A 54,366-nucleotide genomic window follows, 5' to 3' on the forward strand; every position below is an offset into this window, starting at 1 on the left:
CAACAAACTCAAGAACTGGCGGCGCATTGCCACCCGCTACGACAAGACGCGAGAGTCATATCTGGGCTTCGTCACCATCGCCTCCGTCAAACTCTGGCTACCCTTTGTCCACGAGGCCTAGGTTTGGTTAAGAGGAGAACAACCATGGCCATTCGGGAAAGAACGAAAGGTCGACCCATCCACTCCCGCTCGAAGCCTTCGGTGCACGTTTATTCGCCGACCGGCGGGCTGTCGCGTGAAACGCTCTCGCGCCTGGTGGCGGCGATGGTTGACTGAACGGCCAGGCGGATCAGGCGGCCAGCTGCCGCAGCTCCGCGACGCAGGATTCGAATACCGCACGCTGCTTGGGGACGGGAAAGGCTTGGGCTGCCGCCCCCTCGTCGAACCATCTTGCCTCCGCGATTTCCTCGGCCTGCAGCTGCAGATCGACCCCGGCGGGGACCATGCAGGCAAAGATGGTGGCGTCTTGCCCGTCATGGTCGAAGGCGCGCTTGCGCTTATATTCGTCTGAATAGACGAACCTGTTTCCCACCGACAGCTGGACCAGTCCCGAGATGTGCGAAAGCCCTAGCTCCTCCGCAAGTTCGCGGCGGATGGCTTCCCCAAGGCTCTCCCCCTCCTCCACGCCACCGCCTGCGAACGTCCACTTACCGGCATGGTATCCGTGCGGCCTCACCAGCAGGATTTGACCCGAGCTGTCCACAACGACGGCTCTCACCTTCTGACGGAGCTTCAGCCCCTGATCGTGAATATAGCTGCTCATAAGATCGCGATAGGCGAGGTGGCCTAAGGCTTCGTGAATACCTAGTCGCAGGGCTTGAGCAGGAGGGCGCAGGTGTGAGTCCCTCGGCGCGAGGGCATGATGGGCCAAAAAACGCCCAGCTTGGTGCAGCCTCACATGGCTAGGACCGCCCGATCCGCCTGGATCTCAGCGCGGCGCTTGTGCCGGATAGCCTCCGGAATGGATGGGCTCGGCCGAACTGTCGAACCCATCGTAGATGGCTCGTGCGGCGGTAGCGATGACGGCAGGCCGGTTGCCTCCTCCGCGGGCAAAGAACGCGACGGCGACACGGCGTCCGTCCGGAAACGTGAGGAACCCTACATCGGTGGTGTAGCGATTGAGGGTGCCGGTCTTGTTCTCCACCGTCGCACCGCTCGGCAGGATTCCCCTGATCCGGTTCGACCCGGTGGCACAGCGGCGCATCATGTCGAGCAGCAGGGCTCGGCTGTGCGGCGTCAGCGCCTCGTTCCCATCGACGAGCCGGAGCAGTTCGAGCATCGCGACAGGCGTGCTGGAGTCCCTGACGTCCCACAAGTCGCGGCGGGCGCTGAGAAGCTGGGCGATGTTGCGATCGACCCGGATGCCGCTTAGCCGATGCGAACGCAGCCAATGATCGACCGCCCGGGGTCCGCCGAGCATTTCGACGAGGAGATCGGTCGCGCGGTTGTCGCTGCGGACCATCATCCGGTCCATCAGGCTGAGCGCCGTCGCTCCGCCGGCCGTTTCATGGAGCGAGCGCCGCCCCGCATCGACTTCCGCGAGGTACGCGGCCGCCACTGCTATCTTCATCGTACTCGCCATCGGGAAAGGTTCGTGGCCGTTGAAGCCGACGACGCTCCCGCTGGTCAGGTCGAGCGCGGCAGAGCCGAAGTCGCCGGGATTTTCAATGGCCGTGGCGGCGAGGCGTTGTTCGAGCTGCTGGAGCTTCGGGGTTGCCTGGGCCCAGGCAGGCTGGGCAACGAAAGCTAATAAATATAGGCCAATCCCGATCAAGCGCATCCGCATCCTCCCGTGGCAGTTCGCCTCGAATCATGGCCCAGCAAATCGGTGCCCGCGAGCATAGAGCGATGAAATCCCGCTGGAATCGGATAAGCTGCGGAACCGGGTGCGGAAGCTCTAGGGTGGCGTAACCAACTTGGAGGGATGCAGTTGAACGACAGGAGCCACGAGCGTGATGATGCGCCTCGGCCTGCTTGCGCGTCAGTTCGCGCAACTGGGCGTGATAGGATTTCACGCCCGGGACCAGTCATCCGTCCCTATCTCCGCCGCTGAGCACAGCATATGCAATGCCAGCAATCTGACAGGGCTCGCAGCTCCAAGCCTTCAGGCCACAATCGGACACACTCGCTAGTTAAAGGAATCTCATGACGCAAACCGCCACATATGCACCCAACACCTTGTTTATTGAAGTTTCCGGCGCGGGCCTGACGGAGGTCGATGGCCTCTACATTCCCTCGACCGCGCCGCCCGCTGAATCCGAATCTGGCACCCTGTCGAGCCGTGGCTACTGGAACGGCAAACCAGCCTGGGACCGAGCCGACGGCAAAGCCGCCCGTAGCCCCGCAATCTCTTATTCCAACAGCTACAAATCGTGGCGCATTTCGCGGCTTGATGGTCATCTTGCCTATGAGATCACCTGCGACGCCGCGCTGCCGCCCGCCGACCGGCCCTGGAATGTCTACAAGATGGGGATCGCGCCGGCCCCGTCGGTGACGCTGCACTATTGCGATCCGCGGCTGCCCTGCCCGCACCCGAATGTCGTCTTCATTCTCGGCGGTCCCGGTGCCGGCAAGGGCACGATGTGCGAACTGGCGAACATCCAGCTTGGATGGACCCATCTGTCCACCGGTGATCTGCTGCGCGCCGAACTGAAGGCCGGCGGCCCGACGACCGCGCTAATCAAGCAATTCATCGATGCCGGCAAACTTGTGCCTGACGAGATCGTGGTCAGACTGCTAAAGGATGCGATCGAAAATACTATCCGGCGCACCGGCAATCGCAACTTTCTTATCGACGGTTTCCCGCGCTCGTTCAGCAATCTGGACGCCTGGCGCGAGGTGTTCGGACGCGACGGCGACTTGCCCAGGATGATCTATTTCGAATGCCCGCTGGAGGTGCTGATCCAGCGCATTCTGGGCCGCGCGCAATACTCTGGCCGCAGCGATGACAATGTCGAAAGCATGAAACAGCGCTTTGACACGTTCAAGGCCGAGACGTTGCCGATTGTCGAGCACTTCAAAGGCCAAGGCAAATGTGTCGAGGTCGACACCAGCCAGGATCGTCAGACGGTTTATGCTCTGCTGCGCGCACAGCTGGCGGATCTCACCGAAAGCGAACTTCTGGCGCGTCCGCTCAGCGAGGACGCCGAGATTTTGCTGGGCTTGCGGCCTTACCGGAACAAGACCTGACCCGGATCGCCTTGCGCTACACGGCCTGCGTAGCCGAGTGGCAGATTACTCGTTGACGCTTTCAAAGGCTGCCGGTGCGCAAACGGCCAGACTCAGCCAATCGCAAGGTACGCGTTCTCGCCTCGGACCTCCCTCCCCACGGGTGGAGGGCGGCGGGGAAAACCGGGCGGCGATCCGTTCCATCCCGTTCGCCATGGTCGCCAATCTCCTGTGAAGCGTCGCCGCCCCTTCCGGCTGGGGTGATGGCCGACTGTTCAGTGAGGCACCTCGGCTAGGCATTCGGGTCGGGTTGGACCGCGGCGGAAAGTGGGGAGCGCCTGCATGTTCCCATTGGACGATCCCTGCGGCCGCTTTTCACAAAGTCCGGTCGCCGCCCTCGGCCGGTGCCGAGGAAGGCGGGGCGGCGCCGAAGCACCGCCCCTGAGGCAAGCAGTGGGAGACGTCAGGCCGCTTCGTCGAGCCTCTCGAACGACTCTCCGCCGTCGGCTTCCCTGGCCTCTCCTTCCCTCTCCGGCTCCGCCTCCTCCAGCGGCTGGGTGCTGTCAGGCGCCGCTTCCTCCCAAGGCGGCGTATCGTCGTCGGCAGCCGCGGGGCGCTCCGGCGCTGGCGAGAACCGCATCGGCTCCGGCACCCAGGCGAGCGCCCGCTTCTTCACGTCGGCCGGCGTGATCTTCCCGGCGAAGACGCGCTCGGCCGTCTCGCTGAGCTCCGCCTTCTTCGCCTTCGAATAGCCGTAGGCGAACGCCGAGCCGCCGATCTCCTCCAGCGCGGCGAGGGTCATGCTCTTCGGCACCCGGTCGAAGAAGTTCGCGCCGGTGGGCCGCCACCACTTGGCCACATCAATGCCGAGCAGCCGGCCGAGATGATCGTGGAACGGACAGGTCCGCCCGCCGGGCAGGTTGAGGCTCGCCTCAAGCGTTCGCGCGACCGCATACCCTAGCCAAGCCGCCCGGGGCTGGTCGGGAAGCGCCCGGAACGCGTCGAACCGGGCAGCGCGCGTCTCCCCCGCCGTCCAGCTGCGGTCGAGCGTCTCGGCCGCGTCCTCGCGAGCCCGGGTCGCCGCCGCATCGGGCGTCTTGAACCCGAACACCGGCTCGGACGGCGGCAGCGCGAGCAGCGAGGATCCGCTCTTCTCCGACGAGTAGCCCGCCTCTCGGTCGATCATCAGGAAGGTGGCGAGATCCAGCGCCAGAGCCGGATCAGCCGCGACATGGACGGCGAGGATGTCGCGCCGCTGGATCGCCAGCTCGTCAGCAAGTGCCTGCGAGAGCGAGGGCTGCCGGATCGGCGGCGTCGCCACGACGACCGGCGCCTCTTCAGCGTCCGCGCCAGCATCGGTCGCGCCGGGATCGTGCGACTCCTCCGACTCGGCCGACGGCTCGACATAATAGGCCGTGTCGAGCCGCGGCTCGCCTTTCGCGTCGAGCAGCAGGAACGTGCCGATGCGGGGCTTAAGCTCGTCCGGGATCACCGGCGGCTTGTCCGTGATCGCCTCGATCCGGGCGCCGATCTCCCGCACCCGTGCCTCGGCGGCCTCGCGTGCTTCCTCGCCGGTTTCCTCATCCTCGAGCCGGCCGATCAGCTCCTCGGTCTCGGCTTCGAGGGCCTCGACCTCGGCGCTCTCCTCGTCGGTGAGCGGCGGTCTCTCAAGCTGCACGCGCTGCAGTCCGCGCGTGACCTCGTAGCCGGCCCAGCTCTCCAGCGTCGGCCGAACGAAGGCGAAGCCGGACGAAGCCGCCGTCTCGGCGGCGAGCGCCTCCAGCTTCTCGGTCGCGAGCCGTTCCAGTAAAGCGATGTCGAGCCAGCGCGCGTCGTCCTCGTTCGAGAACAGGTCGCGCTCGATCCGTCCGCCGGTCGCGACATAGTCTTCCTCGCCGACGAACCGCGCCCGTCGATCAGACGCGCTCACCGTCGCCTGGGTCATCATCCGGCGGATGCTGTCGGGGTGCTGGGCCATGTAGCTCCGGCTCACCTGCTCGAACACGAACGCCTGCCGCTCCTGGTCGGGGGTCGCCGCATAGGCCTTGGCCACGTCGAGCGTGATCTCGCCTGCCCCGAGCGCATCGAACACGACAGGTGCGAGGCTCGCGAGCCGCAGCCGCCCCTCGACGAACCGGACGGTCAGCCCGAACCGGCGCGCGACCCCCTCAACGTCCGCGCCCTGCTCGATCAGCTGGCCAAAGGCGAGGCACTCGTCGGCAGGGTTCATGGCCAGGCGATGGAAGTTCTCCGCGAGACTCGCCTCTTGCGCGACCGCTCCGCCTCCGATGACGAGGCACGAGACTTCGTGGCCTGCCTCGATCTTGCCGTCGTCGACGAGCGCCTTCAGCGCATGAAGACGGCGCCCGCCCGCTTCGACAGTGAAGGCTCCGCGCGGCTTCTTCGCCGGCGCAACAACGAGGTTCTGAAGCAGCCCGCGGGCGGCGATGTCCGCCTTCAGCTGCAGGTCCGCCTGCTCGTCAGTGCTCCGACGTACGTTGCGCGGCGAGGGGATGAGCTTGTTGAGAGGAATGGTCTTGATCATGTCGGCCTCCGATATGAGCCGGTGCGGCCTCTCCGCACCCCTTGCTCACCGGCTCCCGCCACCTTTTCTCTCCCGGGCCAGCGTCGCGTCGGAGCCCGAGGCAGCGGCCGAGACATCCCTCTGGGGCGCACCGAGCTAGGTCTCCGCCGCACCCAGACCCCGGCCCTATTGATCGTCCCGCGCGCTCCCGTTCTTCATGAGGACGTCCCCATTCTTGGCAGGAGATTAAAGATGGTTTTCGGAAGTCTCGATAGAATTCTGCGTATCAGGACCGTGCTGGAGCGAACCGGTCTCAGCCGCTCGACGCTCTACCGCAGGATCGAGCAGGGGAGCTTCCCCAAGCAGATCCGCATCTCCGAAAGATGTGTCGGGTGGCGAGAGTCGGCCGTTGAAGCCTGGATGCGCAGCCCGACCTCGCACCCATGGGCCGCCCCCTCGGGTGATCTGTTGGGCCTTGGTCTCGACGACGGCTGACCGGCGTCGGCCACTGGCTCTCGTCTCGGAGCGGGAAACGGCGGTCGGTCGTGGCGCTAGGCTGCCCGGCCGAACCGCCCATTCACCACCTTGGCACCCTCACGCAGCTGGTCGAGGTAATCGGACCAGAACCGCATCATCCGGACCCGCTCGTCCCAATGCTCGCCACGGGCGTAGGCTCTCCGGACGCTGCTGCTCTCCACGTGCCCCAGCTGCCGCTCGATCGCATCGGGGTGCCACTTTCCGCACTCGTTGAGCAGCGTGGCGGCCATGGCGCGGAAGCCGTGGGCGGTCATCTGAGACCGGTCATAGCCGAGCCTTCGCAGTGCGGCGTTCATCGTATTGTCCGACATGGGCCGATCCTCGCTCAGGATGCTGGGGAACAGCAGCTTGCCGTCGCCGGTGATCGCCTCGAGCTCACCGAGGATCGCCAGGACCTGATTGGAGAGCGGGACCTTGTGCAGCCGGCGCATCTTCGTGCGGTGCGCGGGAATCGTCCAGACCCGGGTGTCGGGGTCGAACTCCTTCCACTCCGCCAGCCTGAGCTCGCCGGGGCGGACGAAAAGGTGCGACAGAAGGCGCAATGAATGACGAACGGCAAGCTGCCCCTCGTAGCCATGGATCGCGCGGAGGAGCGCTCCGACCTCTTTAGGATCGGTGATTGCTGCGTGATGGTTCACCTTGGGCGTGATCAGGGCCCCTCTCAGATCGAAGGCCACATCCCGCTGGGCGCGGCCGGTGGCGATCGCATACCGGAAGATCGTCCCAAACGTGCTCCTCAGCCTGTTGGCGGTCTCGTAGCGACCGCGTGCCTCCACCTTGCGAAGAACCGCGAGGAGCTCGGGCGCCGTGATTTCGGCGATGGGCCGGTCGCCTAGCGAGGGGCGGGCGAAGTCCGTCAGCCATCGAAGCTTGGAAAGCGTCGCTTCGGAGCGCCGCTCCTTCTCCATCCGCTCCAGCCATTCGTCCGCGATGACGGCAAAGGTTTCTTCCTGGCGCGTGCGCCATTCAGCAATCAGCCGCTTCTTTTCGGCTGCCGGATCCCGTCCCGCTGCGATGACCTTCCGCGCCGCGTCGCGCCTGTCCCGCGCATCGGCGAGGCCGACGTCCGGGTAGACGCCGAAGGCGAGCGTCTTCTCCTTGCCGGCGAATCGGTACTTGAAGCGCCAGTAGCGGGAGCCCTTGGGCGTCACGAGCAGATAGAGGCCTCTGTCGTCGCTCAGCTTATAGGCTTTTTCCCTAGGTCTGGCGTTGCTCACGGCCACGGCTGAAAGGGGCATTGGGGGTATCTCCCGAAAAATCGTGTCGGCAGGTACCCCCGCGCTAGCCTTTTCTCTGTCGGATGCAAACGGACGCTCCGACGCAACTCGACACAAGAAAACCGCAGAAAACTGCGGTTTCTAGGGCCTCATGAAATTGCTTGGGATGCTCTGAAAAGAACAAATGGTGCCCAGGGACGGGATCGAACCGCCGACACCGTGATTTTCAGTCACGTGCTCTACCAACTGAGCTACCTGGGCGTTTTTCCGAAGCGTCGTCGGAAGCAGCGCCTATAGAGGCGCTTCACGCTCGCTGTCCAGCCTCTCTTCGCCGTGGCCGTGAAGTTCCGGATCGGCGGGCGGGCCGGCGACGCGATAGCCTTCGCCCAGCCAGTTGAGGAGGTCGCGGTCGCGGCACCCCTGCGAGCAGAAGGGACGGTGCGGCGCGGCGGCGGGCTTTCCGCACAGGGGGCAGGCGTTACGCGAAGCGGCTCTGGACATGCCCGGACCATATGGGAAGGGCGGGGTCGGCCCGCAAGCCGATCCCGGCGCCGACGCGGCGGGCGAGTTCCGCGGTCCAGTCGGGCTGCCGCTCCAGAACGGCGACCACCGCCGGCGCGGCGACCAGCTCGCGGGGACCCGCGCCCGCCGTCCGCTCGGCCCGGCGCAGCAGCGCGCGGGCCGCGGCCGCCGCCGGGTCGGCGCGGACGATCTCCGGGATCGAGGCGCGGGCGCGGCGGCGGACCACCTGGAGGAAGCCGAAGCCGTTGACGGCGGTTCGCTCGAACGGCGGCGGCAAGGCGGCGTCGAATGCGGCCGCCGCCGCCTGCCGCTCCGCCTTGGCGGCCAGCGTCGGAAGGTCGATGCCGATCGAGCCGCCGATGCCGAAGCGGCGGACGGCGCGCGCGGCGGCGGCGGCGCCGGCGACCGCCAGCTCGGCGGGCGCAAGGCCGCCGTCGACGTCGAACAGGGTCATGGCCGGGGTAAGGCTCATGCGCAGCGCGCCGCCGGGAAAGGCGATCTCGCCGCGCATGGCCTCCTCGATCAGCTCGGACCAGCCCGCTTCCTCGAACCGGTCGGGGCCGGCGGCCGGGTGGCGCGCGACCGGCGCCAGCCGCTCGGCGAGCGTGGGGCCCGGCCGCGGCGGTCCGTCGGCGGCGCGGCATTTGGGGAGCTTCGCGCGTCCCGGCTCCACCGGCGCCTCGCGGACGATCTCGACATGAAGCATCGCCCCCTCGGTGACGCCGGGCGGCAGCGGCTCGATCAGCGCCTCTCCGCCGCCCCCGTCCAGGGCGACGATGCCGCGCCGCCCGGGGATGAGGATCGCCGTCAGCCGCCCCTTCAGAACGGCGCCGGCGCGCAACGTGCCGGGCAGCTCGATCGCCGCCTCCACGATCTCGCCGCCTTCGACGAGGATGGCCCGGCGCTCGCCGATCCCCTCCTCGTACAGCCACTCAGCCAAGGGGATAGCCGGCGGCGCGCAGCAGCGCCCGCGTCTCGTAGAGCGGCAGGCCGACGACGCCGGAATGGCTGCCGGCGATCGCCCGCACCAAGGCTTCGGCGCGGCCCTGTATGGCGTAGCCGCCGGCCTTGCCGCGCCATTCGCCCGAGGCGAGATAGGCGTCGAGCTCGGCCGCGTCGAAGCGCTTGAAGGCGACGGTGGTGACCGACAGGCGGTGGCGCGCCACGCCCGCCGCGTCGACCAGGGTGACGGCGCTGAGCACCTTGTGGCGCCGCCCCGACAGCAGGCCGAGCGTGGCGCGTGCTTCGGCTTCCGTCTCGGTCTTGGGAAGGATGCGGCGGCCGGCGGCGACCACCGTGTCGGCGGCGAGGACGAGCGCGCCGCCGCCGGGCACGGCGGCCGCTTTCTCGCGCGCCATGCGGCGGGCATAGTCGGCGGGCAGCTCGCCCTTTTTCGGGGTCTCGTCGATCTCGGCGGGGACGACGGCGTCGGGCACGACGCCGATCCGGGCAAGGAGATCGCGCCGGCGCGGACTGGCGGACGCGAGGATCAGCCGCATGACGGCCTCCGTGCCTTATTTGAAGCGATAGGTGATCCGGCCCTTGGTCAGGTCGTAGGGCGTCAGTTCGACCAGCACTTCGTCGCCGACCAGGACGCGGATGCGGTTCTTGCGCATCTTGCCTGCGGTGTGGCCGAGGATCTCATGGTCGTTCTCGAGCCGCACGCGGAACATGGCGTTGGGCAGCAGCTCGACCACCTGCCCGCGCATCTCGAGAAGTTCTTCCTTGGCCATCTATCCTCGCGCACCTGAAAAAGTCCGCGCCCTTTAGCCGCTCGACGCCCAAAAGGAAAGCGGGCCGGCCGCCGCGCCGGCCCGCTAAGGTCAGGGCGACGGCGCGGCGGCCGGCGCGGCCGCCGGGGCGGGTCCGTCCGCCGGATTGTGGAGGGCGAGGAAAGCCTCGACGCGGCGGAGGAAGTCGATCGAATCCTCGGGGCGGCCGAAGCCGTGGGCAGCCTCGGGATAGAAGACGGACTCGACCCGCGCGCCGGCGCGGGTGAGGGCGCGGACCATGTCGCGCGACTGGGACGGGGGCACGACGCGATCCTTGTCGCCATGGGCGATCAGGGTCGGCACCTTGAGCCGGGCCGCCTGCTGAAGCGGGGAGACGAGCGAGAGATCGGCCCGGTCCTCGCCCTCCACCTTCTGTCGCCAGGCGCGGGCATAGCGCGGGGCCGAGAATTGGCGGCGGTCGTAGCGCAGCATCGCCCGCAGATCGGTGACGGCGGCGAAGGCCACCGAGCAGCGGTAGCGCTGCGGATCGCGGATCGGCGCCCACAAAGCGGCATAGCCGCCATAGGAACCGCCCATGATGCACACCCGCGCGGGATCGGCGATGCCTTCGCGCGCCAGCCATTCGACCCCGTCGGACATGTCGTCGACCATGCCGGTGCCCCATTGGCCGTAGCCCCGCTCGACGAATTCGCGGCCATAGCCGGTGGAGCCGCGGAAGTTCGGCTGCAGCACCGCATAGCCCCGGCTGGCGAGGAACTGGACCTGCGGATCGAAGGTCCAGCTGTCGCGAAGGTAGGGCCCGCCATGCGGCATGACGATCAGCGGCAGGTCGCGCTCGGCGCGCCCGGGCGGCAGCGTCAGATAGCCGCGGATGGTGAGGCCGTCGCGGCTCTGATAGCTGACGGGGCGGACCTCGGCGAAGCGATGGTCCTGAAGCTTGTCGAATGGCGCCGCGAACGCCTCCATCCGCTTGGCCGAGCGGGTGAAGATGAAGTACATTCCGGGATCGTGGGCGCCGCCGGACCAGACGAGCACCCTGTCGCCGTCGCGGCTGCGGCCCCTGATGCGGTTGCTCTTGCCGGGGAAGACCCTGTCGATCGTCTGCTGGAGCGCCGACAGCTCCTCGTTCAGCCAGCGCACCCGCGGCTTGTCGTCCTCATAGGCCACGCCCTCGACCCGACCGTCGCGGGACACGTAGACGTCGGTCACGTCCACTTCGGGATGGTCGAAGATCGCGGCGCCCATCTCGTCGGCGGCGAAGTCATATTCGTAGACGCCGAAGCGGCCCGTTTCGGCGTTGCTGACGACGATGCCCGTGTTTTCGCCCAGGAAGCGGATCGAATCGATGGTGCTGTCGTCGCGCTGATAGGGGCGGCTTTCGATCCGGCGCAGCGGCGCGCCTTCGGCCTCGCGGTAGAAGATCCGCATCCGCCGGTTGCCATATTCGACGCCGGCGCGCACCACGCCCTGGTCGTCGGCGAACCAGTTCCACACGCCGGTGCGGCCGGTCTGCACCTCGCGCGCGGCGCCGGTGGCGAGATCGATCCGGTAGACGCTCGGATAAGAGAAGGGATCGGGCTGGCTCGACAGCAGGATCCACCCGCCGTCGGGCGCGACATGGATCACCTCGTCGCCGACCAGCCCGTTGCCGGCGCCCGTGGCCCGCAGCTGCCGGGTTTCGATGTCGTAGACGAGCAGGCGGCTGACCGGGAGGGTCATGTTCATGAACGGCGCCAGGATGGTGATGCCGATCAGCAGGCGGCCGTTGCCGGCCCAGCGGATCCAGCGCAGATCATATTCGCCTTTGCCGTCGCCGATCAAAGCAGGCGGCGCGTCCGACCCCAAAGTGAAGATGCCGATCCGCTCCGCCCCGGTGCCGGGCAGGCGCGCCGCGACGAAGCGGCCGTCCGGCGACAGTTCGGGATGGGTCAGGAACGGAAGCTCGGCGAAATGCTCGAGCGGAATGGCCGGCGCGGCCGCCGCCTCGGCGGCAGGCGCGGGCGCGCTCGCGAACAACAGAGCGGTCGCGGCCAGTATATGCTTCAACATCGCGTTCCCCCCAGTCGCGATTCCCCCGATGGGGGCGACCCTAATCGGACGCTACCGCGTTGGAAAGCCCCCATAAAAAGCCCCGCCCGGTATGCGCCGGGCGGGGCGAGTGGGATCGTCGGGGCGCGGCGGGATCAGCCGCCGGCGCCCGCCAGCGCCGCGAGCAGCAGCAGGGCGACGATGTTGGTGATCTTGATCATCGGATTGACCGCCGGGCCGGCCGTGTCCTTGTAGGGATCGCCGACCGTGTCGCCGGTCACCGCCGCCTTGTGGGCTTCGGAGCCCTTGCCGCCGTGATTGCCGTCCTCGATATATTTCTTGGCATTGTCCCAGGCGCCGCCGCCCGACGTCATCGAGATGGCGACGAACAGGCCGGAGACGATCACGCCGAGCAGCAGCGCGCCGAGGGCGGCGAAGCCGTTCGACTGGCCGGCGACGAGGGTGATCAGGAAATAGACTACGATCGGCGCGAACACCGGCAGCAGCGACGGGATGATCATCTCCTTGATCGCCGCGCGGGTGACGAGATCGACGGTGCGGGCATAGTCAGGCCGCGCGGTGCCTTCCATGATCCCGGGATTGTCGCGGAACTGGGCGCGCACCTCCTCGACCACCGCGCCGCCGGCCCGGCCGACCGCGGTCATGCCCATCGCGCCGAACAGATAGGGCAGCAGCGCGCCGAGCAGCAGGCCGACGATCACGTAGGGATTGGACAGGCTGAAATCGACGGCGACGTCGCCGAAGAATTCCTGAAGGTCGGTCGTATAGGCGCCGAACAGGACGAGCGCGGCGAGGCCCGCCGATCCGATCGCATAGCCCTTGGTCACCGCCTTGGTGGTGTTGCCGACCGCGTCGAGCGCGTCGGTGCGCACCCGGACGCTGTCCTCCAGCCCCGCCATCTCGGCGATGCCGCCGGCATTGTCGGTGACGGGGCCATAGGCGTCGAGCGCAACCACCATGCCGGCCAGCGCCAGCATCGAGGTCGCGGCGAAGGCGATGCCGATGAGGCCGGCGAGCTGGTAGGCGACGATGATGCCGATGCAGATGACGAGGGTCGGCAGCGCCGTCGATTCGAGGCTGATGGCGAGGCCCTGGATGACGTTGGTGCCGTGGCCGGTCTCGGACGACTTGGCGATCGACTTCACCGGCCGGTAGTTGGTGCCGGTATAATATTCGGTGATCCAGACGATGAGGCCGGTGACGGCGAGGCCGACCAGCGCCGAGAAGAACAGGTCGTGGCCGGTGAAGCCGCCGGTGCCCGCCACCACCTGGGGCGCGGCGTCGAGGCCGCCCGCGGTGCGGGGTCCGCCGAGCAGGGTGTCCATGTCGCCCAGCGTCAGCATCATCGCGACGTAGATGGCGGGCACGGACAGGCCGGCCGTCAGCCAGAAGCCCTTGTAGAGCGCGCCCATGATCGACTCGGTGCGGCCGAGGCGGACGAAATAGGTGCCGATGATCGAGGTGATGATGCACACGCCGCCGATGATCAGCGGCAGCGACATCAGCGGCAGCAGCGCCGCGCCGCCGGTCGCGCCGACCAGCAGGGCGATCAGCACCATGGTGGCGCCGACGGTGACGACATAGGTTTCGAACAGGTCGGCGGCCATGCCGGCGCAGTCGCCGACATTGTCGCCGACATTGTCGGCGATCACGGCCGGGTTGCGGGGATCGTCCTCGGGAATGCCGGCCTCGACCTTGCCGACGAGGTCGGCGCCGACGTCGGCGGCCTTGGTGAAGATGCCGCCGCCCAAGCGGGCGAAGATGGAGATGAGCGAGGCGCCGAAGGCGAGCGCGACCAGCGCGTCGATCACTTCGCGCTCATTGGGTTCGTGACCGAGCACGCCGACCAGCACGTAGAAGAAGATCGCGATGGCGAGCAAGGCGAGGCCCGCCACCAGCATGCCGGTGATCGCGCCCGAGCGGAAGGCGACGGTGAGGCCCTTTTGCAGGCTGGTGCGGGCGGCCTCGGCGGTGCGCACGTTGGCGCGGACCGAGATGTTCATACCGATATAGCCGGCCGCGCCCGACAGGAAGGCGCCGACCACGAAGCCGATCGCCGAGGTAAGGCCGAGGAAGAAGCCGACGATGACCGCGACGATCACGCCGACGATCGCGATCGTCGTATATTGGCGGCCGAGATAGGCCTTCGCGCCTTCCTGGATGGCGCCGGCGATTTCCTGCATGCGCGGATTGCCGGCGGGCGCGGCAAGCACCTGCCGGCTGGTCACCAGGCCGTAAAGTACTGCGAGCAATCCGCAGCCGATAGCCACAAGCACCACTGTCATTTGAGCGTCCTTCCCCTGATTAGATCCGGGCAGGTCTGACCCCCGAAGGCGAATGCGCCCGGTTCGCGGAAGGTTGTGTGCGGCTGTTCCTGGGGTTTCAAGCCCCTTTTTACATGGGCCGGGACGCGCCGCGCCCCGGCTCCGGAAGGTGTTCAGCGGGTAAGGCGGGTGACGCTGCCGCCGCCCTGCACGGCGGAGGTGAGCGCCGGATCGCCGAGATACCGGATGCTGCCGCCGCCCTGCACGCTGGCGGCGAGGCTCCGCGACGGCCCGGCGAGGATGTCGCCGCCGCCGCGCACCGAAGCGGAGACGCTCGCGGCTTCGAGTGCGCGGAGATCGATCCGGCCGCCGCCGGAGACCGCCGCCGCCACCGAGGCGCGGCGCGGGAAACCGCCCGCCACCTCGATCGCGCCGCCGCCCTGGATGGCGAAGGCGTCGACGTCCGGCGTTTCCACCAGCACCTCGAAGCGCCGCTCGCCCGAGCAGCGGCTGCGGCACGGGCTGAGCCGGAGGCTCTTGCGGTCGACCTCGATGCGGCTGTCGCCGGCGTCGCCGCTGACCAGCGTCACCCGCTGCACGCGGGCGTGGCGCACCGTCACCTTGCCGCCGCCCTGCAGCGCGATCGAACGGAATTCGGGCACCGGCACCACCGTCTGCGCATGGAGGATGGCGGGCGCGGCGGCGGCGAGCATGGCGGCCAGGGCCGCGGCGAGGATCGGGGCAGGTTTCATGGCAGTTCCTCCTTCGTGGGATCAGAAGCGGCCGCTGACGCGGAGCGTGAGGATGGGGCCGATGTCCCGGTCGCGCCGCTCGATATAGGCGACGGGGCGGGTGCGGCGGCCGTCATGGACGACGCGGTAGGCCATGCTGTCGGCGCCGAGCAGATTGCCGACGCTGCCGCGCACCGTGAGGCCGAAAACGTCCTTGTGCTCGACGAACGCGCCCAGCCACAGCGGGCCTTCCCAATAGCGGTTGACCTCGGTCAGCCGGTAGTTGCGGGTCGGCAGATAATAGCTGGCGTTGCTGCCCCACGCCCAATCGGTGCCCGGCACGTCGTGCCGGAACGACAGGTTCACGTTGTGGAGCAGGCTGTTGCTGATCCGCCGGTTGCGCCCGGTCAGCGGATCTTCCACCCGGCTGTCCTGCATCTGCACGGTCGCGTCGAACCTGGCGCCGCGCCAGCCGGCCGGATCGAAATTGACCGTGCCCTTCCATTCGAGGCCGTAGCGGATCGCGCGGTCGAGATTGCCCGGCGACTGGCCGGTGTCGCCGATCGGGACGATGTCGACGATGTCGTCGATCAGGTGGCCGTAGAGGCGCAGGCTGGTCGTGCCCCAGGGGCCGAGATTGCGCACCGTCTCCACCTCCGCCTCCCAGATCTGCGGCGGGACGAGATCGGGATTGCCGCTGTTCTGCCGGTCGTCGGCCAGGTTCACGGTGGCGAGGAAATCGTAGAAATTGAGCTGCCCCACCCGCCGGCGCAGGCGCAGGTTGACGTCGAGCCGGGGCGCCGGCTTCCAGGCGGCGCTGATCTGCCCCTTGGGACGCCAGAAGCTCTGGGTGGCGGTTCCCGCGGCGGCGATGTGGCTGAGCTTCGAATATTCGCCGCCGGCGGACAGCTGCACCGACAGGCGCGGCGAGAGGGTGCGGCCCCAGCTCCCCATCACTTCGTAGCGGTCTTCCTCGATCCGCGCGCTGCCGCCGGGCAGCGGGACCTCGACCAGATCGCCGGCCGGATCGAGATCGAAGAAGCGCGAGACGCTGTCGAGGCTGTTGAACGCGCCCTCGGCCGAGAGCTGCCAGTCGCCGCCCCAGCCGCGCCAGCGATATTCGCCCCGCGCGATGCGCTCGCTCTGGTCGCCCAGCCGCGTGAAGCGGTTGCCGGTACGCGGCGCGCCGTCGGCGAAGTCGAGCCTGAGGTCGGTCTCGTATGGCTGGTGCTGCGCGCGGTTGAGGCCGATCAGCTTCAGCCGGCCCGGGCCGAGCGCGAATTCGAAATCGCCGCCGATCTCGTAGCTGTGGCCGCCTTCTTCCTGGGTGACGAAGCGCAGCCGGTCGACCAGGCCGGGGCCGGTCCGGAGCCCGCCTTCCGAGGATTCGAAGAAGATCTTCTGGAAGGACAGGTTGAGGTTGCCGACCGAGCTGCCCGGCCCGTCGATCGCGAAGCGGCTGCTGATGCGCGGCCGTTCGGGCCGGCCGCGGAAGATTTCGTCGCGATATTCGATCAGCTGGAAATCGGGGCCGTAGATCCAGGTCGGGCCGCCGGCGCCGCCGCGCCCGGGCTGGTTGTCGATGCCGACCGTCCATTCGACCGGGCCGCTGGTGCCGCTGGCCGACACTTCGAACCGGCTCCACAGCGCCGGCGCGTAGCGGGCGCGCACCTCCGGGCTCCAGAAGAACTGGCCGGAAATCCCGCCGGCGCGGGCGACAACGTTCGCGACCTGGCCCGACAGGCCGGGGATGTCGAGCGTCGCGCCGTCGCGTATCTCGATGCGGATCACGTTCTGGGCCGGGATGCGGCTCAATTCCGCCTGGATGTCGTTCGACTTGCCCGATATGCGCTGGCCGTTGACGATGACGTTGACGCCGGCCTCGCCCAGGCCCCGTTCCTGGGTCTGTTCGCGGATGGCGAAGCCCGGCACCTGGCGCAGCATGTCGAGCGCGTTGCGCGGGGCGAAGCGAGCGAAGTCCTCCGGCATGAAGGTGCGGGAACCCTCGACCGTGGCGGGCGGCGCCGCCTCCTGCGCCAGCGCCGGCGCGGCCGAGGCGAGCAGGGCCGCGGCAAGGGAGATCCGGCCGGCGCGGGTCGTCGAAAAACGCATGTCACTTCCTCCCTTGCGCGGGAGGCGATTCGTACCCCGCATGGGGCGGGCCTCTTTCCGCTACGTTTGTAGCGTTAGCTGCAAATGTAGCGCGCCCGCAACCCCCAAAATGCAAGGGAGCGGCAAGAGATCAGGCGACGGTGCGGATCGGGAGCGCCGAAAGGATGCGCTGGCGAAGCTCGCGCTCGTCGGCGAAGCGCCCTTCCTTGCGCGCGGAGGCGCGCTGGCGGAGCAGGTTCAGCAGCAGCGATTCGCCCTGCGCCGGGCGCCAGGGCGTGGCCGTGAGATCGATGGGGGTCAGGAATTTGGCGCCGATCCGGCCGGCGCGGTGCCAGGTCACCTGGGCCTCGACCGGGCCGAGGCCGGGCAGGTCGATGGTGACGATGCTGCCGCGCAGGACCCGCGCCTCGCACGCCGCCTTGAAGCCGCCGGCCGAGATGTCGATCAGCTCGACCTCGATGCTGCTCCAGTCGTTGGGGCGCATCCTGGTCGGCGCGCCCACCCTGATCCGATCGCTCTTGCGCAACCGTCCCTCCTCGCAACGCTGCGTGGCGGACGGAGTCGCGAAAGCCACTCCGCCCAGCCTCAAGATAGTTCCGCAAGGTTAATGAATGGCTTCCGGTGCCGGCGGCGGTCCGCGCTAGCAATTCGGTAAGGCTTTGGCGGCATAAGCGGAACCAGCGATATCAAGAGGGGACCTGCCAGCAATGCATGATCTTCGTGCCGCTATCCTGTCGGGCGACGGCGTGAAGCCTTATTCGCCGGTCACCACGAAGGAGACGTGCCGTCGCAAGTCCGGCGCGGAGGGCAGCCTCGTCCGGGTCGCGATCCCGCGGGCCGAGCGCCGCATCACCAACCAGCGCCGCGAGGACCGGCACCGGGGCATCGTCGAACGGGCGATGATCGGTTTCCGCCGCAAGAAGCTGCTGGTGAAGGTGGTCAACATCTCGGCGAGCGGGCTGATGATCGAGGCGGACATCGAACCGCGGATCGGCGAGCGGATTTCGGTGACCTTTGAAGGCATGCCGCGCATCGACGGAATCGTGCGCTGGGTGCGCGAAGGCCGCATCGGGCTCGACGTCGGCGACCAGGCGATCGCGCTGGAATGATACGGCTCCCGACATGAGGAAGGGCCGCTTCTCCGGCCTGGGCGAAGGCGGCGGGGGCGGGCGCCCGACGAACCTGTGGCTCGCGGGCCTGCGCCGCGCCGACGCCGCTCAGGGCGGCTATCTCCCCCGTCTCGCCGCCATCGCCTCCGCGCTGGCGGCGATCCAGCTTGCCTGCGGCGGAGCCCTGCTCGCCGGCGGCGGGCCGAGCACGGCTGCGGTCGTGCTGGCCGGCGGCATCGCCGTGCTGCTGCCGTTTCCGATCCTGCTCGCGGCCGCCGCCGCCGCGGCGGTGCTCATCCTCGCCGCGACGCTCGGGCTCGACGGCGCCGCGATCGGCGCCGCTTTCTCGGCCTGCCTCGTCGGCCTCAGCCTGTCGCGCGCCCGCGACACGCTCGCGCGCGCCCGCGAGCAGCGCGCCAGCGAGCGCCAGGCGCGGATGGCGCGGCTGTTCGTCGGCGACATCGAACGCGGCGGGCGCGGCTGGTTCTGGGCGACCAATGCCGACGGGCTCCTCACCTATGTCTCCGAACCGCTCGCCGCCGCGCTCGGCCGCCGCGCCGCCGACCTGGCCGGGCGGCCGTTCGGCGAGCTGCTGCTGGTCGAGGACGAGGAGGAGGAAGGCGGCGATCCGGCCCGGCCGACGGTCGTCTTCCATCTGTCGGCCCGCTTTCCCTTCGCGGACATACCCGTGCGTCCGAACGGCCGCACCGACGTGCGGTGGCTGCTGTCCGGCACGCCCAGCTTCGACGAGCGCGGCCGCTATCTCGGTTTTCGCGGCATGGGCACCGACATTTCGGAGCGCGAGCGCGGCGAGGTCGAGAAGAGCCGGCTGGCGACGCTCGATTCGCTGACCGGCCTCGCCAACCGGGCGATGATGCGCCGCACGCTCGAGGAGGCGCTGCGCAACGCCGACAGCCGCAAGGAAGGCTGCGCGCTGCTGCTGATCGACCTCGACCGCTTCAAGCAGGTCAACGACACGCTCGGCCATCCGATCGGCGACGCGGTGCTGCGCGAAGTGGCGCAGCGGCTCGCCGCGGTGATCGGCAATGACGGCAAGGCCGGCCGCCTGGGCGGCGACGAGTTCGAGGCGGTGCTGCCCGGCATCGACGAGGAGGGGCGCCTCGCCCAGCTCGCCGGCCGGCTGATCGAGCAATTGTCGCTCCCCTATCTCATCAAGAGCCACCGCATCTCGATCGGCGCCTCGGTCGGCATCGCCATCTCGCGGCCCGGCAAGACGCTGCCCGACGCTTTGGTCAAGGAAGCCGACCTCGCCCTCTATGCCGCCAAGGCGAACGGGCGCGGCACCTTCTGCTTCTTCGAGGCGGGGCTGCAGACGCGCGAGACGGACCGCCAGATCCTCGCCGCCGACCTGCGCCGCGCGGTGGAGCAGGGCCAGCTGTCGCTGGTCTATCATCCGATCATTGAGGCGGCGACCGAGGAGCCGGTCGGCTTCGAGGCGCTGCTGCGCTGGGCACATCCCACGCGCGGGCCGCTGTCGCCCGCCGCCTTCCTTCCGGTGGCGGAAGAGACCGGGCTGGTCGTCGACATCGGCCGCTGGGCGCTCGCCGCCGCCTGCGCCGACGCGGCCCAATGGCCGAAGACCTGCCGCGTCGCGGTCAATGTCTCCCCGGTCGAGCTGGCGCGGCCCGGCTTCGCCGCCGGCGTGGCCGAGGTGCTGAAGGCGACCAGCCTCCCGCCCGAACGGCTCGAGCTCGACCTGCGCGAGGAATCGCTGGTCGCCGAAGGCGGCTGCGCCCAGGCGGCGCTGGCGGAGCTGGAAGCGCTCGGCGTCCGCCTCGCCATCGACGATTTCGGCGCCGGCCAGTCCAGCCTCGCCAGCCTCCGCAACGCCGCGCTCGACACGATCAAGATCGATCCCGCCATGCTGCGCGCCGCGGCGGACCGGGCCGGCGGCCGCAACGGCGCCGCGGTGCGGGCCATCGTCGCTATGGCCGAGGGGCTGGACATGACGGTGGTGGCCGAAGGCGTGGAAACGCTGGAGGAGCTGGCGCTGGCGCGGGAGCTCGGCTGCGCGCAAATCCAGGGCTTCATCTTCGGCCGTCCGGTCGCCGCCGCCGAAGCCGCGCGCATGGCGCGGGAAAGCCGCAGCGTCGACGCGCGCGGGCTCGCCTACAGCCGGCCGCCGCGCCACAGCCTGATCCGCAACGGCAGCCTCAAGGTCGGCCAGCGCACCCACGAGGTGCGGCTGCGCAACATCTCCGCCGCGGGCGCGATGCTGGAATGCGCCGGCCGGTTCAAGGAAGGCGCGCGGGCGGAGCTGGACCTGGGCGGCGGCATCCGCCTCCCGGCCGAGATACGCTGGGCGCATGACGGCCGGCTCGGCCTGCGCTTCGCCACCGAGTTCGAGCTGCGCGAACTCGGCCAGAAGGCGCCCGCCGCGACCGTGCAGCCGCTGATGCCCGAATATCTGAAGAGCGAGACCAGCCCCGCCTCGCCCTGGGCCGGCCGCAAGGAAAGGCTGACCCTGAAGGACGTCCGCCGCGGCTAGCGCCCGGCGCGATAGACGCGGAGCACGTCGGCGATCGGCAGGGCTTCGATGCGGCCGCGGTGGCCCGACATCGGCTCGGCCGCGAACATGGAATTGAGCACGGCCTCTTCGGTCGCTTCCATCGCCGCGAGGAAGAGCGGGCTGGTGAGGTCGTTCGGAAGCTCGGCGACGTCCGCGACGGCGCCGCGGCGGGCCGGGGTGCGGCGCACGTCCTGATGGGTGGAAAAGGCGATCGCATAGTCGCCCGATCCGTTGGTGATCGGCGATCCGGTGCGGGCGATGCCGAGGAAGGCGCGGCGGGCGAGCCGCTCGAGATTGCGGTCGGACAGAGGCGCATCGGTCGCGATGACGATCACCACCGATCCGTCGCCCGATCCGGCGGCCAGCTCGTCGCGCAGCATGTGGCGGCCGAGCGCGCGGCCGACCTCCGCCCCGCCGACGCTCAGCACGCCGCCATAATTGGACTGGACGAGGACGCCCACCGTCCAGCCGCCGAGACTGGCGGGCAGGCGGCGCGAGGCGGTGCCGATCCCGCCCTTCCAGCCGAACGCCACCGTGCCGGTGCCGGCGCCGACCGCGCCCTCCACCACCGGTCCGCCCCGCGCCGCCTCGATCGCCGCGCGCGCGTCGGCCTTGGCCACACGCCGGGCGCGGATGTCGTTCAGGAAGCCGTCATTGGTCTCGCCCACGACGGCGTTGACCGACCGCACCTCCCCGTTGCCGGCCTGCTCCAGCGTCCATTCGATCGCCGCCGCCATCGCTTCGGGAACGGCGAGGGTGTTGGTGAGGAGGATCGGGGTCTCGATCTCGCCGAGCTCCTCGATCTGGGTCGATCCGGCGAACTTGCCGAAGCCGTTCGCCACCGCGAAGCCGGCCGGCACCTTGTCCTGGAAGAGGTTGCCGGAATGCGGGAGGATCGCGGTCACGCCGGTGCGGATCGTGTTTCCCTCGATCAGCGTCGCATGCCCGACGGTCACCCCAGCGACGTCGGTGATGGCGTTGAGCGGTCCCGGCGCGAGGATGCCGATCTCGACCCCCGCGTCGCGCGCCCGCGGCCGGTCCGTGGCACCCTCGCTCACGGTCGCCGACAGCAGGACGGCAAGGACGAGGGTTGGGAATGGCACATCGAACCTCCAGCAGCAGCCGCCGCTTTAGACCCGGCGGGGTCCGGGTTCGTCAAGCGGCGGGGCGCGAACTGGGGGGAGATCCCGGCCTTCGCCGGGATGACGGAGAGGAATTCCGGCCCCATCCCTGCCGTCATCCCGGCGAAAGCCGGGATCTCTTCGTCCTTCGCGATCCCGCGATCAGCAGACGGTGCAGTGATCGACGCCCTCGGTCGCGGCATAGGTTCGGCGGACGATCTCCTCCAGCACATCCGCGTCCACGTCGGCCAGCTTGTTGAGATAGAGACAGGCCTTGGAACGGCGGTGCTTGCCCAGCTTTTCGAGCAAAGCCTCAAATTCGGGGAAGCCGCCCACATAGAGGACCAGATTGGCCGAGCGGGGAGAAAAGCCGACACGGCACATGTCGCCTTCATGACCGCTGGCATAGCGGTAATGATAGCTGCCGAAGCCGACGATCGACGGCCCCCACATCGTCGCGGGCTCCCCCGTCACCCGCTCCATCAGCGCGCGCACCGTTATGCCGTCGGCGCGCCGCGCCGGATGGGCGACCCCGTCGAGGAACGCGTCGACGCTGACGTCGGTCGGCCGCGTCTTGATCTCGGCCATGGCTGTCTCCTCCCCTCTCCGGCGACGGAAGGCGGGATTGTACGCGGTCTGCGGGGAGGGGCAAGCTCAGGGAAGGTGGAGGAGGGGGGTAGATCCCGGCCTTCGCCGGGATGACGGGCGGGGCGGCGGGACCCATCCTTTGCCGTCATTCCGGCGAAAGCCGGAATCTCCCCCCATCACTCCACCCCGCGTCGCCCGGAAATGAACCTGCGCGGCGCGGGGCGGTTGTTGGGGCATGACAGCGCAGCCGCAGCCCATCGACCTTCCGGCCGTCAAGGACGCCGTGGAGGAGATCACGAAGGAAATGTTCGCCTGCTCCGACCGGGGCGAGGCCACCAAGCGGATCGGGCCCTTGTCCGAGGTGGACACCCGTCAGTTCGGGATCGCGATCCTCACCCGCGAGGGCGATCTCGTCTGCGGCGGCGATGCCGACACGCCCTTTTCGATCCAGTCCATTTCCAAGGTCTTCTCGCTGGAGCTGGCGCTGGAGCGCTATGGCGAAAAGCTGTGGGACAGGTGCGGGCGCGATCCGTCGGGGGATCCGTTCAACTCGATCATCGATCTCGAGCGGCACAAGGGCCATCCGCGCAACCCGTTCGTCAACGCCGGCGCGCTGGTGGTGATCGACGCCCTGCTCGACGCGCTGAGCGCCGACGAGGAGGTGCAGGCGGTGATCGACTTCGTCGCCCGGCTGCTGGATGGCGAGGCCTTTTCGCTCAACGAGGAGATCGCCGAGGCGGACCGCACCGGCAGCCATCTCAACCGCGCGCTGCTCAGCCTCGCCAAGCATTTCGGCAACGTCAACAACGCCATCGCCGACGTGCTGCGCGCCTATGTGCGGCAATGCGCGATCGAGCTGTCCTGCCGCCAGCTCGCGCGCGTCGGCCGCTTCCTGATGCTGGAGGGGCCGGACGATCGCGCCTGCCCGCGCGAAGACGCCGCCCGGCGTGCGCGGCGCATCCTCGCCCTGATGATGACCTCCGGACAATATGACGGGGCGGGCGAGTTCGCCTACCGCGTGGGCCTCCCCGCCAAGAGCGGGATCGGCGGCGGCATCCTCGCCATCGCGCCCAACACCGCCTCGATCGCGGTCTGGTCGCCGGGGCTCGACGAGAGCGGCAATTCGCTGCTCGGCACCCGCGCGCTCGAAATGCTGACCGACCGGCTCGACTGGTCGAGCTTCGGCCGCGTCAGGACCCGCTGATCCGCGCCCGCGCCCATTCGGCGAGCGTGCGGGTGAAGGTCGACAGGTCCCGCCGCAGCGCGCGGGCGCGGTCGGTCGGCTCCAGCGTCGCGGCGTCGAGATAGAGGCGGCGGTTGATCTCGATCTGGACGCTGTGGCGGCCCTGCGCCGGGCGGCCGTGCAGCGCGGTGATGTAGCCGCCCTTGAACGGCGCGTTGCGCGCGACCGTATAGCCGAGCTCTTCCAGCAGGCCGGCGACGCGGTCGGTGAAGGGGGCTTCCGCGCTCGTCCCGTCGCGGTCGCTGACGACGAAGTCGGGGCGGGTCGCGCCGGGATCGGGGGCGAGCGCGTCGCCGACCGGGCGCATCGAGTGCCAGTTCACGTGCCACACCTTGCCCCAGCGCCGCTCCGCCGCCGCCAGAGCCTCCTCCAGCGCCGCATGATAAGGCCGCCACAGCTTCTCGATCCGGCGCAGGATGTCGTCATGGTCGAGCGGGCGCTCGTAGATCGGCTTGCCGTCCGGACCGACCCGGAAGATGAGGCCGAGGCCGCGCCGCGAATAGTCGGTCGGGCGGGCCTCGTGCGGCCAGTCGGCGCCGGTCAGGTCCTCGCCGATATCGTCGGGCGCGCGGTTGGGATCGATATAGGCGCGGGGGAAATTGGCGGCGATCAGCAGAACGCCGTGATCCGGCGCGTCGACCAGCAGATCGTCCACCATCCGGTCCTCGAACCCCCACAGCTGCTCGACCGGCAGGACCGGCCGGAAGTCCTCGGGATAGCTGCGCCCGCTGTGCGGCGAATCGTAGACGATCGGGAGCTCGGCGCCCGCCGCGGGACGGCGGAAAATGACGGGATCGGCATAGGGCATGCCGCTTCAATCGCCGAGCGGCGGCGAAGGTTGCCGTCAACCGCCGGGGGGCGGAACGTCCCGCGGCGGGGCAGGGGCCGCCTTAACCCTCTTTCCCCATCGACGCGCCCGCGCCCGCGCGCCACCGTGCGGCCGACTTCGAAGGAGAAACGGGATGCGGATCATCGCGGGACTGGCGCTGGCGCTGCTGGCGGGCAATGCGGCGGCCCAGGGCGGCGGCGCCCCTTATTCGGTGCGCGAGACCGGCCAGGGCTTCGCCAGCCTGCAGCAGGCGGTCGACGCGATCGGCGACGGCGCGGGCACCATCCTGATCGCGCCGGGGCGCTACCGCGACTGCGCCGTCCAGCAGGCGGGGAGCGTCGCCTATGTCGCCGCGCAGCCGGGCATGGCGATCTTCGACGGCGGCGTGTGCGAGGGCAAGGCGGCCCTCGTGCTGCGCGGCCGCGAGGCGCGGGTCGAAGGGCTCGTCTTCCAGAACCTCGCCGTGCCGGACGGCAACGGCGCCGGCATCCGCATGGAGAAGGGCCGCCTGCTGGTGCGCGAATCGCTGTTCCGCGACAGCGAAAGCGGCATCCTCTCCGCCAACGATCCCAATGGCGAGATAAGGATCGAGCAATCGACCTTTTCGGGGCTCGGCCGCTGCGACCGCGGCCTGTCCTGCGCCCATTCCATCTATATCGGCGATTTCGGCACGCTGTCGGTGGCGCGGGTCCGCTTCGAACGCGGCACCGGCGGCCATTATGTGAAGACGCGCACGCCCCGCGTCGAGGTGGTGGATTCGAGCTTCGACGACACCGCGGGCCGGGCCACCAACTATATGATCGACCTGTCGAACGGATCGAGCGGCACGATCGCGCGCAACGTGTTCGTGCAGGGGCCGAACAAGGAGAATTACAGCGCGCTGATCATGATCGCGCCGGAGGGGCGCGATAACAGCTCCGACGGGCTGCTGATCGCCGACAACGACGCGTCGGTGGCGCCGGCCTTCACCCGCCGCACGACCTTCGTCGCCGACCGCAGCGGCGAGGGGATCAGGATGGAGAACAACCGGCTGGGGCCGCGCATCGCGCCCTACGAGCGGCGCTGAGCCGGGCGGGAAGACGGATTGAAGGGGGATGGGCTCGGGAGGGTCCCGCTCCCGAAAAGGGTGAAAGGAGCGGGACCCTCAACCCGTGGCGCCCCCACCGCGAGTCGCCTTCTTCATATCATTGATTCCGAAGGCCAAGAATAGGTCCGCCGAACCGTTCATCGCACAGCGGAAAAGGATGCTATAGGGCCGCCCGGAACAAGTCCGCGGGAGCCGAGGTGGCCGCATTGCTGAGAGTGCTGACGGCGTTCGCGCTGGCCTTCGGGCTGGCCGCGGGCGGCTGGGCGCAGGCGCCGGGCGGCAACAATATCGCCGCCAGCCTGGTCGCGGAAAGCGACCGGCCGGCGCCGGGCCGGACGGTGACGCTGGCGATCGAGATGCGGCCGAAGGCGGGCTGGCACGGCTATTGGCGCAATCCCGGCGACGCGGGGGTCGAGCCGCGCATCGAGTGGCGCCTGCCGGCGGGCCTCGAGGCGGGGCCGCTTCTCTATCCGGTGCCGGAACGGCTGAGCATCGCCGGCCTGATGAACTATGTCTTCAAGGGCGATTACGCCCAGCTCGTCGCGCTCAGGGTGCCGGACGGCCTCGCGCCCGGGACCGCGCTGCCGCTGCGGGCGCGGTTCGACTATCTCGCCTGCACCGACGAAATCTGCGTTCCGGAAAGCGCGGACCTCGCGCTCGACCTGGTGGTGGGCGACGGAGGGGTGGCGCCGGCGCGGCGGGCGGCGTTCGACCGCTGGCGCGAGAGGCTGCCGCGGCCGCTCGGCGGCGAGGCGCGCTTCGCGGTGGCGGACGGCCGCTTCCGCCTGGCGGTGCCGCTTCCGGAAGGGGTGGCGCTGTCCGATCCCTATTTCTACCCGGCGCAGGACGGCGCGATCGCTTATGCCGCGCCCCAGGCGGTGAGCCGCAACGGCGACATGCTGATCGTCGAAACCGACGCCGGCCGCGCGCCGCCCGAGGCGCTGGAGGGCGTGCTGCGAATCGGCGAGGGGCGGGGGCTCGCCTTCGCCGCCGTGCCGGGCGATGTTCCGGCGGCGGGGCGGCCGGTCGCCGGGTCGGGCGAAGGCGCCGGGATCGGAACCCTGCTCGCCGCCTTGATCGGGGCGTTGCTCGGCGGGCTCATCCTCAACATCATGCCCTGCGTCTTCCCGATCCTGTCGCTGAAGGCGCTGAGCCTCGCCCGCGCCGGCGGCGACGAGGCGCGGGCGCGGCGGGAGGCCTTGGCCTATGCGGCGGGCGTGATCGGCATGTGCCTGGCGCTCGGCGGGGCGCTGCTCGCGCTGCGCGCCGCCGGACTGGCGGCGGGCTGGGCCTTCCAGCTGCAGGACGCGCGCGTCATCCTTTTCCTTCTCCTTCTCGTCACCGCGATCGCGCTCGGCCTGGCGGGGCTGTTCCGGCTGCCGGCGCTCGCCGTCGGCGACGGCCTCGCGCGCGGCGGCGGCGCCAGGGGCGCCTTCTGGACGGGCGCGCTCGCCGCCTTCGTCGCGACGCCCTGCACCGGACCCTTCATGGGCGCGGCGCTGGGCGCGGCTTTGGTGCTGCCGGGGGCGGCGGCGCTGGCGGTGTTCGGCGGCCTCGGCCTCGGCCTCGCCCTTCCGTTCCTGCTGCTCGGCTTCGTGCCCGCGCTGCGGCGGCGCCTGCCGAAGCCCGGGCCCTGGATGGAGGGGTTCCAGCGGCTGCTGTCGGTGCCGATGTTCCTCACCGCGCTGGGCCTTGCCTGGATTCTCGGCCGGCAGGCGGGGGCGGACGGGATGGCGCTCGGCCTCGGCGCGGCCTTGATACTCGGCCTCGCGCTCTGGTGGTGGGGGCGGCGCGGCGGCTGGCTGCCGCTCGCCCCGGCCGCGGCGGCGCTGGCGGCCGGGCTGATGCTGGTGCCCGCCGCCGCTCCGGTCGCCGCGCGGGCGCCGGGACTGTTGGCGGAGGAAGCGTTCAGTGAAGCCCGGCTCGCGGCGCTGCGGGCGGAGGGGCGGCCGGTGTTCGTCTATTTCACCGCCGACTGGTGCCTCAGCTGCAAGGTCAACGAGGCGGCGGTGCTGGAGCGGCGGGAGGTGGCGGACGCCTTCGCCGCGGCGGGCGTCGCCGTGCTGGTCGGCGACTGGACCCGCGGCGATCCGGACATCGGCCGCTTCCTGGAGCGACACGGCCGTTCGGGCGTGCCGCTCTATCTGTTCTACCGGCCCGGCGCCGAGCCGGAGATCCTGCCGCAGGTGCTCACGGTCGGACAGGTGACGGGGCTGGTTTCCCGAGCCGTCAGATCTTGACGCCGGGCGGCGGCGGCGGCGCGGCGCCTTCGGCCCGCCAGCTGTCGTCGATCATCTTGATGATGGCGGAAAAGTCCTTGCCGGCGCCGCCCAGCCGCTCGGCGAAGCGGGTGTAGAGCTCCTCGGCATGGGCGCCCATCGGCGTGTAGGCGTCGACGCTCTGCGCCGCTTCCATGGCGAGACGCAGATCCTTCAGCATCAGCGCGGCCGCGAAACCGCCTTCATAATCGCGGTCGGCCGGCGTTTCGGGGCCGACGCCGGGGACGGGGCAATAGCTGGTCATCGACCAGTTCTGGCCGGACGCCTTGGACGCGATGTCGAAGAAGGTCTGCGGATCGAGGCCGAGCTTCTGGGCGAGCGCGAAGGTCTCGCAGGTGGCGATCATCGATGCGCCGAGCAGCATGTTGTTGCAGATCTTCGCCGCCTGGCCGGCGCCCGGCCCGCCGGCATGGATCACCGCCTTGCCCATGGCTTCGAGGAAGACCGCCGCCTGTTCGAAGGCGGTTTCGGTGCCGCCCACCATGAAGGTGAGCGTGCCGCCCTCCGCCGCCGCGATTCCGCCCGACACCGGCGCGTCGACCATGCGGTAGCCGGCGGCCTGCGCCTTCGCGATCTCCTCGCGCGCGGTGGCGACGTCGATGGTCGAACAATCGATCAGGATCGCGCCGGTCGGCGCCTTGCCGATGACGCTGCCTTCATAGACGTCGCGCACGTGGCGGCCGGCCGGCAGCATGGTGATCACGGCATCGGCGCCCTCCACCGCCTCGGCGGCGGAAGCGGCGGGGAGGCAGCCGCGCTCCTGCGCCTTTTCCAGCGCCGCGGCGCTCAGATCGAAGGCGCGCACGTCATGGCCCGCCTTCGCCAGATTCGCGGCCATCCCGCCGCCCATATTGCCGAGACCGATGAAACCGATGCGTGCCATGAACTGAGCCTCTTCTCGTCATTCCAGCGAAAGCTGGAATCTCGTTGTTCGTAGAGGAAGGGAGATCCTGGCTTTCGCCGGGATGACGGGGAGCTACCGTCCCTTCCACTCCGCCGCGCGTTTGGCGACGAAGGCGCTCATGCCTTCCTTCTGGTCCTCGGTGCCGAACAGGCCGTGGAACAGGCGGCGCTCGAAGACGATGCCCTGCGCGAGCCCGGTCTCGAAGGCGGCGTTCACCATCTCCTTGGTGGCGATGGCGGCGAGCGGGGCCATGCCGGCGATCGCCTCGGCGGTCTTGAGCGCCTCGTCGATGAGCTCGGCCGCCGGGACGACGCGCGCGACGAGGCCGGAGCGTTCCGCTTCCTCGGCGCCCATCATCCGGCCGGTGAGGCACATTTCCATCGCCTTCGCCTTGCCGACGGCGCGGGTCAGGCGCTGCGATCCGCCCATGCCGGGCGTGACTCCCAGCTTGATCTCCGGCTGGCCGAACTGGGCGGTGTCGGCGGCGATGATGAAGTCCGCCATCATCGCGACTTCGCAGCCGCCGCCCAGCGCATAGCCGGCGACCGCCGCGATCCACGGCTTGCGGGTCGCCGTCACCTGCTCCCAGCCCTGGAAGAAGTTCGAGGCGTACATCTGGGCGAAGCCCTGGCTTTCCATCTCCTTGATGTCGGCGCCGGCCGCGAAGGCGCGCTCGTTGCCGGTCAGGATGGCGCAGCGCTGGCTGTCGTCCGCGTCATAGGCGGCGAAGGCGTGGATGAGTTCGCCGAGCACCGCGCTGTTTAGCGCGTTGAGCGCCCGCGGGCGGTTGAGGATGATCAAGGTCACCGCGCCGCGGCGTTCGACCAGGATGTTCTCGTAGCTTGTCATTGTCTCTCCCGTCATCCCGGCGAAAGCCGGGATCTCATTGCCTTTCCTCTGCCGGAAGAAGAACCGGGATTCCAGCTTTCGCTGGAATGACGATCAGGGGAGAGGCGTCCACTCCTTCCCATGCGGCAGCGGGGCGAACAGCTCGTCGAGCAGATCGTCGGTCACGTCCTCCGGCCGCGCCGGATTCCAGGCGGGCTGATTGTCCTTGTCGACCAGCAGCGCCCGGACGCCTTCGATGAAGTCGTGCCGCCGTACCACGCGGCCGGCGAGCGCATATTCGAGCGCCATCTCGTCGGCGAAGCTCGGCATCCGCGCGCCCTCGCCGAGCAGGCGGAGCGACACCTTGCAGGCCTGCGGGCTCTTGGTGCGCAGCGTCGCCAGCTCCTTGGCCGCCCACTCGCTCGGATCGGCCTCCAGCGCTTCGAGGATGTCCTCGTAGCGGTCGGACGCGAAGGTCTTGTTGATGTGGAGGAAATTGGCGGCGATGCGCGGCTCCGGCGGGGCCGCCGCCGCCTCGCCCAGGATGCCGTCCACCCGGTCCGGATGCTCCGCGATCCGCGCCTTCACCTCGTCGAGCCGTTCGGACGGGACATAGTGGGTGGCAAGACCCAGATATTTGCACTCCGCACCGTCGAGCCGCGCGCCGGTCAGCGCCAGGAACTGGCCCACCCGGCCGGGCAGGCGCGACAGATACCAGCCGCCGCCCACGTCCGGGAACAGGCCGATCGCCGTCTCCGGCATGGCGAAGCGGGTATGTTCGGTCGCGACCCGGTAGCGACAGGGCTGCGAGATGCCGACCCCGCCGCCCATCACGATCCCGTCCATGAAGGCCACGGTCGGCTTGGGATAGGTGAAGAGCAGGTGATTGAGGCGATATTCGGTGTGGAAGAAGGCGCGCGCCTCCGCCCCGTCGCCGGCGCCGCTGTTGCGGAGCATGACGACGTCGCCGCCGGCGCAGAAGCCGCGCCCTTCGGCATGGTCGAGCGTGATGGCGAGGATCGCCGGATCGTCGCGCCAGCCGAGCAGCGCCGCGATCATCGCCGCGCACATCTCCTCGGTCAGCGCGTGCAGCGCCTTGGGCCGGTTGAGGCGGATCCGGCCGAGCGGGGGCTCGGCGAGGGTGATAACGTCCGTCATGCCGCCAATATTCTCTCTGACACCGCGGGTCCGATCACTGGCGCAGCATGTCCCGGGCGATGATCATGCGCATGATCTGGTTGGTGCCTTCCAGGATCGAGTGGACGCGAAGGTCGCGCCAGAAGCGCTCGATCGGATAATCCTGGAGGTAGCCGTAGCCGCCGTGGAGCTGGAGCGCGCGGTCGACGACCGAGGAGCCGGTATCGGTGGCGAGGCGCTTGGCCATCGCGGCAAAGCGGGTCTTGTCGGGCGCGTTCTCGGTCACCTTGACCGCCGCGGCGTAGAGCAGGGTGCGCGCCGCCTGCAGCTCGGTCTCCATGTCGGCGAGCATGAACTGGGTGTTCTGGAAATCGGCGATCGGCTGGCCGAACTGCTTCCTCTCCTTGGTGTAGGAAACGGCCTCGTCGAGGCAGCGCTGCGCGCCGCCGAGCGAGCAGGCGCCGATGTTGAGACGGCCGCCGTCGAGGCCCATCATCGCGATGCGGAAGCCCTCGCCCTCGCCGCCGACCAGATTTTCCGCCGGCACGCGGACCTCGTCGAAATTGACCTGGGCGGTCGGCTGCGAATGCCAGCCGAGCTTCTTCTCCTGCGCGCCGAAGCTGACGCCGGGCATGTCCTTTTCGACGACGAGGCAGGAAATGCCCTTCGGACCGTCCTCGCCGGTGCGCACCATGGTGACGTAGATCTCGTTCTCGCCGCCGCCGGAGATGAACGCCTTGGAGCCGGAGACGATGTAGGAATCGCCGTCCTTCACCGCGCGGGTGCGCAGCGCCGCCGCGTCGGAGCCGGACGAAGGCTCGGTCAGGCAATAGGAGCCGATCCGCTCCATCGTCACCATCGAGGGCAGATACTTGCCCTTGACGGTATCCGACCCGAACCGGTCGATCATCCAGCTCGCCATGTTGTGGATCGAGATGAAGGCGGAGGTGGAGGGGCAGCCATAGGCCATCGCCTCCATGATGAGCGCCGCCTCGAGCCGGCCGAGGCCGATGCCGCCGCTCTCCTCGCCGACATAGATCGACCCGAAGCCGAGTTCGGCCGCGGCGCGGATCGTGTCGCGCGGGAAGATGTGCTTCTCGTCCCACTCCCCGGCATGGGGCGTGATCGCGTCGGCGGTGAACTGGCGCGCCATCTCCTGGATCTGGCGCTGCTCGTCGGTGAGGTCGAATTGTGTCATGGCGGCTCCGTTAGCGGAACGGATCGACGATGCGAAGGGTGTCGTCGACGATCATGCCGTGCTGCATGTCTTCGCTGTAGATGGTGCGCGCGCCGCCTTGCAGAGCAACGGTCACCATCAACGCGTCATGAAATGAAAGCTGGTAGCGGGCGGCAATGCGCATGGCCTCCGAATGCGCTTGGCTGTCGATCGGCTGGATCACCGGCACCGCAGCCGTAAGAACGACCAGCGCCTCCTGGATATCTGTCCAACTCCGGCGGTGTTTGCGCGACAGCGCGCTCGCGAATTCGTTGAGCACCTGAACGCTCATGAATCGCGATCGCTCGATGGCGGATGCGGCCGCTTCGCTCTTCTCCTCCGCGAGGAAGGCATAGACCGCGACATTGGTGTCGAAGGTGTAAGGCGGGTTCACAACGGCCCGCGCTCGTGAGCCTCTTCGCGGTCGAACTTCCAACCCTCGGGGAGGGCCCATTTCGTGTCGCGAATCCGCTGGAGGGCCTCTCTGCGGCGCAACTCGACATCTTTCTGGTCAACGGTCTCAAGGACGTTTTCGAGCACCGCCGAGTCGATTTCGTCGCCTTCTCTCAGGCCGAACCGCTCGACAAGGCTCCTGGGCAGGCGCACCGCAAGGCTGTTGCCCCAGCGTCCGATCTGCATCTTCATGGCTCGTCTCCGGATATCCAACTGGATATACAGGGACGGCCGCCTTCGGGCAAGACAGGCCCGGTGCCGCTGACGCGGCCCGGCACGGAGTCTTCTGGCCGCGGACGCCGCCCGTCTCTCCCCCCAACCTCTCTCCCGCAAGGGGAGAGAGGCTGTTCACCCCATAGTGGGGATGACGAACGCATTCTCGCCCGTCACGCTCCCGTCCGGCCAGCGCTGGGTGACCTTCTTGATCTTGGTCCAGAAGCGCACGCCTTCCGGGCCGTGCTGGTCGATGTCGCCGAAGCCGCTCCGCTTCCAGCCGCCGAACGTGTGATAGGCGACCGGCACCGGGATCGGCACGTTGATGCCGACCATGCCGACATTGACCCGCGCCGCGAATTCGCGGGCGGCGTGGCCGTTGCGGGTGAAGATGGCGACGCCGTTGCCGTACTGGTGGTCCGAGGGGAGGCGCAGCGCCTCCTCGAAATTGTCGGCGCGGACCATCTGCAGGACGGGGCCGAAAATCTCTTCCTGGTAGGAGCGGAAGTGCGGCTTCACATGGTCAAAGAAGGTCGGCCCGATGAAGAAGCCTTCTTCATGGCCCTGCAGCTTGAAGCCGCGGCCGTCGATCACGAGCTCGCCGCCCTCGTCGGCGCACATCTGGATGTAGCGCTCGATGTTCGCCTTGTGGGCGGCGGTGACGACCGGGCCGTAATGCGCCTCGGCGTCGGTCGACACGCCGACCCGCAGCTTGCGGACGGCGGGGATCAGCTTCTCGCGCAGCGCGTCGGCGGTCTTCTCGCCGACCGGCACCACGACGGGGAGCGCCATGCAGCGCTCGCCGGCCGAGCCGAAGGCGGCGCCGGCCAGGTCGTTCACCACCTGGTCGAGATCGGCGTCGGGCATGACGATGCCGTGATTCTTGGCGCCGCCGAACGCCTGCACCCGCTTCCCGTTCGCGGTGCCGCGGCTGTAGATGTACTGGGCGATGTCGGACGATCCGACGAAGCTCACCGCCTTGATGTCCTCCTCGTCGAGAATCGCGTCGACCATCTCCTTGTCGCCGTGGACGACCTGGAGGATGCCGTCGGGAAGCCCCGCTTCCTTCATCAGCTCGGCGAGGCGGACGGGGACGGACGGGTCGCGCTCGGAGGGCTTGAGGATGAAGGCGTTGCCGCAGGCGATGGCGACGCCGAACATCCACATCGGGATCATCGCCGGGAAGTTGAACGGCGTGATGCCGGCGACGATGCCGAGCGGCTGGCGCATCGAATAAACGTCGATGCCGGGGCCCGCCCCCTGGGTATATTCGCCCTTCAGCGCGTGGGGGATGCCGCAGGCATATTCGATCACCTCGAGCCCGCGCTGCACGTCGCCCTTGGCGTCGGCGATGACCTTGCCATGCTCGGACGAGAGCAGGAGGGCGAGGTCGTCCATATTCGCTTCAACCAGCTCCTTGAACTTGAACATGACGCGGGCGCGGCGCTGCGGATTCATCGCGGCCCATTCGGGCTGGGCGGCGCGGGCATTGTCCATCGCTTTGTTGAGATCGGCCGCGGTGCCGAGGCGCACCCGCGCCTGGACGCCGCCATTGTTCGGGTCGAACACGTCGCCCTGGCGCTCGCCGGACGCATAGGCGCCGCCGCCGATGAAATGATCGATGTTACGCATGTTTGGTCCTTCGGGACTGGGTCGAAATGATGCGGCAGGCCCTAGCCAAGCCGCGCGGCAAATGCCAGTGACCCAATCCTCCCTGGGACGGGGAGGGGGACCGCGCGCAGCGCGGTGGAGGGGGTTGCGAGCCCCGCACGGCCGGCGCCGCGTCTCGCACCAACCCCCCTCCACCATGCTGCGCATGGTCCCCCTCCCCACAGGTGGGGAGGATATTTGGAGAAGAACATGAAGCTCGGTTCCCTGAAGTCCGGCCGCGACGGCAGGCTCGTCGTCGTCAGCCACGATCTCGCCTGGTGCGCGGACGCGGCCCATATCGCGCCCACCCTGCAGGCGGCGCTCGACGACTGGGACCGGATCGCGCCGCAGCTGGAACTGCTCGCCACCGATCTCGCGCACGAGGCGATCCCGATGATGCGCTTCCACGAGCGGCAGGCGGCGGCGCCCTTGCCGCGTGCCTATCAATGGGCCGACGGTTCGGCCTATGTGAACCATGTCGCTTTGGTCCGGCAGGCGCGCGGCGCCGAGATGCCGGAAAGCTTCTGGACCGATCCCTTGATGTACCAGGGCGCGTCCGACGAGATGCTGGGGCCGCGCGACCAGATCCCGCTCGCCGACGAGAGCTGGGGCTGCGACCTCGAGGCCGAAGTGGTGGTGGTGACCGGCGACGTGCCGCGCGGCGTCTCGCGCGACGAGGCACTCGGCCACATCCGCCTGGTCGGGCTCGTCAACGACGTGTCGTTGCGCAACCTCATCCCCGCCGAACTGGGCAAGGGCTTCGGCTTCCTCCAGTCCAAGCCCGCCTCGGCGCTGTCGCCGGTGTTCGTCACGCCCGACGAACTCGGCGAGCGCTGGAAGGACGGCAAGCTCCACGGGCCGCTCAAGGTCGATCTCAACGGCAAGCCGTTCGGCCGCGCCGATGCGGGCGAGGACATGACCTTCGATTTCGGCACGCTGATCGCGCACCTCGCCAGGACCCGGAACGTCGGCGCCGGTTCGATCGTCGGCTCCGGCACCGTCTCCAACCGTGACGAAGACGGCGGGCCGGGCAAGCCGATCGAGCGCGGCGGGCGCGGCTATTCCTGCCTCGCGGAAGTGCGCACCGTCGAAACCATCCTCGACGGCAAGCCCGCCACTCCCTTCCTCCGCCACGGCGACACCGTCCGCATCTGGATGGAGGACGAACACGGCCACGCCATCTTCGGCACCATCGAACAGGAAGTGGTGCCGGCCTGAGGCTTGCGCCGGGCGGCGGCAGGGCGCAAGGCGGGGGCATGACACGGCTCCTGCTCCTCGCCCTCGCCGCCGCCGCCGCGCCGGCGGCCGCCCAGCGCGGCCCCGCGACGCCCCCGGCGCCCGTTCACGCCATCGCCGCCGACGTGTCCGAAGCCTCGCTCCGGGCGATGATCGACCGGTTGGTGTCGTTCGGCACGCGGCATACGTTGTCGTCGATGGACCACCCGACCCGCGGCATCGGCGCCTCGCTCAGATGGACCGAGGCGGAGTTCCGCCGCTATTCCCGCGCCTGCGGCGGCTGCCTGGAGATCGCGACCCCGTCCGACACGGTGACCGGCCGGCGCATCCCCAATCCCACTCTCGTCAAGAACGTCCTCGCCATCCAGCGCGGCACCACCGATCCCAATCGCGTGATCATCATTTCGGGCCATATCGACAGCCGGGTGACCGACGTGATGGACGCCACCTCGGACGCGCCGGGGGCGAACGACGACGGATCCGGCACCGCGGCCGTGATCGAGGCGGCGCGGGTGCTGTCGCGGCACCGCTTTCCCGCGACCATCGTCTACGCCGTCCTCTCGGGCGAGGAACAGGGCCTCCATGGCGGCCGCATCCTCGCCGACCATGCCCGCGCGCAAGGGTGGGACGTGGTCGCCAATCTCAACAACGACATCATCGGCAACAGCTGCGGATCGGACGGCCATTGCGACCCCCACCATGTCCGCGTCTTTTCCGAAGGACCGCGCTGGCAGGGCAGGGAGGCGCTGGCGGCGCAGCAGCGCAGCCTGGGCGGCGAGAACGATTCGCCGTCGCGCAACCTCAGCCGCTATCTCGCCGACCTTGCCGGCACTCTCGGCCTCGGGATCGAAGTGCGGCAGATCTGGCGCAACGACCGCTTCGGCCGCGGCGGCGACCATACGGAGCTTTTGAACGCGGGCTATCCGGCCGTTCGCCTTTCCGAGGCGGTGGAGAATTATCATCACCAGCACCAGGACGTGCGGGTCGAAAACGGCGTCGAATATGGCGACACCGCCGACAAGATGGACTTCGCCTATCTCACCAGGGTGACGAAGCTCAACGTCGCCGCGCTCGCGGCGCTGGCGCGGGCGCCCGGCGTGCCCGCCGCCACCGCGCAGGGCGCCGTCTCCACTGATACGACCCTGAGCTGGCAGCCGGTGCGCGGCGCGGCCGCCTACATGATCCGCTGGCGCCCCACCGACGCGGCCGACTGGACGCGCAGCCTCCGGGTGCCGGGCGACGCGACCGGCCACGTCCTGCCGGGCATCCGCGTCGACGACTATGTGTTCGGCGTCTCCGCCGTGTCCGCCGACGGCTATGAGAGCCCGGTTGCATCCGCCGTGCCCGGTGGCGCGTTCCGGCCCTACACGCCGGAGCAATAGCAGGAGCGAATGGCAAGAAAGCAGCGCACGGGACTCCCCAGCCGGGACGAGGTCCTCCAGTTCATCGAGACGTCCGACCAGCCCGCCGGCAAGCGGGAGATCGCCAAGGCGTTCGGCCTGTCGGGAAGCGACAAGATCGCGCTCAAGAGCCTGCTCCGCGACATGGCGGACGAGGGGCTGATCGATAGCGCGCCCGGCCGCGCCTTCCACAAGATGGGCGGCGTGCCAAAGGTGACGGTGCTGCGCATCGTCGACGTCGACGACGGCGGCAATGCCTGGGCGGTGCCGGAGCGCTGGGAGGCGGACACGCCCGAGCCGCGCATCCGCATGAAGGAGCGCAAGGGCAGGGGCTCCGCCCTCGCCGTCGGCGACCGCGTGCTCGCCCGCACCGAGGCGGCGGGCAACGGCATCATCGCCCACCCGATGAAGAAGCTCCTCAAGGGGAGCGAGCTGGTGCTCGGCGTCGTCCACAAGGAAGGCGACACTCACTGGCTGCGCCCCGTCGAGAAGAAGGAGCGGCGCGAGCTTCCGATCTCCGATCTCGGCAAGGCCGAAGCCGGCGACCTCGTGCTGGCGGAGAAGACCGGGCGGCCGCCGCGCCTGTCCGCGCGGGTGTCCGAAATATTGGGCGACCCGTTCGCGCCGCGCAGCTTCAGCCTGATCGCCATCCACAAGCATGGCATCCCGCACGAATTCCCCGATCATGTGATTGAGGAAGCGGAACGGGTGGCGGGGCTGCCTTTGGGGGACCGCGAGGACCTCACCGACGTCCCGATCGTCGCGATCGACCCCGCCGATGCGCGGGACCATGACGATGCGGTGTGGGCGGCGCCGGACGACGATCCCGGGAATGCGGGCGGCTGGAAGGCGATCGTGGCGATCGCCGACGTCAGCTTCTACGTCCGCCCGGGCTCGGCGCTGGACAAGGAAGCGCGGAAGCGCGGCAACAGCGTCTATTTCCCGGACCGGGTCGTGCCGATGCTTCCGGAGACGTTGTCGGCGGACGTCTGCTCCTTGGTCGAGGGCGAGGACCGGGCGGCGCTCGTCTGCCATCTTCAGGTGACGAAGGACGGACAGCTCAAGAGCTGGCGCTTCAGCCGGGCGCGGGTGCGGATCGCGGCGAACATCGCCTATGAGGATGCGCAGGCGGCGGTGGATGCGGTGAAACTCCTCCCCGGAACGGGGAGGGGGACCGCACGAAGTGCGGTGGAGGGGGGCGAGCGCAGCGAGCATGGCCAGGCGGGCCCCCTCCACCAGCCTTCGGCTGGTCCCCCTCCCCGTTCCGGGGAGGAAATGGAGCGCCCCGAACTCTACTCCTCGCCCTGTTCGATGCCGCCGGTCGAGGAGCCGCCGGCCGTCGATCCGGATATCGTCGAACAGGTGCTGAAGCCGCTCTGGGCCTGCTGGGAGGCGCTGTACCGCGCGCGGGAGAAGAGGGGGCCGCTGGAGCTCGACCTTCCCGAGCGGCGGGTGATGCTGGACGAGAAGGGGCGCATCCTCTCGGTCGCGCCGCGCGAGCGGCTCGACGCGCACAAGCTGATCGAGGATTATATGATCGCCGCCAACGTCGCCGCCGCCAAGGCGCTGGAGGCGAAGAAGGCGCCGGTCATGTATCGCGACCACGAGCCGCCGGGGCGGGAGAAGCTGGTCGCGCTGAAGGACTATCTCGAAACGTTCGAGGTGGAATTCGCGCTCGGCCAGGTGATCCGCCCGGCGACCTTCAACCGCATCATGGAGCGCACCGCCGACTCCGACAGCCGCACCGAGATCATGGAGCAGATCCTGCGCACCCAGACGCAGGCCTATTACAGCCCGCAAAATGCCGGCCATTTCGGCCTCGCGCTCGGCTCCTACGCCCATTTCACCAGCCCGATCCGCCGCTATGCCGACTTGGTCGTCCACCGCGCGCTGGTGCGCGCCTATGGCCTCGGCGACGGCGCGCTCACCGATCAGGAGGCGGAGGCGATGGAGGTGACCGGCGAGCTCATTTCCCAGCTGGAGCGGCGGGCGATGGAGGCGGAACGCGACACGATCGACCGCTATGTCGCCGCCTATCTCGCCGAACGGGTGGGCGAGCTGGTCGAATGCCGGATCACGGGCGTGCAGCCGTTCGGCTTCTTCGCGACGGTGGAAGGGCTCGGCGGCGACGGCCTGGTTCCGGTCTCCACGCTGGGTCAGGACTATTTCCGCTACGACGAGGCCAGCCAGACGCTCGCCGGTGACGAGAGCGGGACGGAGTATCGGCCGGGCCAGCGGCTGACGCTGCGTCTCGCCGAAGCCAATCCGGTGTCCGGCGCGCTGCGCTTCGAAATCCCCGACCAGCCGGCGCCCGCGCGGCGCTCCTCGATCCGCCGCGACGGACGGAGGAGCGAAGGCGAACGGCGTCCGCAGGGGAGGCGCGGCCGCCCCGGCAACATCCGCCACCGCGGCCGGAAATAAGCGGCCCCGGGGCCGTCAGCAGCCGGCTTCGCCTTTGCTCCGGCCGTAGCGGGCGCGAAAAGCGTCGGCATGCGCCGGCAGCCGCCCGTCGGCGATGGCGTCGCGCAGGCCCTGCATCAGATCCTGGTAGAAGTTCACATTGTGCTCGGTCATCAGCATCGCGCCCAGGATCTCGCCCGACCGGATGAGGTGGTGGAGATAGGCGCGGCTCCAGGTCGCGCAGACCGGGCAGCCGCATTCGGGATCGAGCGGCGCCTGGTCCTCGGCGAAGCGCGCATTCTTGATGTTGATAGGCCCGTCGCGGGTGAAGGCCTGGCCGGTGCGGCCGGAGCGGGTGGGCAGCACGCAATCGAACATGTCGATCCCGCGCTCCACCGCGCCGACGATGTCGTCGGGCTTGCCGACTCCCATCAGGTAGCGCGGCCGGTCCTCGGGCAGCATGGCGACGGCGAAGTCGAGCACGCGGAACATCTCCGCCTGGCCTTCGCCGACGGCGAGGCCGCCCACCGCATAGCCGTCGAATCCGATGTCGATCAGCTTGTCCGAGGATGTGCGGCGCAGATCCTCGAACATCGATCCCTGCTGGATGCCGAACAAGGCGGCGCGCGCGGCATGCGCTTCGCCCGCGTCGAAGCCGTCCCGGCTGCGCCGCGCCCAGCGCATCGACCGCTCCATCGACGCCGCGGCATCCTCGCGGGTCGCCGGCCAGGAGGTGCATTCGTCGAACGCCATCACGATGTCGGAGCCGAGCAGTCGCTGGATCTCCATCGACCGCTCCGGCGTCAGCATGTGCGCCGATCCGTCGAGATGGCTTTTGAAGCTCACCCCTTCCTCGCTCATCTTGCGAAGCTCGGACAGGCTCATCACCTGATAGCCGCCCGAATCGGTGAGGATCGGACGATCCCAGCCCATGAAGGCGTGGAGCCCGCCGAGCCGCGCCATCCGCTCGGCGCCCGGGCGCAGCATCAGATGGTAGGTGTTGCCGAGGATGATGTCGGCGCCGGCCGCGCGCACGTCGCGCGGCTTCATCGCCTTCACAGTCGCGGCGGTGCCGACCGGCATGAAGGCGGGCGTGCGGATTTCGCCGCGCATCATCGATATGGCGCCGGTGCGGGCGGCACCGCAGCGGGCGGAGACGGCGAAGGAGAAACGGGGCCGGTCGGACATGGCCCGCGCCTTAGCGAAGCGCCCGGCCCCGCGCCAGCGGATCGGCCCACCTACCGGTAAACCCCCCTTCGCATTGATTTGCCGTTCGCCAGCGGCCCGCGAACATGGTAAGGCTCTCGCATCACGCGGCAATTCGTTCGTAAGCGCCCGTGGCTGAGAGACCGTCCGCGCTCCCGCTTACATGGCGTGGAGAAGCTCATGGACTTCAACTATTTCTATCATCGCGAACAGGTGTCGCGGATGCGCTCCGAAGCCGCGGCGCATGAAGGCGCCCGCACGGCCCATCTCGAACTGGCCGATGCCTATGGCCGGCTGATCTCCTGGGAGAAGCATCGGCGGGTCCTGGCCGCGGCCGGAGAGGCGGGTCATGCCGCTCGATCATGACCTGCGCCTGCTGATCGCTTATGCGCTGATCGCCCTGATGGCGACGGCGGCGGCGGCCGGCATTCTCTATCTCAGCCGCAACGCCCGAGCTCACAAGCGGTCCAAGCGCCTGTTCCGCCGCCGCCGCCGCGAGGAGCGAGCCCGGCCGCCGGCCTGATCCGGGCGGTCAGCCGCCCGGCAGCAGCAGGCTCGAATCGCCGTAGCTGTAGAAGCGGTAGCCGTTCGCGACGGCATGCGCGTAGGCGGCCTGCATCGTCTCCCGGCCCATCAGCGCCGACACCAGCATGAACAGCGTCGATTTGGGCAGGTGGAAATTGGTGACGAGGCCGTCCACCGCCCGGAAGCGGTAGCCGGGGGTGATGAAGATGTCGGTGTCGCCTTCGAACGGACGAATCGCCCCGTCCTCTCCGGCGGCGCTTTCGAGGAGCCGGAGCGAGGTGGTGCCGACGGCGATCACCCGGCCGCCCTGCTTGCGCGCGGCGTTGAGGCGGTCGGCCGTGGCCGCGTCGATCCGCCCCCATTCGCTGTGCATGACATGGTCGTCCGTGTCCTCCGCCTTCACCGGCAGAAAGGTGCCGGCGCCGACATGGAGGGTCAGCGTCTCGTGGGCGATCCCGGCTTCGGCCAGTGCGGCCATCAGCCGCGGCGTGAAATGGAGCGCAGCCGTCGGCGCCGCGACCGCGCCTTCCTCGCGCGCGAACATCGTCTGATAATCCTCGGCGTCGCGCGCGTCGGTCTCGCGCCTGGCGGCGATATAGGGCGGGAGCGGCATGCGCCCGGCGCGTTCCAGCAGCAGCTCGACCGGCTCGTCGCCCTCGAACGTCAGGAGCACCGCGCCGTCCGCCGTCTTTTCCCCGGCGACCGCCGCCACGCCGTTCCCGAAGTCGATCCGGTCGCCGTCGCGCAGCCGCTTGGCGTTGCGGACGAACGCCCGCCAGGCGCGCGGTCCCTCCCGCTTGTGGAGCGTCGCCCCGACGCGCGCCTCGCCGCGCCGCCCCTCGAGCTGGGCGGGGATGACGCGGGTGTCGTTGAACACCAGCACGTCGCCGGCACGCAGCAGGGACGGAAGGTCGAGCACGGTGCGGTCGGCCAGCTCCCCGCCGCGCACCAGCAGCAGCCGCGCCGAATCGCGCGGGCTCGCCGGCCGCAACGCGATCAGTTCGGACGGCAGCTCGAAATCGAACAGATCGACGCGCATGCCTATTGCGGCTGCGCCTCCGGAGCGGGCTGGGCCGGCGCCGGCTGGGCGGCGACGGGCGGCGGCGGGGGGACGTTGTCGCTGCCGATCGAGGCGCGGACGATGCGGCTCGGCTCCAGCGGCGGTTCGCCGCGGGCAAGGGCGTCGACATGGTTCATCCCGCTCACGACCCGGCCGAACACCGTGTAGCGGCCGTCGAGCGAGAAGCGGGGCGCGAACATGATGTAGAACTGGCTGTTGGCGCTGTTCACATCCTCCGCCCGCGCCATCGCGACCGAACCGCGCAGGTGCGGAAGCTGGCTGAATTCGGCGGTGAGATCGGGCAGGTCGGAGCCGCCCTCGCCGGTGCCGGTCGGATCGCCGCCCTGCGCCATGAAGCCTTCGATCACCCGGTGGAAGACGAGCCCGTCATAGAAGCCGCGGCGGGTGAGCGTCTTGATGCGTTCGACATGGCCGGGCGCGACGTCGGGGCGCAGCTGCACGGTGACGCGGCCGCCGGTCGACAGATCGAGGTGCCAGCTGTCCTCGGCGCTGAGCGCCGGGGCGGGCGGCGGCGGCGCGGGCGTGGCGATGGTCTCGGCCGGCGCCTGGGCGACGAGCGCGCCCGCGAACAAGAAGCCGGCCAGGCCGGCGAACAGCATTTTCGAACGCATGCGGATCAACCCCGATTCTCTTGAAGCCCTATCGTAGCGCGAGCCGTTCCCATGCTCCAGATGAACGGCTCATGAGCCTTTGCGGCCGAGCCGCTCGACCCGCTCCGCCACCTCGCGCGCGACGGCGGGGCTGACGAACTTGCCGATCGCCCCGCCATAGAGCGCGATCTCCTTGACGAGGCGCGACGCGATCGGCTGCAGCGACACGTCGGCCATCAGGAAGACCGTCTCGATGCGGCCGTTCAGCTGCTGGTTCATCCCCGCCATTTGATATTCATATTCGAAGTCGGCGACGGCGCGCAGGCCGCGCACGATCACGCTCGCCCCCTCGCGTTCGGCGAAGTCCATCAGCAGGGAATCGAAGCTCACGACCGCGATCTCGCCCTCGATCCCGCCGATCTCGCGGCGCACCATCTCCATCCGTTCCTCGACCGAGAACATCGGCGACTTGGACGGATTGGTGGTGACTCCGATCACCAGCCGGTCGACCAGCTTCGCGCCGCGCCGGATGATGTCCATATGGCCGAGCGTGATCGGATCGAAGGTGCCGGGATAAACGCCTGTGCGGATCATGCTGCCTTCCCCTAATGGTCCCGCTCGACGGCGAAGCGGGCGATCGCGCGCAGCAGGTCCGCCTCCTCGCCGAAGCCGGAAAGATGCACCCGCGCCTGCTCGACCAGCAATTCGGCCTGGCGGCGCGCCCGTTCCGGGCCGAGCAGCGACACGAAGGTCTGCTTGCCCGCCGCCTCGTCCTTGCCGGCGCGCTTGCCCATCTTCCCTTCCTCGCCCTCATGGTCGAGCAGGTCGTCGGTGATCTGGAAGGCGAGGCCGACGTCGCGGGCATAGCCGCGCAGGCTCTTGCGCCCCTCGGGCGGCAGGCGGCCCATGATCGCCCCGGCCTCGACGCACCAGCCGATCAGCGCGCCGGTCTTGAGCTGCTGCAGCCGGGTGACGGCGGGGATGTCGAGTTCGAGCTCGGCCGCCTTGAGGTCGATCATCTGCCCGCCGGCCATGCCCGCCGGCCCGGCCGCGCGGGCGAGCTCGGCGATCAGCTCCACCCGCACGAACGGGTCCTCGTGCGTCGCCTCGTCCGCCAGCACCTCGAAGGCGAGCGCGTGGAGCGAGTCGCCGGCGAGGATCGCCGTCGCCTCGTCGAAGGCGCGGTGGAGGGTCGGCTTGCCGCGGCGCAGATCGTCGTCGTCCATCGCCGGCAGATCGTCGTGGATCAGCGAATAAACGTGGATGCATTCGACCGCGAGGCCGCAGCGCAGCGCCCGCTCGCGCGCCACCCGGAACAGGCCGCAGGCGGCGACGACGAGCAGCGGGCGGAGCCGCTTGCCCCCGCCGATCGCGGCATAGCGCATCGCGTCGTAGAGCCGGGAGCGGGCATCGACGGGCACGGACAGCAGGCTCTGGAAGGCCGCGTCCACATCCGCCCCGATCTGCTCGAGCGCGGCCTGGAGGTCGATCCGGGGCGAGGACATGAGAGGCGGGCCTTCAGCCGCCGTCGAACGGGACGGTGGCGGCGGGCTGCCCGTCGCGGCCGAACTGGATCTTCTCGATGCGCGCCTGGGCGGCGGCGAGCCGCGCCTCGCATTGCTGGCGCAGCCGGTCGCCCTCCCCGTAGAGTTCGATCGCCTCGTCGAGCGACGCCTCGCCGCTCTCCAGCTTGCGCACGATCTCCTCCAGCCGCTTCAGCGCGGCTTCGAAGGAGAGTTCGGTGATCTGCGGGTCTTGCTCGGCCATCGCCGATGCTTTGGCCCCAGCCGCCGAACGGGTCAAGCCGAGCCGGAGCGCCAGGCGAGGGGATGCCGTTCCAGGCTTCGGTCGACCGTAACGAGCCGCACTCCCTCGATCATCGCCACCGCCAGCAAAAGCCGGTCGAACGGATCCTTGGTCTCAGGCGCCGGGTGCACCTCCGCAATCGCATGGGCCGGCGTAACATCGAGGAGTTCCGCTCTACCAGCCTCCAGATAAGGTGCGATTTCGGCCAGCGGCAGCTTTAGCGGCAACTTTCCGAGGCGGACCTTGATCGCGATCTCCCAAAGGCTTGCGACGCTCACCAGAAACTGATTGGCCGGATTGTCGAGCAGATCGTCGATGGACGGGGCTTTCCCTTCGATTTCCCCGACCAGCCGGAGGACGATCTGGGTATCGAGGAGCAGCCGCACGAATCAGTCGCTCTCGGGGCGTATCAGAAAGTCCTCGGGCAAAGGGTCGTCGAAATCGTCCGGGATCTCGACGAGTTTGCCGAAATATCCCCGCTCTTCCTTCCAGCGGCGCAGCGCCTCGAAATCTATGCCGCCCTTGCGTTCCCGATGCGGGACGATTTCCGCGACGGGCTTGCCGTTGCGGGTGACGACGATGTGTTCGCCGGCCTCCGCGTCGCGGACCAGCGCGGTCAGCCGGTCCTTCGCTTCCTTGATGGACACATGCTTCATGCGCCAAATATAGCTATCGGTGGCTATGTTGGCAAAGGCGCCCTGGCCTTCTCCTCGGCGACCAGTTCCTTGCGGGAGAGCTTGCCGATCATCGTCTTGGGCAATGCCGGGCGGACCTCGACGGCCACGACGCGCTCATGCTTGCCGACCCGCGCGTTCAGCCATTCCGCCAGCTCCTCGCCGGTCGCGGCGGCGCCGTCGAACAGGGCAACGAACGCCTTGGGCCGCTCGCCGAGCCGCGCGTCGGCGATGCCGATGACCAGCGCCTCCTTCACCGCCTCGTGGCCGTAGAGCACGTCCTCGACCTGGCTCGGATAGACCTTGAACCCGCCGACGGTGATCATGTCCTTCATCCGGTCGACGATCCGGACATAGCCGTCCGCGTCGATACGCCCGACGTCGCCGGTGCGCAGCCGCCCGTCGACGAAGGTCACCGCATCCGCGTCGGGGCGGTTCCAATAGCCCTTCATGATCTGCGGCCCGGACACCGTGATCTCGCCCGGCTCGCCGTCCGGCGGCGGGCGGGTCGGATCGTCCTGCGACACCAGCACCACCCGCGTCGACGGGATCGGCTGGCCGATCGTCCCGTCCTTGTTCAGCCCCTCATAGGGGTTGGTCGACACGACGCCGGAGCTTTCGGTCAGGCCATAGCCCTCGACCAGCCGGGCGCCCGTCTTGGCCTCGAACCTTTGCTTGACCTCGACCGGCATCGGCGCCCCGCCGGAGATGCAGATGCGCAGGCTCGACAGATCGGCCTGGGCGGTCTTGGGATGATCGAGCAGCGCCTGGTACATGGTCGGAACGCCGGGCAAGGCGGTGGCGCGGGTGCGCTGCACCGCCTTCAGCACCTGCGCCGCGTCGAAGCGGGGGAGGAGGATCATCTCCCCGCCGCGCAGGATGGTGCGGTTCATGACGCAGGTGTTGGCGAAGATGTGGAACAGCGGCAGGACGCCGACGATCCGGTCCTCGGCCGCCGGATCGGGATCGATGAGGTTCACCTGCCGCGCATTGGCGGTGAGGTTCTGGTGGGTGAGCATCGCCCCCTTGGGCGTGCCGGTGGTGCCGCCGGTATATTGGAGCAGCGCCACGTCGCGTTCCGGATCGATGTCCGCCCGCTCCACGCGCCCGTCATTGGCGATGAGGCTGGAAAAAGCGAGGATGCGCGGATCGATCGGCCGCTGGGCGATCTCCTTGCGCTTGAACAGGCGGTAGAGGAGCGACTTGCCGCCCGGCAGCGCGCCGGCCACCGATCCCACCACCAGCCGCTCGACCGCCGTCTGGTTCAGCACGTCGATCGCGTTCGGAAGCAGCGCCTGGGCGGAGACGGTGAACAGCAGCCGCGTCCCCGAATCCTCCACCTGCTGGACGAGCTCCGGCACCGAATAAAGCGGGGAGAAATTGACCACGGTCGCGCCGATCTTGAGCGCGCCGAAATAGGCGGCGACATAATGCGGCACGTTGGGAAGGTAGAGGCCCACGCGGTCGCCCTTGCCGATGCCGAGCGCGCGCAGCCCCTTGGCCACGCGGTTCACGCCGTCCTGCGTCTCGGCATAGCTGAACTTGCGGCCCAGAAAGTCGATCAGCGGGCGTTCCCGGTTGCGGCGCGCGGCGGCGGCGAACATGTCGGGCAGGGTGCAGGGCGGAAATTCCTGATCCCAGGAAACGGGATGACGGTAGGCAGTCCGCCAGATGTCGGTCGGATCGGTCATGCGACCGACCTAACGGATCAGGCGGCCCGATACCAGTAAGCCCGGTCGTGAACCTCGCGGATCGCGCGGCCTTCCACTTCCAGGTGCCGCAGATGCGCCATCGCCTCGCCGGTGGCGAGGCCGAGGATGCTCTCGTCGATGCGCCGGCCGAACAGGACGGAGAAGCAGTCGACTGCCCGGCGCGGTTCGGCGAGGTGGCGGTGGAGCGCGTCGAGGCGGTCGCGGTGGCCATGGTCCAGCGCGTCGAGCCGGGCGTGGAGGCCGGTGAACGGCTCGCCGTGGGAGGGGAGGACGAACAGGTCGTCCGCCAGCGTGCGGAGCCGCGCGATCGACTCCAGCCATTCGCCGAGCGGATCCGCCTCCGGCTCGCTGAGGCTCAGCGACACGTTGGAGGTGATGCGCGGCAGCACCTGATCGCCCGCGATCAGAAGCTTGCCGGCCTCGTCCAGCAGGCAGGCATGTTCGGGGCAGTGGCCGCTGCCGACCACCACCCGCCACTCCCGCGCGCCGATCGGGATGCGGTCGCCGTCGCGCATCCGGACGAAGCCGAGCGGGACGGGGCTGACCGCCGCGGCGAAACGGCCCCAGCCCTTCGCCTTCTGCGCGTCGATCGCGGCCGCGTCCCAGCCGGCCGCCGTCCAGTAGGCGACCGCTTCTTCCGGCGGCGCGTCGCGGATGTCGCTCGCGAGCATCCGGGCATAGAGCCATTCGGCGCGGGTCATCCACAGCGGCGCCGAGAAGCGCACGCACAGCCAGCCGGCGAGGCCGATATGATCGGGATGGAAATGGGTGACGATCACCCGCGTCACCGGCCGTCCCGCAAGCGGCCCGGCGAGCAACGCCTCCCACGCCTCGCGCGAGGGCGGGATGGCAAGGCCGGTATCGACCACGGCGATCCCGTCCCCGTCGTCGAGCAGCCACACGTTGATATGCTTCAGCGATCCGGGAACGGGCAGCCGCGCCCAGCGCACGCCGTCGGCGAGCGCGATCGCCTCCCCCGGCTCCGGCGCGCGGCGGCCGAACGGATAGGTCAGCCCCTTATGGCTGTACGGCACCTCGGCCAGCGACGCGTCGGGCGCGGGCGCCGGCACGGGCGTGGGCGCGTCCGCCGGGCTCAGCGGCGGAACGGGTCGACGAAGCCCTGATCGGCTTCCTCGCCGCCCTCCGGGCGCTCCTGCTCGGCGAGCTCCGCCGCATGCGCGGCTTCCGCCTCGCGGGCGGCGGCCTCGCGCTCGGCGCGCAGCTGCTCGATCAGCGCGTCGCGGTCATGCTCGAAGCTCGCATCCTGCGGCGCGGCCTCGGTGCCGGCGGCCTTCGCCGCCTTGGCGACCACCGCGTCCAGCTCGCGCTGCGAGCACAGGCCCAACGTCACCGGGTCCTTGGGCTGGATGTTGGCGATGTTCCAGTGGGTCCGGTCCCGGATGGCCGCGATGGTGGTGCGGGTGGTGCCGATCAGCTTGGAAATCTGGCCGTCCGACACTTCGGGATGGTTGCGGATGATCCAGGCGATGCCGTCCGGCTTGTCCTGCCGCTTCGACACCGGCGTGTAACGCGGGCCCTTGGTACGGCTGGTCTTGTCCGGCGCCTTCTGGATCTGCAGGCGGTAATCGGGATCGGCCTGGCCGCGCTCGATCTCGTCCTGGGTGAGTTCGCCCGCGCGCAGCGGATCGCGCCCGGTGAGCTTGGTCGCGGCGGTGTCGTCGGCGATCGCCTGGACCTCCAGGATGTGCAGGCCGCAGAATTCGGCGATCTGCTCGAAGGTCAGCGACGTATTGTCGACCAGCCAGCTGGCGGTCGCATGGGGCATGAGCGGCTGGGCCACTGTGGTCCTCCAGAAATGATAAGGGCCGCCCCTTCCGGAGCGGCCGTTGCATGAGACGGGTGTAGGCCGCCGGGGCTCAAAGGGCAAGGAAAAGGAGTCTCCGGCCGCCTTGAACGCGCGCGCGGCGGTGGCTAGGCGGCGGCGATGTCCCCCCGCTTCCGCTGGTCCCGCCTGGTGCGCGGCACGCACAAATGGCTCGGCCTGTTGCTCGGCCTGCAGGCGCTGATCTGGGCGGTGACGGGTCTCTACATGGTCGCGGTCCATATCGATCATGTCCGCGGCAACCATCTGGTGCGGCACGAACCGGCGGCGCCGTTCGATCTCGACGCGCTCGCCCCGCCGGGCACGATCGCCGCGCTCCATCCGAACGCGACGGAGATCCGCCTGCACCGCCTGTTCGGGGTACCGGCCTGGCGGGTCGACGGACCGGACGGCGCCTTCCTCGCCGACGGGCGGAGCGGCGCGCGCCTGCCCCATCTCGACGCGGCGGCGGTCCGGCGAAGGGCGCGGGACGTCTATGCGGGGGAGGGGGAGATCGTGGCGGTGCGCCTGCTCACCGAGGCGCCGCTCGAAGTGCAGAGCCGCAAGCCGCCATTCTGGCAGGTGGAGTTCGAAGGCTGGAGCCGCCCGACCCTCTATTTCTCGCCGACGACGGGCGAACTCCTCTCGCGCCGGCACGCGGCGTGGCGGGTGTTCGACTTCGCCTGGATGCTCCACATCATGGACTATGAAAGCCGGACGGACACCAACAACCGGCTGCTGCGCGCGGCGACGGTCGCGTCGGTGCCGCTGGCGCTGAGCGGGGCCTGGCTGCTTCTGTGGACCCTGCCGCGGCGGTGGCGCCGGCGGAGGGGCGCATGACCCTGGCGCGCCTCTTCCGCCGCATCCACATGTGGCTCGGCCTCGCGGTCGGGCTGCAGGTCGTCCTCTGGTGCGCGAGCGGCGCGGCGATGGCGCTGATCGACCGCGACTCGATCGCCGGCGCGCCCGCGGCGGAGGCTGCCTCGCCTTGGCCGGAGCTTGCGCCGGTCGGCGGAGCCGTCGAGGGACTGACGCTCCGGCGGCTGGCGGGGCGGCCCGTCTACGAAGTGCGCGACGGCGGCGCGGTCCGCCTGCTCGACGCCGCGACCGGGACGGCGCTCCCGATCGACGCGGCCGTCGCCGAAGCGGTGGCGCGCCGCGCCTTCGCCATCGACGCACCGGTTCGGTCCGTGGCGCGGCTCGAGGAGCCGAACCTCGAGGCGCGGGCGCATCAGGGGCCGATGTGGCGCATCGACTTCGCGGACGGGGCGTCGAGCAGCGCCTATGTCTCGGCCGAGACGGGGCGGCCGCTGGTCGTCCGGACCGATCTGTGGCGCGCCTGGGACGTGGCCTGGATGCTCCACAATATGGATTATGCGGAACGGACCAGCTTCAACCATCCGCTGATCGTGCTGGTGACCTTCGTCACCTTGTGGCTGATGCTGACCGGCCTCTACCTTCTGTTCCCCGCCTTCCGCCGCCGCCGCTGAGGCGCCGCGGCGGTTGCGCCGCTTCGTGCCGGGGCCTAGGATGCCGACATGCGCGCGCGCTTCAGCCTGCTGTTGGCGGTCTTCGCTCTGCTTCTGTCCTCGCTAGGGATGGCGGGGGCGATGGCGGCCGCACCCGCTTCCGCCGCGCCGATGGCCGCGGCGGCGGGGCATTGCGACGAACGCCGCCAGCCCGTCGACGCGCCCGTCGAACGGATGTCGATCGACTGCGCGATGGCGTGCAGCGCGCTTCCCTCGCTTCCCGCGGCACCGGCGGAGGTCCGCGCCGCGCGCGCCGCCGCGCCGCAAGCCGCGTCCGTGGCCTTCCACGCCGGCACCCGTCCCGAATCGGAGCCGCCGCCGCCGCGAACCGCCTGAGAAATCCCGACCCATTTTCTCAGGAGACATCGACATGAAAATCCTTCTTTTCGCTTCGGCCCTCGTCGTCGCGACGCCGGCCGCCGCCCAGCAGCATCAGGGCCACGGCCAGCATCAGGGCCACGGCCAGCACCAGGGCCATGGGCAGCATCAGGGCCACGGGCAGCACCAGGGCCACGGCCAGCGTCAAGGCCATGGCCAGCATCAGGACCATGGCGAACATCGCGGCGAATGCTGCAAGCCGGGGCCGGACGGGCGCATGCCCGATTGCTGCCGCACCGCGGCCGCCGAGGGGCGGCGCCACGCCTGCTGCGACCGTGCCGCCGACGCGTCGGCGCCGCGCCGCGACAATTGATCCGGACGGGCGGCCGCGTTCGCGCGCGCGCCGCCCGCCTTGCCAGGATGCCATCATGACCATCGCACTCGACCGGCGCGCCCTGCTGCGCGCCGCCGCCCTGGGCGGCGTCGGCTTTGGCCTGTCCGGACTGCTGCCCGCCTGGGCCCGCACCGGAAGCCACGGCCTTGCCGCCAAGGAGTCCCGGCCGCTCTCCGGCGAGGAAATCGCGCTGTCGATCGACAGCCGCGCCTTCGTCGTCGACGGCCGTACCGCCCATCATGCCGTGACGGTGAACGGCACGATCCCCGGCCCGCTGCTGCGGCTGCGCGAGGGCCAGCGCTTCCGCGCCGCCGTCACCAACCATCTGGACGAGGACAGCTCGATCCACTGGCACGGCCTGATCCTGCCCTTCCACATGGACGGCGTGCCCGGCGTCAGCTTTCCCGGCATCCGCCCGGGCGAGACCTTCGTCTACGATTTCCCGATCGTGCAGGCCGGCACCTATTGGTACCACAGCCATTCGGGCCTGCAGGAGCAGCAGGGCCATTACGGCCCGCTGGTGATCGATCCCGCCGGCGCCGATCCGGTCGCGTACGACCGCGAACATGTGATCGTGCTGTCCGACTGGTCGTTCATGCACCCGCACATGATCATGGCGCGGCTGAAGCAGGAGGGGCATTTCTTCAACCGCCAGCAGCAAAGCCTGGCCCGCACGCTGCGCGGCGACAATCCGCTGTCGGCGGAGGAGCGCGCCATGTTCGCGCGGATGCGGATGGACCCGTCCGACATCGCCGACGTGGGCGCCGCAGCCTATACCTTTCTCGTCAACGGCCACAGCCCGGACGAGAATTGGACCGGCCTGTTCCGCCCCGGCGAGCGGGTGCGGCTGCGCATCATCAACGCCGCCGCGATGACGATCTTCAACCTGCGCATCCCCGGCCTCGCGATGACGGTGGTGAATGCGGACGGGCTGGACGTGCGGCCGGTGGAGGTGGACGAATTCCAGATCTCGGTCGCGGAAACCTATGACGTGATCGTCCGGCCGGAAGAGGACCGCGCCTTCAACCTGATCGCCGAATCGGTTGATCGCGGCGGCATGGCGCGGGCGACGCTGGCGCCGCGGCTCGGCATGGCGGTGCCGCCGCCGCCGCTGCGGCCGCGCCCCACCCTCTCGATGCGCGACATGGGCATGGGCGGCGACCATGGCCATCACGGCCATGGCGATCACGGCGCCATGCGGATGCGGGACAAGTCGCTGGTGCCCGATCATGTGAAGGTCGGAGTCGGCGTCGACATGATCGCCCCCGCGCCGGTCGACCGCACCGGCGACCCCGGCCTCGGCCTCGACGATGTCGGCCACCGCTGCCTCACCTATCGCGACCTCGCCGCGCTGGAACCCAATCCCGACACCCGCCCGCCGACCCGGCGGATCGAGGTGCATCTCACCGGCAACATGGAACGCTTCATGTGGTCGTTCGACGGGCAGCGCTTCAGCGAGGGCGTGGAGCCGATCCGCCTCGAACGCGACGAACGGGTGCGCGTCACGTTGATCAACAACACGATGATGGCCCACCCCATTCACCTGCACGGCCATTTCTTCGAAGTGGTGAACGACCATCACGGCCACCATCCGCGCAAGCATACGGTGAACGTGCTGCCGGGCGGCACCGTCACCTTCGACCTCACCGCCGACGCGCCGGGCGACTGGGCGTTCCACTGCCACCTGCTGTTCCACATGCATGCCGGGATGATGCGGGTGGTGACGGTGCGGCCGATGGACGGAGCGGCGGCATGAGCGCGCTTCTCGCCTTGCTCCTCGCCGCCGCCCAGCCGCACGATCCGCACGCCGATCATGCGCAGCACGGGCAGCACGACCACCATCAGGACCATCGGGACCATCAGGACCATCAGGACCATCAAGACCATTCCGGACATGGCGATCATGCGCATCATGGCGCCGCCCCCGGCCCGGCCGGGCCGCCGGTCGCGCCGCCGCCTCCCGGCGCCTTCGGCGGACCCGCGCATGCCGCCGACGCCCTGTTCGGCGCCGAGCGGATGGCGCCGGTCCGCGAGCAGATCCGGCGCGAACATGGCGGCATGGCGCACAGCCGCTTGCTGGTCGACCGGCTCGAGGCGCGGCTCGGCGGCCATGACGGCTATGCCTGGGACGCGCAATTCTGGTGGGGGGGCGATCTCGACAAGCTCTGGCTCAAGAGCGAGGGCGAAGGCGGGTTCGGCGGCGGCCCCGAACATGCCGAGGTCCAGGCGCTCTACAGCCGCGCGATCGATCCCTGGTTCGACCTGCAGGCGGGCGTCCGCCAGGATCTGCGGCCGGGGCCGAACCGGACGCACGCCGTGCTCGGCCTCCACGGCCTCGCCCCTTACTGGTTCGAGGTGGAGGCGATGCTGTTCCTGTCGACCAGGGGCGAGCTCAGCGCACGGGCCGAGGCGGAATATGACCTGCGCCTCACCAGGCGCCTCGTCCTGCAGCCCAGCCTGGAGCTCGACGTCTCCTTCCAGGACGTGCCCGAGCTCGGCCTCGGCTCCGGCCTCAGCGGGGCGGAGGCGGGGGCGCGGCTGCGCTACGAAATCGCGCCGAACCTCGCGCCCTATATCGGCGTCGAATATGCGCGCGCGTTCGGCGGCACCGCCCGCTACCGGCGGGCGGCCGGCGAGGATGCGGGCGGATGGTCGGCGCTGGTCGGGATCAGGGCCTGGTTCTGACGGTCAGCACGATCTTGCCGACATGGTCCCCCGCCTCCATCCTGCGGTGGGCCTCGGCGGCCTCGGCGAGCGGGAAGGTGGAATCGATCACCGGCTTCAACCGGCCCTCGGCGGCGTGCGGCCAGACGGTGCGGGCGATCTCGTCCGCCACCGCCGACTTGAAGGCGACCGGCCGCGCGCGCAAGGTCGATCCGGTGAGGGTGAGCCGCTTCGCCATCACCGGCCAGAGCGGGATTTCGGCCTTGGCGCCGCGCTGCGCCGCGATCGACACGTGGCGCCCGTCCTCGGCCAGACAGGCGAGGTTGCGCGGCACATAATCGCCGCCGACCATGTCGAGCACCGCCTGCACGCCGGCGCCGTCCGTGATCCGCTTCACCTCCTCGACGAAGTCCGCGGTGCGATAGTTGATGGCGTGGGCAGCGCCGAGTTCCAGCGCGCGGGCGCACTTCGCGTCGGAGCCGGCGGTGACGATGACGGTGAGGTCGAACAGCCGGCCGAGCGCGATCGCCATCGTGCCGATGCCGCTGGTGCCGCCGTGGACCAGCACCCTGTCCCCGTCCGCCACATAAGCGCGTTCGAACAGGTTCACCCAGACTGTGAACAGGGTTTCCGGCATCGCCGCCGCATCGACCGGCGTGAGGGCGGCCGGCACCGGCAGGCACTGGCCCGCGGGCGCGGCGCAATATTCGGCATAGCCGCCGCCGGCGACGAGCGCGCAGACCTGCTGTCCCAGCAGGGCTTCCGCGCCTTCGCCCGCCGCCACGACTTCGCCCGCCACCTCCAGGCCGGGGATGGTCGGCGCGCCCGGCGGCGGGGGATAGAGGCCGAGCCGCTGCATCACGTCCGGGCGGTTCACCCCGGCCGCCGCGACGTGGATCAGCACCTCGCCGGGCCCCGGCCGGGGCACGGGACGGCGCACGGGCGCCAGCACTTCCGGCCCGCCC

53 protein-coding genes and 1 tRNA gene (1 of these 54 only partly in view) are annotated in these 54,366 nt (G+C 69.5%); 18 read left to right on the top strand and 36 right to left on the bottom strand.

Annotation, left to right across the window (positions count from 1 at the left end; genetic code table 11):
• Nucleotides 1–289 precede the first annotated feature (289 nt).
• Nucleotides 290–763, bottom strand: coding sequence for an NUDIX hydrolase (locus ACK4K7_RS03830; RefSeq protein WP_431863878.1), 474 nt, complete (start codon nt 761–763; stop codon nt 290–292).
• A gap of 165 nt (nt 764–928) precedes the next feature.
• Nucleotides 929–1,780, bottom strand: coding sequence for a serine hydrolase (locus ACK4K7_RS03835; RefSeq protein ID WP_431863879.1), 852 nt, complete (start codon nt 1,778–1,780; stop codon nt 929–931).
• A 365-nt stretch (nt 1,781–2,145) separates the two neighbouring features.
• Between ACK4K7_RS03835 and ACK4K7_RS03840 the strand changes: the two genes are divergently transcribed.
• The gene (locus ACK4K7_RS03840; RefSeq protein ID WP_431863880.1) at nt 2,146–3,189 is read left to right on the top strand and encodes a nucleoside monophosphate kinase; all 1,044 of its coding nucleotides are present in this window, start codon (nt 2,146–2,148) and stop codon (nt 3,187–3,189) included.
• A 442-nt stretch (nt 3,190–3,631) separates the two neighbouring features.
• Here the strand turns inward: ACK4K7_RS03840 and ACK4K7_RS03845 are convergent, their stop codons facing one another.
• Entirely contained in the window at nt 3,632–5,713 is a 2,082-nt protein-coding gene (locus tag ACK4K7_RS03845) for a ParB/RepB/Spo0J family partition protein (RefSeq protein ID WP_431863881.1), read from the bottom strand.
• A 231-nt stretch (nt 5,714–5,944) separates the two neighbouring features.
• Here ACK4K7_RS03845 and ACK4K7_RS03850 point away from each other — a divergent pair, with 231 nt between their 5' ends.
• Entirely contained in the window at nt 5,945–6,187 is a 243-nt protein-coding gene (locus ACK4K7_RS03850) for a helix-turn-helix transcriptional regulator (RefSeq protein ID WP_431863882.1), read from the top strand.
• Nucleotides 6,188–6,243: 56 nt separating this feature from the next.
• Here ACK4K7_RS03850 and ACK4K7_RS03855 read toward each other — a convergent pair whose 3' ends face one another.
• From ACK4K7_RS03855 to ACK4K7_RS03905, 11 genes are all read right to left on the bottom strand, one after another.
• Entirely contained in the window at nt 6,244–7,467 is a 1,224-nt protein-coding gene (locus ACK4K7_RS03855) for a tyrosine-type recombinase/integrase (RefSeq protein WP_431863883.1), read from the bottom strand.
• A gap of 164 nt (nt 7,468–7,631) precedes the next feature.
• Nucleotides 7,632–7,707 (bottom strand) — tRNA-Phe (locus tag ACK4K7_RS03860).
• Nucleotides 7,708–7,737: 30 nt separating this feature from the next.
• Nucleotides 7,738–7,947, bottom strand: a complete 210-nt coding sequence (locus ACK4K7_RS03865; protein ID WP_431863884.1) for a DNA gyrase inhibitor YacG — start codon at nt 7,945–7,947, stop codon at nt 7,738–7,740.
• A complete protein-coding gene (locus tag ACK4K7_RS03870; RefSeq protein ID WP_431863885.1) occupies nt 7,925–8,908 on the bottom strand; it encodes a ribonuclease in 984 nt (327 codons plus the stop codon). The genes ACK4K7_RS03865 and ACK4K7_RS03870 overlap by 23 nt, the downstream gene beginning before the upstream one ends.
• Nucleotides 8,901–9,467 (bottom strand): Maf family protein, encoded by a 567-nt coding sequence (locus tag ACK4K7_RS03875; protein WP_431863886.1) that lies wholly within the window; start codon nt 9,465–9,467, stop codon nt 8,901–8,903. The genes ACK4K7_RS03870 and ACK4K7_RS03875 overlap by 8 nt, the downstream gene beginning before the upstream one ends.
• Nucleotides 9,468–9,482: 15 nt before the next feature.
• Nucleotides 9,483–9,701, bottom strand: coding sequence for a translation initiation factor IF-1 (gene infA / locus ACK4K7_RS03880; protein WP_003049127.1), 219 nt, complete (start codon nt 9,699–9,701; stop codon nt 9,483–9,485).
• Between the two features lie 90 nt (nt 9,702–9,791).
• On the bottom strand, nt 9,792–11,750 hold the full coding sequence (locus tag ACK4K7_RS03885) for an alpha/beta fold hydrolase (RefSeq protein WP_431863888.1): 1,959 nt from the start codon (nt 11,748–11,750) through the stop codon (nt 9,792–9,794).
• A gap of 134 nt (nt 11,751–11,884) precedes the next feature.
• Complete coding sequence (locus ACK4K7_RS03890; protein WP_431863889.1) at nt 11,885–14,035, bottom strand: sodium-translocating pyrophosphatase; 2,151 nt, start codon at nt 14,033–14,035, stop codon at nt 11,885–11,887.
• Between the two features lie 152 nt (nt 14,036–14,187).
• Nucleotides 14,188–14,766, bottom strand: a complete 579-nt coding sequence (locus ACK4K7_RS03895; RefSeq protein WP_431863890.1) for a GIN domain-containing protein — start codon at nt 14,764–14,766, stop codon at nt 14,188–14,190.
• A gap of 21 nt (nt 14,767–14,787) precedes the next feature.
• Nucleotides 14,788–16,857: a TonB-dependent receptor plug domain-containing protein gene (locus ACK4K7_RS03900; protein ID WP_431863891.1), complete on the bottom strand. Its 2,070-nt coding sequence runs from the start codon at nt 16,855–16,857 to the stop codon at nt 14,788–14,790.
• A 130-nt stretch (nt 16,858–16,987) separates the two neighbouring features.
• The gene (locus ACK4K7_RS03905) at nt 16,988–17,383 is read right to left on the bottom strand and encodes a PilZ domain-containing protein (protein WP_431863892.1); all 396 of its coding nucleotides are present in this window, start codon (nt 17,381–17,383) and stop codon (nt 16,988–16,990) included.
• A gap of 181 nt (nt 17,384–17,564) precedes the next feature.
• Here ACK4K7_RS03905 and ACK4K7_RS03910 point away from each other — a divergent pair, with 181 nt between their 5' ends.
• Together ACK4K7_RS03910 and ACK4K7_RS03915 are read left to right on the top strand one after the other, a co-directional pair.
• Nucleotides 17,565–17,966, top strand: a complete 402-nt coding sequence (locus tag ACK4K7_RS03910) for a PilZ domain-containing protein (RefSeq protein WP_431863893.1) — start codon at nt 17,565–17,567, stop codon at nt 17,964–17,966.
• Between the two features lie 13 nt (nt 17,967–17,979).
• Nucleotides 17,980–20,475: an EAL domain-containing protein gene (locus tag ACK4K7_RS03915; protein WP_431863895.1), complete on the top strand. Its 2,496-nt coding sequence runs from the start codon at nt 17,980–17,982 to the stop codon at nt 20,473–20,475.
• Here the strand turns inward: ACK4K7_RS03915 and ACK4K7_RS03920 are convergent.
• Complete coding sequence (locus tag ACK4K7_RS03920; RefSeq protein WP_431863896.1) at nt 20,472–21,599, bottom strand: P1 family peptidase; 1,128 nt, start codon at nt 21,597–21,599, stop codon at nt 20,472–20,474. The genes ACK4K7_RS03915 and ACK4K7_RS03920 overlap by 4 nt on opposite strands.
• A 180-nt stretch (nt 21,600–21,779) precedes the next feature.
• Nucleotides 21,780–22,205 (bottom strand): DUF1801 domain-containing protein, encoded by a 426-nt coding sequence (locus ACK4K7_RS03925; RefSeq protein ID WP_431863897.1) that lies wholly within the window; start codon nt 22,203–22,205, stop codon nt 21,780–21,782.
• 235 nt (nt 22,206–22,440) lie between these two features.
• Between ACK4K7_RS03925 and glsA the strand changes: the two genes are divergently transcribed.
• Nucleotides 22,441–23,409: a glutaminase A gene (gene glsA, locus ACK4K7_RS03930; protein WP_431863898.1), complete on the top strand. Its 969-nt coding sequence runs from the start codon at nt 22,441–22,443 to the stop codon at nt 23,407–23,409.
• Here the strand turns inward: glsA and ACK4K7_RS03935 are convergent.
• Nucleotides 23,396–24,256: an N-formylglutamate amidohydrolase gene (locus ACK4K7_RS03935; protein WP_431863899.1), complete on the bottom strand. Its 861-nt coding sequence runs from the start codon at nt 24,254–24,256 to the stop codon at nt 23,396–23,398. The two genes, glsA and ACK4K7_RS03935, sit on opposite strands and share 14 nt — an antisense overlap.
• 154 nt (nt 24,257–24,410) lie before the next feature.
• On the opposite strand from ACK4K7_RS03935, the gene ACK4K7_RS03940 reads away from it, so the two are divergent.
• Together ACK4K7_RS03940 and ACK4K7_RS03945 are read left to right on the top strand one after the other, a co-directional pair.
• A complete protein-coding gene (locus tag ACK4K7_RS03940; protein ID WP_431863901.1) occupies nt 24,411–25,343 on the top strand; it encodes a right-handed parallel beta-helix repeat-containing protein in 933 nt (310 codons plus the stop codon).
• Nucleotides 25,344–25,561: 218 nt separating this feature from the next.
• The gene (locus ACK4K7_RS03945; RefSeq protein WP_431863903.1) at nt 25,562–27,604 is read left to right on the top strand and encodes a protein-disulfide reductase DsbD family protein; all 2,043 of its coding nucleotides are present in this window, start codon (nt 25,562–25,564) and stop codon (nt 27,602–27,604) included.
• On the opposite strand, the gene mmsB is transcribed toward ACK4K7_RS03945, so the two are convergent.
• The 7 genes from mmsB to ACK4K7_RS03980 all read right to left on the bottom strand — a co-directional run bounded on the left by mmsB (nt 27,594) and on the right by ACK4K7_RS03980 (nt 34,026).
• Complete coding sequence (gene mmsB / locus ACK4K7_RS03950) at nt 27,594–28,526, bottom strand: 3-hydroxyisobutyrate dehydrogenase (RefSeq protein ID WP_431863904.1); 933 nt, start codon at nt 28,524–28,526, stop codon at nt 27,594–27,596. The two genes, ACK4K7_RS03945 and mmsB, sit on opposite strands and share 11 nt — an antisense overlap.
• Before the next feature lie 93 nt (nt 28,527–28,619).
• Nucleotides 28,620–29,396: an enoyl-CoA hydratase gene (locus ACK4K7_RS03955; protein WP_431863906.1), complete on the bottom strand. Its 777-nt coding sequence runs from the start codon at nt 29,394–29,396 to the stop codon at nt 28,620–28,622.
• A gap of 93 nt (nt 29,397–29,489) precedes the next feature.
• Nucleotides 29,490–30,533, bottom strand: a complete 1,044-nt coding sequence (locus ACK4K7_RS03960; protein ID WP_431863908.1) for an enoyl-CoA hydratase/isomerase family protein — start codon at nt 30,531–30,533, stop codon at nt 29,490–29,492.
• A 34-nt stretch (nt 30,534–30,567) separates the two neighbouring features.
• Nucleotides 30,568–31,710, bottom strand: a complete 1,143-nt coding sequence (locus ACK4K7_RS03965; protein WP_431863909.1) for an acyl-CoA dehydrogenase family protein — start codon at nt 31,708–31,710, stop codon at nt 30,568–30,570.
• A 10-nt stretch (nt 31,711–31,720) separates the two neighbouring features.
• Nucleotides 31,721–32,122 (bottom strand): PIN domain-containing protein, encoded by a 402-nt coding sequence (locus ACK4K7_RS03970; protein WP_431863910.1) that lies wholly within the window; start codon nt 32,120–32,122, stop codon nt 31,721–31,723.
• Nucleotides 32,119–32,373, bottom strand: a complete 255-nt coding sequence (locus ACK4K7_RS03975; RefSeq protein WP_431863912.1) for an AbrB/MazE/SpoVT family DNA-binding domain-containing protein — start codon at nt 32,371–32,373, stop codon at nt 32,119–32,121. The genes ACK4K7_RS03970 and ACK4K7_RS03975 overlap by 4 nt, the downstream gene beginning before the upstream one ends.
• A gap of 156 nt (nt 32,374–32,529) precedes the next feature.
• Nucleotides 32,530–34,026: a CoA-acylating methylmalonate-semialdehyde dehydrogenase gene (locus tag ACK4K7_RS03980; protein WP_431863913.1), complete on the bottom strand. Its 1,497-nt coding sequence runs from the start codon at nt 34,024–34,026 to the stop codon at nt 32,530–32,532.
• Between the two features lie 228 nt (nt 34,027–34,254).
• Between ACK4K7_RS03980 and ACK4K7_RS03985 the strand changes: the two genes are divergently transcribed.
• From ACK4K7_RS03985 to ACK4K7_RS03995, 3 genes are read left to right on the top strand one after another with little or no spacing between them, the layout of a single operon-like run.
• Complete coding sequence (locus ACK4K7_RS03985; protein WP_431863915.1) at nt 34,255–35,262, top strand: fumarylacetoacetate hydrolase family protein; 1,008 nt, start codon at nt 34,255–34,257, stop codon at nt 35,260–35,262.
• Nucleotides 35,263–35,300: 38 nt separating this feature from the next.
• A complete protein-coding gene (locus ACK4K7_RS03990; protein WP_431863917.1) occupies nt 35,301–36,662 on the top strand; it encodes a M28 family peptidase in 1,362 nt (453 codons plus the stop codon).
• Between the two features lie 9 nt (nt 36,663–36,671).
• Entirely contained in the window at nt 36,672–39,101 is a 2,430-nt protein-coding gene (locus tag ACK4K7_RS03995) for a ribonuclease R family protein (protein ID WP_431863919.1), read from the top strand.
• A gap of 15 nt (nt 39,102–39,116) precedes the next feature.
• On the opposite strand, the gene tgt is transcribed toward ACK4K7_RS03995, so the two are convergent.
• The gene (gene tgt / locus ACK4K7_RS04000) at nt 39,117–40,268 is read right to left on the bottom strand and encodes a tRNA guanosine(34) transglycosylase Tgt (protein WP_431863921.1); all 1,152 of its coding nucleotides are present in this window, start codon (nt 40,266–40,268) and stop codon (nt 39,117–39,119) included.
• A gap of 198 nt (nt 40,269–40,466) precedes the next feature.
• Between tgt and ACK4K7_RS04005 the strand changes: the two genes are divergently transcribed.
• Complete coding sequence (locus ACK4K7_RS04005; RefSeq protein WP_431863923.1) at nt 40,467–40,652, top strand: hypothetical protein; 186 nt, start codon at nt 40,467–40,469, stop codon at nt 40,650–40,652.
• Nucleotides 40,636–40,809 carry a hypothetical protein gene (locus ACK4K7_RS04010; RefSeq protein WP_431863925.1) on the top strand — a complete coding sequence of 58 codons (174 nt, stop codon included), beginning with the start codon at nt 40,636–40,638 and terminating at the stop codon, nt 40,807–40,809. The genes ACK4K7_RS04005 and ACK4K7_RS04010 overlap by 17 nt, the downstream gene beginning before the upstream one ends.
• A 9-nt stretch (nt 40,810–40,818) precedes the next feature.
• Here ACK4K7_RS04010 and queA read toward each other — a convergent pair whose 3' ends face one another.
• The 10 genes from queA to ACK4K7_RS04060 form a co-directional block, all read right to left on the bottom strand.
• On the bottom strand, nt 40,819–41,850 hold the full coding sequence (gene queA, locus ACK4K7_RS04015) for a tRNA preQ1(34) S-adenosylmethionine ribosyltransferase-isomerase QueA (protein WP_431863927.1): 1,032 nt from the start codon (nt 41,848–41,850) through the stop codon (nt 40,819–40,821).
• A gap of 2 nt (nt 41,851–41,852) precedes the next feature.
• On the bottom strand, nt 41,853–42,503 hold the full coding sequence (locus ACK4K7_RS04020; protein ID WP_431863929.1) for a peptidylprolyl isomerase: 651 nt from the start codon (nt 42,501–42,503) through the stop codon (nt 41,853–41,855).
• A gap of 69 nt (nt 42,504–42,572) precedes the next feature.
• On the bottom strand, nt 42,573–43,076 hold the full coding sequence (gene coaD / locus ACK4K7_RS04025; RefSeq protein WP_431863931.1) for a pantetheine-phosphate adenylyltransferase: 504 nt from the start codon (nt 43,074–43,076) through the stop codon (nt 42,573–42,575).
• Between the two features lie 11 nt (nt 43,077–43,087).
• Entirely contained in the window at nt 43,088–43,987 is a 900-nt protein-coding gene (locus ACK4K7_RS04030) for a polyprenyl synthetase family protein (RefSeq protein ID WP_431863933.1), read from the bottom strand.
• Nucleotides 43,988–44,000: 13 nt separating this feature from the next.
• Nucleotides 44,001–44,249: an exodeoxyribonuclease VII small subunit gene (locus tag ACK4K7_RS04035; protein WP_431863935.1), complete on the bottom strand. Its 249-nt coding sequence runs from the start codon at nt 44,247–44,249 to the stop codon at nt 44,001–44,003.
• Between the two features lie 32 nt (nt 44,250–44,281).
• Complete coding sequence (locus tag ACK4K7_RS04040) at nt 44,282–44,674, bottom strand: type II toxin-antitoxin system VapC family toxin (RefSeq protein WP_431863937.1); 393 nt, start codon at nt 44,672–44,674, stop codon at nt 44,282–44,284.
• A 3-nt stretch (nt 44,675–44,677) separates the two neighbouring features.
• Nucleotides 44,678–44,944, bottom strand: coding sequence for a type II toxin-antitoxin system Phd/YefM family antitoxin (locus ACK4K7_RS04045; protein ID WP_431863938.1), 267 nt, complete (start codon nt 44,942–44,944; stop codon nt 44,678–44,680).
• A gap of 23 nt (nt 44,945–44,967) precedes the next feature.
• Entirely contained in the window at nt 44,968–46,653 is a 1,686-nt protein-coding gene (locus ACK4K7_RS04050) for a long-chain-fatty-acid--CoA ligase (RefSeq protein ID WP_431863939.1), read from the bottom strand.
• 17 nt (nt 46,654–46,670) lie between these two features.
• A complete protein-coding gene (locus tag ACK4K7_RS04055) occupies nt 46,671–47,744 on the bottom strand; it encodes an MBL fold metallo-hydrolase (protein WP_431863940.1) in 1,074 nt (357 codons plus the stop codon).
• A 23-nt stretch (nt 47,745–47,767) separates the two neighbouring features.
• Nucleotides 47,768–48,460, bottom strand: a complete 693-nt coding sequence (locus tag ACK4K7_RS04060; RefSeq protein ID WP_431864098.1) for a cell cycle transcriptional regulator TrcR — start codon at nt 48,458–48,460, stop codon at nt 47,768–47,770.
• A 159-nt stretch (nt 48,461–48,619) separates the two neighbouring features.
• Between ACK4K7_RS04060 and ACK4K7_RS04065 the strand changes: the two genes are divergently transcribed.
• The 6 genes from ACK4K7_RS04065 to ACK4K7_RS04090 are packed head-to-tail and all read left to right on the top strand — an operon-like array spanning nt 48,620 to nt 53,422.
• Complete coding sequence (locus ACK4K7_RS04065; RefSeq protein ID WP_431863941.1) at nt 48,620–49,336, top strand: PepSY domain-containing protein; 717 nt, start codon at nt 48,620–48,622, stop codon at nt 49,334–49,336.
• Nucleotides 49,333–49,986: a PepSY domain-containing protein gene (locus ACK4K7_RS04070; RefSeq protein ID WP_431863943.1), complete on the top strand. Its 654-nt coding sequence runs from the start codon at nt 49,333–49,335 to the stop codon at nt 49,984–49,986. Before ACK4K7_RS04065 ends, ACK4K7_RS04070 begins: the two co-directional genes overlap by 4 nt.
• 48 nt (nt 49,987–50,034) lie before the next feature.
• Nucleotides 50,035–50,361 (top strand): hypothetical protein, encoded by a 327-nt coding sequence (locus tag ACK4K7_RS04075; protein ID WP_431863944.1) that lies wholly within the window; start codon nt 50,035–50,037, stop codon nt 50,359–50,361.
• Between the two features lie 34 nt (nt 50,362–50,395).
• Nucleotides 50,396–50,716, top strand: a complete 321-nt coding sequence (locus tag ACK4K7_RS04080) for a hypothetical protein (RefSeq protein WP_431863946.1) — start codon at nt 50,396–50,398, stop codon at nt 50,714–50,716.
• 55 nt (nt 50,717–50,771) lie between these two features.
• The gene (locus ACK4K7_RS04085; RefSeq protein WP_431863948.1) at nt 50,772–52,493 is read left to right on the top strand and encodes a copper resistance system multicopper oxidase; all 1,722 of its coding nucleotides are present in this window, start codon (nt 50,772–50,774) and stop codon (nt 52,491–52,493) included.
• Nucleotides 52,490–53,422: a copper resistance protein B gene (locus ACK4K7_RS04090; RefSeq protein ID WP_431863949.1), complete on the top strand. Its 933-nt coding sequence runs from the start codon at nt 52,490–52,492 to the stop codon at nt 53,420–53,422. Before ACK4K7_RS04085 ends, ACK4K7_RS04090 begins: the two co-directional genes overlap by 4 nt.
• Here ACK4K7_RS04090 and ACK4K7_RS04095 read toward each other — a convergent pair.
• On the bottom strand, nt 53,406–54,366 hold the 3' portion of the coding sequence (locus ACK4K7_RS04095; RefSeq protein WP_431863951.1) for an NAD(P)H-quinone oxidoreductase. Its footprint extends 47 nt past the window's final position; the window shows 961 of its 1,008 coding nt (coding positions 48–1,008); its start codon lies beyond the right edge, outside the window; it ends in the stop codon at nt 53,406–53,408. The genes ACK4K7_RS04090 and ACK4K7_RS04095 overlap by 17 nt on opposite strands.

Source organism: Allosphingosinicella sp., from assembly GCF_046295735.1.
GTDB lineage: Bacteria > Pseudomonadota > Alphaproteobacteria > Sphingomonadales > Sphingomonadaceae > Allosphingosinicella.

What these genes read in the sequence shown, in the direction of transcription:
- ACK4K7_RS03865 (WP_431863884.1), bottom strand. Translation starts at nt 7,947, where the DNA reads ATGTCCAGAGCCGCTTCGCGTAACGCCTGCCCCCTGTGCGGAAAGCCC.
- ACK4K7_RS04045 (WP_431863938.1), bottom strand. Translation starts at nt 44,944, where the DNA reads ATGAAGCATGTGTCCATCAAGGAAGCGAAGGACCGGCTGACCGCGCTG.
- queA (WP_431863927.1), bottom strand. Translation starts at nt 41,850, where the DNA reads ATGCGCGTCGATCTGTTCGATTTCGAGCTGCCGTCCGAACTGATCGCG.
- ACK4K7_RS03885 (WP_431863888.1), bottom strand. Translation starts at nt 11,750, where the DNA reads ATGTTGAAGCATATACTGGCCGCGACCGCTCTGTTGTTCGCGAGCGCG.
- ACK4K7_RS03915 (WP_431863895.1), top strand. Translation starts at nt 17,980, where the DNA reads ATGAGGAAGGGCCGCTTCTCCGGCCTGGGCGAAGGCGGCGGGGGCGGG.
- ACK4K7_RS04065 (WP_431863941.1), top strand. Translation starts at nt 48,620, where the DNA reads ATGTCCCCCCGCTTCCGCTGGTCCCGCCTGGTGCGCGGCACGCACAAA.
- ACK4K7_RS03895 (WP_431863890.1), bottom strand. Translation starts at nt 14,766, where the DNA reads ATGAAACCTGCCCCGATCCTCGCCGCGGCCCTGGCCGCCATGCTCGCC.
- ACK4K7_RS03965 (WP_431863909.1), bottom strand. Translation starts at nt 31,710, where the DNA reads ATGACACAATTCGACCTCACCGACGAGCAGCGCCAGATCCAGGAGATG.
- ACK4K7_RS03955 (WP_431863906.1), bottom strand. Translation starts at nt 29,396, where the DNA reads ATGACAAGCTACGAGAACATCCTGGTCGAACGCCGCGGCGCGGTGACC.
- ACK4K7_RS04030 (WP_431863933.1), bottom strand. Translation starts at nt 43,987, where the DNA reads ATGTCCTCGCCCCGGATCGACCTCCAGGCCGCGCTCGAGCAGATCGGG.
- ACK4K7_RS03855 (WP_431863883.1), bottom strand. Translation starts at nt 7,467, where the DNA reads ATGCCCCTTTCAGCCGTGGCCGTGAGCAACGCCAGACCTAGGGAAAAA.
- ACK4K7_RS04080 (WP_431863946.1), top strand. Translation starts at nt 50,396, where the DNA reads ATGAAAATCCTTCTTTTCGCTTCGGCCCTCGTCGTCGCGACGCCGGCC.
- ACK4K7_RS03835 (WP_431863879.1), bottom strand. Translation starts at nt 1,780, where the DNA reads ATGCGCTTGATCGGGATTGGCCTATATTTATTAGCTTTCGTTGCCCAG.
- glsA (WP_431863898.1), top strand. Translation starts at nt 22,441, where the DNA reads ATGACAGCGCAGCCGCAGCCCATCGACCTTCCGGCCGTCAAGGACGCC.
- ACK4K7_RS04050 (WP_431863939.1), bottom strand. Translation starts at nt 46,653, where the DNA reads ATGACCGATCCGACCGACATCTGGCGGACTGCCTACCGTCATCCCGTT.
- tgt (WP_431863921.1), bottom strand. Translation starts at nt 40,268, where the DNA reads ATGTCCGACCGGCCCCGTTTCTCCTTCGCCGTCTCCGCCCGCTGCGGT.
- ACK4K7_RS04005 (WP_431863923.1), top strand. Translation starts at nt 40,467, where the DNA reads ATGGACTTCAACTATTTCTATCATCGCGAACAGGTGTCGCGGATGCGC.
- ACK4K7_RS04010 (WP_431863925.1), top strand. Translation starts at nt 40,636, where the DNA reads ATGCCGCTCGATCATGACCTGCGCCTGCTGATCGCTTATGCGCTGATC.
- ACK4K7_RS03840 (WP_431863880.1), top strand. Translation starts at nt 2,146, where the DNA reads ATGACGCAAACCGCCACATATGCACCCAACACCTTGTTTATTGAAGTT.
- ACK4K7_RS03980 (WP_431863913.1), bottom strand. Translation starts at nt 34,026, where the DNA reads ATGCGTAACATCGATCATTTCATCGGCGGCGGCGCCTATGCGTCCGGC.
- ACK4K7_RS04075 (WP_431863944.1), top strand. Translation starts at nt 50,035, where the DNA reads ATGCGCGCGCGCTTCAGCCTGCTGTTGGCGGTCTTCGCTCTGCTTCTG.
- ACK4K7_RS04070 (WP_431863943.1), top strand. Translation starts at nt 49,333, where the DNA reads ATGACCCTGGCGCGCCTCTTCCGCCGCATCCACATGTGGCTCGGCCTC.
- ACK4K7_RS03830 (WP_431863878.1), bottom strand. Translation starts at nt 763, where the DNA reads ATGAGCAGCTATATTCACGATCAGGGGCTGAAGCTCCGTCAGAAGGTG.
- mmsB (WP_431863904.1), bottom strand. Translation starts at nt 28,526, where the DNA reads ATGGCACGCATCGGTTTCATCGGTCTCGGCAATATGGGCGGCGGGATG.
- ACK4K7_RS03875 (WP_431863886.1), bottom strand. Translation starts at nt 9,467, where the DNA reads ATGCGGCTGATCCTCGCGTCCGCCAGTCCGCGCCGGCGCGATCTCCTT.
- ACK4K7_RS03960 (WP_431863908.1), bottom strand. Translation starts at nt 30,533, where the DNA reads ATGACGGACGTTATCACCCTCGCCGAGCCCCCGCTCGGCCGGATCCGC.
- ACK4K7_RS03845 (WP_431863881.1), bottom strand. Translation starts at nt 5,713, where the DNA reads ATGATCAAGACCATTCCTCTCAACAAGCTCATCCCCTCGCCGCGCAAC.
- ACK4K7_RS04085 (WP_431863948.1), top strand. Translation starts at nt 50,772, where the DNA reads ATGACCATCGCACTCGACCGGCGCGCCCTGCTGCGCGCCGCCGCCCTG.
- ACK4K7_RS04035 (WP_431863935.1), bottom strand. Translation starts at nt 44,249, where the DNA reads ATGGCCGAGCAAGACCCGCAGATCACCGAACTCTCCTTCGAAGCCGCG.
- ACK4K7_RS03995 (WP_431863919.1), top strand. Translation starts at nt 36,672, where the DNA reads ATGGCAAGAAAGCAGCGCACGGGACTCCCCAGCCGGGACGAGGTCCTC.
- ACK4K7_RS03890 (WP_431863889.1), bottom strand. Translation starts at nt 14,035, where the DNA reads ATGACAGTGGTGCTTGTGGCTATCGGCTGCGGATTGCTCGCAGTACTT.
- coaD (WP_431863931.1), bottom strand. Translation starts at nt 43,076, where the DNA reads ATGATCCGCACAGGCGTTTATCCCGGCACCTTCGATCCGATCACGCTC.
- ACK4K7_RS03975 (WP_431863912.1), bottom strand. Translation starts at nt 32,373, where the DNA reads ATGAAGATGCAGATCGGACGCTGGGGCAACAGCCTTGCGGTGCGCCTG.
- ACK4K7_RS03990 (WP_431863917.1), top strand. Translation starts at nt 35,301, where the DNA reads ATGACACGGCTCCTGCTCCTCGCCCTCGCCGCCGCCGCCGCGCCGGCG.
- ACK4K7_RS03910 (WP_431863893.1), top strand. Translation starts at nt 17,565, where the DNA reads ATGCATGATCTTCGTGCCGCTATCCTGTCGGGCGACGGCGTGAAGCCT.
- ACK4K7_RS04020 (WP_431863929.1), bottom strand. Translation starts at nt 42,503, where the DNA reads ATGCGTTCGAAAATGCTGTTCGCCGGCCTGGCCGGCTTCTTGTTCGCG.
- ACK4K7_RS03985 (WP_431863915.1), top strand. Translation starts at nt 34,255, where the DNA reads ATGAAGCTCGGTTCCCTGAAGTCCGGCCGCGACGGCAGGCTCGTCGTC.
- ACK4K7_RS03940 (WP_431863901.1), top strand. Translation starts at nt 24,411, where the DNA reads ATGCGGATCATCGCGGGACTGGCGCTGGCGCTGCTGGCGGGCAATGCG.
- ACK4K7_RS04090 (WP_431863949.1), top strand. Translation starts at nt 52,490, where the DNA reads ATGAGCGCGCTTCTCGCCTTGCTCCTCGCCGCCGCCCAGCCGCACGAT.
- ACK4K7_RS03900 (WP_431863891.1), bottom strand. Translation starts at nt 16,857, where the DNA reads ATGCGTTTTTCGACGACCCGCGCCGGCCGGATCTCCCTTGCCGCGGCC.
- ACK4K7_RS04060 (WP_431864098.1), bottom strand. Translation starts at nt 48,460, where the DNA reads ATGCCCCATGCGACCGCCAGCTGGCTGGTCGACAATACGTCGCTGACC.
- ACK4K7_RS03850 (WP_431863882.1), top strand. Translation starts at nt 5,945, where the DNA reads ATGGTTTTCGGAAGTCTCGATAGAATTCTGCGTATCAGGACCGTGCTG.
- ACK4K7_RS03935 (WP_431863899.1), bottom strand. Translation starts at nt 24,256, where the DNA reads ATGCCCTATGCCGATCCCGTCATTTTCCGCCGTCCCGCGGCGGGCGCC.
- ACK4K7_RS03925 (WP_431863897.1), bottom strand. Translation starts at nt 22,205, where the DNA reads ATGGCCGAGATCAAGACGCGGCCGACCGACGTCAGCGTCGACGCGTTC.
- infA (WP_003049127.1), bottom strand. Translation starts at nt 9,701, where the DNA reads ATGGCCAAGGAAGAACTTCTCGAGATGCGCGGGCAGGTGGTCGAGCTG.